The following is a 42046-nucleotide window of genomic DNA, read 5'->3' as shown; positions in this document are numbered from 1 at the left end:
CCGTTTATTTCGGCACTGACTTTTAGCACGCTGTTGAGTTCTCAAGAAACGGACTCGCTCTTTCGTCCACCCTTGCGGGCTTCCTCCGGAGCAACCCTTCTAACTTACCAGGCTGGGGAAGTTTGTCAACTTCCGTCCCGCCCTGCCCCGCTCTGGTAACTTTCGTTCCCTTTGCGGAGCAACCCTTCTAGCTTAGCGACTCTGTCCGGAGTGTCAAACTCCGTCCCGTTCGTCCTATTTCGGGCGTAGCAAACTACGCCCTCTTCAGGCTGCTTTTCGGGGTTCCCCTCCGTTCGGCCGCCCCTCGGTTTCCCTCGTTGCGGCCCGCTTCCGGCGGGGCGAAGAGAACAGTATGCCCGCGTGCGGGGAACGTCAAACTGACGGCCGGAAGGAGAATGGGGGAATGGAACTCGATGTCGTCGCCTGGGTCCACATTCGCGAGAAACGCCTGCTCACCGTGCGTGCGAGGGGACGGGACCTGCTCTACCTCCCCGGCGGGAAGGTGGAGCCGGGCGAGTCCCCGGCCGAGGCGATCGCCCGCGAGGTCGGGGAGGAACTGGGACTCGGCCTGCCGCCCGGGGACTTCACCCCTCTCGGCACGGTCGTCACCGAGCCGCACGACCAACCGCGTTACACGTCCGTGCGCATGGTCTGCTTCACCGCTCCCTACGAGGGCGGGCTCCACCCGTCCGCCGAGATAGACGAGCTCCTGCTCGTCTCCCCCTCCGAGCGCCGGCTCCTGGCCCCGGCCTCTGCCGCCGCCCTGGACCTCGCCCTCGACCGCGGGCTCCTGGAGGCCGAGGCATGACCCGGCCGTATGCCGAGGCGTGATCACCATGGGAAGAGAAGCCCGGCCCCCTCATCGCCCGTGTCCTGGAGCAGCACGGGAGGGAGCCCGGGTGAGGGGCTCACCCGGGCTCCGGTCAGAACGGCCAAGGGGCGTCGCGGCCCCGCTCCAGGAGCGGGATCATCGCGAAGCCCTGGTCGGACAGCCCCGCGAAGGTGTGGCGGTTCGCGGCGCCCGACGGGCCGTGGCCGTGCCGGTAGCCGACGAGGTTCCAGGTGTAGACCGGGACGTTCCCCCGGACCACCTCGGCGGGGTTCCCGCCGCTGTGGCCCGGCCAGGCCTGCTCGTCGGTGACGATCACCACGCGGTCGTGCTTCCGGTAGTGGGCGCGGACCGCGGCGGCGGTCTCGGTGCCGCCGAGGTTGCGGAACCGCTCCACGGTCTTGAGCACCGAGTCGCCGCGCCGGACCTCGATCCGCCGGTGCGTGCTGCCGAACTCCACCAGGTCCGCCCGCTTCGCGCGCAGCGCCAGCGCCGTGCCGAAGACGGCGGCGGTGTCGGCGTAGGTCAGCTGCGAGCGGGCCGACTGGCTGTAGAACATCGAGCCCGAACGGTCCACCAGGATCAGGGTCCGCCCGCTGAGGGAGGGCACGCGGGCCAGGGACGCGTCCAGTGCCCGCGACAGCGGGAGCGCCCACCGGTCGGAGGAGACCGCGCGGTACGCCGACAGATAGCGCATCGGCAGCACGCGCGAGCCCTCCGCGCCTGAGACGAGCCGCTCCGCGACCCGCTCGGCCACCTCGTCCGAGACGCCCGCCTGGTCGAAGTTGCGCAGGTTGCGCAGCAGCGCGAAGTACCCCATGGACGGGATCAGCGCCTCCCAGACCCGCGCGTCGAGCGGGCCCTGGAGCCAGCCGGCGACGGACTCCCATGTCATGCCCGCGTCCCTGAGCCGCTCCACCGCGTCGGGGCGGGAGAACAGCGCACGACGCTCGGCCACGGGGAGCGCCAGCAGCCCGGCACGGGCGCGCACCACCTTCAGCGAATCGGGGAGCTGCTCGTCGCGGCCGTGCCGCCGGTCGATGGCGTGCCCGAACAGGTCGCCCTGGACCGCCGAGGCGGGCTTCGGGTGGGTCAGTTCGAGCACGTCGCCGAAACGGAACGTCCCGGAGTCGTACTTGGCCAGGGAACGCTCGTCGTAGAGCCGTCGTACGGCGTCGCCGACCCCCCGCTTGACGGGCTTGGGGATGCCGCGGCCGTAACGTCCGGTCCAGTAGGCGAGCAGTTCGCCGGGCTCGTCCGCGCGCCGGAGCGCCGCGTCGATGAGCTGCCGGTTGCCGCCGTCGAGGGACGCGCACAACCGGGACATGACGGCCTCGGCCGCGGCGACCACGGAGGCCGAGCGCATGCCCGCGTCGTTCCGCAGCCAGCCGATCATGCGGGTCAGCCAGCCGGGATCGGTGATCGCGACCTCGCCGACGAGGGTCCGGAAGCGCGAGTCACGGTCGTCCGAGGTCTCGTAGAACGTCTGCTCGCCGACCATGTTGGAGACCGCGAGGACGAAGAGCTCGCTCTTGACGTCCCGGGCGGAGCCGGGGCCGCCCGCGTGGGTGACGCCGCCGCGCACCGCGGTGATCGCGCTGACCGGGGCCGCGCGGGAACGGTTGAACCTGCTCATGTGAATCCTTCCGAGATCAGGGCGGCCGAAGAGATCGCCCCTGCCTGAAGCCTTCGGGGCCGTGCGGATTCGAACCGAAGCAACTCCGGCCTGCGCACCGGAAAGAAAGGGTGTTCCTCTCGAGATCAGAATCGGCGGCGGTGTGGGGAGCTCACTGCTCTGCCGTCTGAGCTACCGGCCTCACGGCCGGGCGGGACTCGAACCCGCGACCCGTGAATTAAGAAGTAACCGCTGCCTGCGCACCGAGAGGAAGTCTGCTGGACGATCGAAGAAATGAGGGGGTGCCCGAGATCAGGGCGAAGACGGGTTAAGCGCTCTACCGTCTGAGCTACCGGCTCTCACCGGGCGGGAGTCGAACCCGCGTCTCCTTTTCCGAAAGAAGTAACCGTCTTCTCTCGCACCGGGCGTTCCTCTCGAGGTCGGAAGCGGCTGCGGTACGTATCGCCGTTCTGCCGTTGAACCACCGGCCGGAGGCCGGGCCGGGACTCGAACCCGGCATCGGCGATCGGAGAAGTAACCGCGGCCCGCGCACCGAGAGGAAGTCTGTTATCGGCGTTTCAGGCGCATCCCAGGGAAGATCTCTCTTCGCCGTCGCCATGGTGGCGAGAATTCCATCTTCCACTCCTCTCGGTATGCGCTTTCCGCTGACGGCCATGACTCTGCCCCATGTCGAATCCCGCCGCAACGGAATTAATCCGATTCAGGGAATGAGCACGATCTTTCCGGTGACCGTTCCCGAGCCGGCCAGCGCGTACGCCCTCGCCGCGTCGGTGAGCGGGAGTTCCTCGTCGACGCGCACCTTCAGTTCGCCCCGCCCGGCCATTTCGGCGAGCCGTTCCAGGTCGTGGGCGGACGGCCGGACGTTGACCGGAACCAGCCTGATGCCCAGTGCCGCCGCCTCGTCCCGGTCGAGTCCCATGTTCGCCGGCAGCGCGCTGATCAGCAGCCCGCCCTTCTTCAGGACGGACGCCGAGCGCGGTCCGTTCTCCCCCGCGACGAGGTCGAAGACGACGTCCAGGTCGGCGAGCACCTCGGTGTAGTCGGTGCTCCGGTAGTCGATCACTTCGTCGGCGCCGAGCGAGCGGACGAACTCGTGCTTGGCGGCGGAGGCGGTCGCGATGACGTGCGCGCCGAGCGCCTTGGCGATCTGCACGGCCAGGTGCCCCACGCCTCCGGCCGCCCGGTGGACGAGCACCCGCTGCCCCGGCCGGAGCCGCGCGATCCCGGCCAGCGCCTGGTAGGCGGTCAGGCCGGCCAGCGGCAGCGCCCCCGCCTCCGCGACGCTCAGCGCGTCCGGCCGGAAAGCCAGCTCGCCGGCCGAGACCGCCACGTACTCCGCGTGGGTGCGTCCCTCTCCTGGAAAGGCGGGCATTCCGAACACCTGGTCTCCGGCCGAGAGCCGGCTGACTCCGGTCCCCACCGCCTCGACGGTCCCGGCCACGTCCCAGCCCAGGGTGAAGGGCGGCTCTCCCAGCAGCGGGTAGTACCCCGCGCTCACCGCGAAGTCCGCCGGGTTGACCCCGGCCGCCTCCACCTTCACCAGCACCTGCCCGGGCTCCGGCTCGGGCTTCGGGACCTCGGCCACCTCCAGCACCTCGGAGGCTTCGCCGACCTGCTTCTGCGTGATGACGCGCATGGTTCCTCCCGGAGAAATCGGTTGATGATCCGATCATGCCGGTGGAGGTATCCCAAGGAAAGAAGGCACCTTTTAGTGATATAGGTACCTTATGGATACCGCCCCTGGAGTCCGGGCCTGCTGGGACCTCGACGCCTACTTCGCCACCTGCCCCTCGCGCACCGTCCTGACAGCCATCGCGGACAAGTGGACGTGCCTGCTGGTCGACGCCCTGCGCGACGGCCCCCTTCGCTTCGGCGAGCTCCGCCGCCGCCTCGACGGCATCACGCAGAAGAGCCTCACCAAGACCCTCCGCGACATGGAGCGCGACGGGATGCTCACCCGCACCGTCTACCCGACCATTCCCCCGAAGGTCTCCTACGAGCTCACCGACCTGGGTCACAGCGTCACCGAGTTGATGGCCGGCATCAAGTCCTGGTCCGAACAGCACGCCGACGAGATCGTCACCGCCCGCGAGCGCTACGACTCCCAGACGCGGCAGGAGGTCCAGCCCGTCACCACCACTCCTCGGTGATCCCCGGAACCGCGGGCGAGAGCAGAACTCGGGCGGCACGGGAAGCGGCGTTCCCGTCGTGGCCGCCCTCAGCGTCTGAGGTAGGCGAGGACGGCCAGGACCCGGCGGTTGTCCTCGGACGACGGGGCGATGCCCAGCTTGTCGAAGATGTTCGCGGTGTGTTTGGCTACGGCACTCTCGCTGACGTGCAGGGTCGCCGCGACCGCGGCGTTGGACCTGCCCTCGGCCATCAGGCCGAGCACGTCGCGTTCGCGCGGGGTCAGGCCGCCGATGGTGCCCCTCGCCTCGTTCCGCGCCAGCATCTTCGCGATGACCTGCGGGTCCATCACCGTCCCTCCGGCCGCCACCGTGCGCAGCCCGCCGAGGAACTGCTCGGTATTGGTCACCCGGTCCTTGAGGAGGTAGCCCACTCCGCCCTCGCCGCCTGCCAGCAGTTCGCCGGCGTACAGCGAGTCGACGTACTGGGAGAGCACGAGCACGGGGAAGCCAGGTCTCCGGCAGCGGACGTCCAGGGCCGCCTGGAGACCTTCGTCGCTGAAGGTCGGCGGCAGCCGGACGTCGACGACCGCCGCATCCGCCTCCTCGGCGCCCCCGGCCAGGAGGGCCCGCAGCAGCGCGGGCCCGTTGTCGACCTCGACGACCTCGTGCCCCTCGTCCCGGAGGGTGCGGGCCAGCCCGTCACGCAGCAGAAAGAGATCCTCGGCTAGGACGACGCGCACGGGACCTCCAGCACCACGCTCGTCGGCCCGCCCGGCGGGCTCGTCACCGCGAGCGTGCCGTCGAAACCGTCCAGCCTGCGCCGGACTCCGGAGAGTCCCGTGCCGAGGGCCGGGTCGGCACCGCCGCGGCCGTCGTCGGTCACGGTGACGCGCAGCAGTTCCGCCTCATGGCGCAGCGTGATCCGCACCTCACAGGCGCCGGAGTGCTTGGCCGCGTTCGCCAGCGCCTCACTCACCCCGAAATAGACGGCGGCCTCCACCGGGGAGGGGAGCCTCCCCCGCAGGCCGACCTCGACGTGGACGTCCAGAAAGCTGTCCATCGCCAGCGAGCGGACGGCGTCGCCGAGACCCCGGTCGGCGAGCACCGGCGGGTGGATGCCGTGGACGAGGTCGCGCAGGTCCGCCAGCGCCTGCTGGGAGCTCCTGCCGACGTCGGCCAGGAGTTCGCGGGCACGCTCGGGGTCGCTGTCCAGCAGGCGGGTGGCGCGGTCGAGCGTCATGCCCAGCGCCACGAGCCGGGCCTGCGCTCCGTCGTGCAGATCCCGTTCGATGCGCCGCAGCTCGGCGGCCTGCGTGTCCAGGGCCTGTGCCCGCGTGTCGGACAGCCGTACGACCCTGCGTTCGAGCCGGGTATTTCGCGGCGCGACGAGCAGGACGCGGCTCCACCGGTCGTGCAGGGACACGGCGACGGGCGCGGCGAGCACGCCCGCGGCCGTGACCGCGAGGCCGAACGCCATCGAGACCCACATCATCGTGGTGCTGTGCACGGGGAAGAACGCGTACGAGTCCCTGTCGATGAACCACCACAGGAGCGGCTGCAGCGGCACACCCGACGCCCCGTAGACGACGAGGGCGGGAGGAAGGCCCACCAGGAGGCCGCCCGCCCAGGGCTCCAGCCACGCCCACTCCAGATCCCGCCAGAAACCCTGGTCGGTGAGGATCAGATGAGCCCGGCGCCGCGTTCCCGCACCCTCCTCCACAGGAAGGGGATCCGGCTCGGTGAGCGGCGTCCCTGACCTGCGGGCCGTCCGCGAACGAGCGGCGTCGGACCGGGCGCGCAGGAACCGCGCGGCGCGGGACAGCAGCGGGAGGCCGACGCCCAGGGGAAGCAGCAGGAGTGCGAACGTCACGGCCACCCCGGCGAACCCCGCCGCGGCGGCGTGCAGACTCGTCACCGTGCAGTCCACGAGGGCCGCTGCCGGCCGAGCCCGACGGACGGCGGGCATCAGCCGCCGCCCTCGCCCCGGTCGTGCCCTCCGCGGCGGCGTGCGGGTCCCGGCCTCATGCGTTCGACGAGGGCGGCGGCCGCCCGAGCCGGACGGTCAGCGGGCATCGGCGGCCGCCACCGTTCCGGCCGTGCGCGCTCCGCGGCGGCCGAGGACCCACGCGGACGCCGCGAGCAGGGCCGCCGCAGCCAGCACGGCCATCGGGAGCACCTCGCCCGCCTCCTCGTTCATCGTCACCGCCATCCCGAGGTTTACCAGAGCGTGGAAACTCCCGGCAAACAGCAGCTTGGACGCCCCCATTCCGTCCAGCGCCACCGCCATCGCGACCGAGAGGGACACGGCCATCACCATGAACGCGGCGGCGTACGCGGGGTGCTCGGCGAAGATCTGGACGTGCCACATGCCCCAGACCAGGCCGACCAGGACGGCCGCGGCCAGGGTGCCGAACCACTCGCCGAGCAGCGGCTGCATCAGGCAGCGCCACCCGATCTCCTCGCCGCACGAGCCGAGGAACTGCGCCGCGACGAACAGCGCCAACGGGAGGTGTGGAAGGGCGGCGTCCGCATCACCGCCGAACGCGGCGCACGCTCCGGCGGCCGACACGACGATCAGCGGGGCGGTGGCCAGCAGGAGCGCGCCGCGGCCCGCCCCCTCGCCGCAGCCGGACGGCGCCCCCGTCAGGAGGACGCGCACCCGTGCCGGCCACAGCAGCGCGACCAGGCCCACTCCCAGCGCGGGCCCGAACTGGTTGAGCGTGAGCAGGTCTGGTGAGAGCGGGGTCAGGCCCTGGGCGGCGCCGAGCGCGCCCGCGCCGAGGAACGCCACGGTCAGGAAGGCAGCGAGGACTCTCTTGTCCAGTGTGTTCATGGGCATGGCATCGACGATTCCGTGCCGCGTGGTGCCGCGCGCTGGAGGTGAATGCCTGGCCGGGGTGTATCCAGGTACACCCCGCTCCCGTTCGGACGGCTCGCGGGTGGCCACCCCGCCATCGGCCGGAACTCGCATCCGGGCCGGGCACGCCGAAAGGGCGGCCCCCCAAGGGGCCGCCCTTTCAGTGAAGCGGTGAAACCTGTCAGGCGTGGACTAGAAGTCCATGCCGCCGCCGTCGGGCATGCCCGCCGGGGCCGGGTTCTTCTCCGGCTTCTCGGCGATGACGGCCTCGGTGGTCAGGAACAGCGCCGCGATGGAGGCGGCGTTCTGCAGAGCGGAACGCGTCACCTTCGCCGGGTCGATGATGCCCGCGGCGAACATGTCGACGTAGTCGCCGGTGGCGGCGTTCAGGCCCTGGCCCGCGGGGAGCGAGCGGACCTTCTCCACCACGACGCCGCCCTCGAGGCCGGCGTTCACGGCGATCTGCTTGATCGGCTCCTCGAGCGCCTTCTTGACGATCGCGGCACCGGTGGCCTCGTCGCCCACCAGCTCCAGCTTGTCGAAGGCGGAGACGGAGGCCTGCAGCAGCGCGACGCCACCGCCGGGGACGATGCCCTCTTCGACGGCCGCCTTCGCGTTGCGAACGGCGTCCTCGATGCGGTGCTTGCGCTCCTTGAGCTCCACCTCGGTGGCGGCGCCGGCCTTGATGACCGCGACACCGCCCGCGAGCTTGGCCAGGCGCTCCTGGAGCTTCTCGCGGTCGTAGTCGGAGTCGGTGTTGTCGATCTCGGTGCGGATCTGGTTGACCCGGCCCTGGATCTCACCGGCGTCGCCGGCGCCCTCGACGATGGTGGTCTCGTCCTTGGCGATGACGACCTTGCGGGCGCGGCCCAGCTGGTCGAGGGTCACCGAGTCGAGCTTGAGGCCGACCTCTTCGGTGATGACCTGGCCGCCGGTCAGCACGGCGATGTCGCCGAGCATGGCCTTGCGGCGGTCACCGAAGCCCGGCGCCTTGACGGCGACGGACTTGAAGATGCCGCGGATCTTGTTGACGACCAGGGTGGCCAGGGCCTCGCCCTCGACGTCCTCGGCGATGATCAGCAGCGGCTTGCCGGCCTGCATGACCTGCTCGAGCACGGGCAGCAGGTCCTTGTTGGAGGACGCCTTGCCGCCGACGATGAGGATGTAGGGGTCGTCGAGCGACGCCTCCATCCGCTCGGGGTCGGTCACGAAGTAGGGCGAGATGTAGCCCTTGTCGAAGCGCATACCCTCGGTGAGCTCGAGTTCGAGACCGAACGCGTTGCTCTCCTCGACGGTGATGACGCCTTCCTTGCCGACCTTGTCCATCGCCTCGGCGATGAGCGCCCCGATCTCGGGGTCGGCGGCGGAGATGGAGGCGGTGGAGGCGATCTGCTCCTTGGTCTCCACGTCCTTCGACAGCTGGGACAGCTGCTCGGAGACGGCGGCGACGGCGGCCTCGATGCCCTTCTTCAGGGACATCGGGTTGGCGCCGGCGGCGACGTTGCGGAGGCCCTCGCGGACCAGAGCCTGCGCCAGCACGGTGGCCGTGGTGGTGCCGTCACCCGCGACGTCGTCGGTCTTCTTGGCGACTTCCTTGACCAGCTCGGCGCCGATCTTCTCCCACGGGTCCTCGAGCTCGATCTCCTTGGCGATGGACACGCCATCGTTGGTGATCGTGGGGGCGCCCCACTTCTTCTCGAGCACGACGTTGCGGCCCTTGGGACCGAGAGTCACCTTGACGGCGTCGGCCAGCTGGTTCATGCCACGCTCGAGACCGCGCCGGGCCTCCTCGTTGAACGCGATCATCTTGGCAGCCATAGGCTCCAGATCCTCCTCGTGTGGATACGGAACATGGCGGATCGGGCAGATGCCCGCGACGGACGGCCCCACCGTTCCGGCAGCCCCATGTGTGCCGCGCGGTGGCGAGACCTCATCGTCCCGATCCAGAAAGCTTTCGGAGTTATCACTCTCACGGGGAGAGTGCCAATCACTGTTTAGCACTCTCCCCCATCGAGTGCAAGCGGGACCACCTCTGAGCAGGCAAGGTCCCACCACGGGCCCGCACCTGGGCGATATGCGGCAACTAACCGTGCGATGGGGCGATGAGCTAGGGTAATTACTTTCTGTAGTCTAGTTTGCACCATGCGTGTTCAGGTGAAGATCCTGGGGGCAAGGGTTACTTCGTCCGATGAGAAGGGGACGAGCAGTGAAGAAGATCTTGGGGCTGGCGCTCTCGGGTGCGATGGTCCTGGGCCTGACGGCCGCCACGGGCACTTCGGCACAGGCCTCCGAGACCTCCGCACGGCAAGAGCAGAAAGAACAGTCGCGCTACCGCCATCGGATCCACACGAAGGTCTGGCCCTACTCCTGGGGCGGACGCCGCGGCGGGGTGAAGGTCCGGGTGTTCCGCCACTCCTACAACGGCCGGGTACCGGTGCCCTACATCCGGGTCTGCCTGCAGAAGAGGACTCCGTACCGCTACCGCACCATCGAGTGCGAGCGCGCCGACCGCTGGGGCCGCGCGGACTTCCGCATGGTCGACCGCGTCTCCTGGTACGACGGGGACCGCGGGCGCGGCCTGCGCCAGACCCGCCAGTCGAGGGGGCGGAACTTCTCGAACCGGTACCGGATCTTCGTCCCGCCGACCTACCGCACCTACGGCCACGTCAGCCGCCCGTTCCGGCTGTGGGACCGCTGGGGCTGGAACGACGGCGACCACGGCGACCGCTACGACGATTACGACGACGGCTGGAACGACTACGACGGAGAGGACAGCTGGAGCGGCTGGCGCAGGACCTCCGTGAACCGGTGACCTCTCCCTTTCGCGCGGCGACGTACGAAACGGAATCCGAAAAGAGAAAGACCCGCAGGGCCGAGCACCTGCGGGTCCCGCGAATTGCGGATCAAAGAGAGCGGACCAGGTCGGCCTGCGGGCCCCGGTCGCTCTGGGTGATCTCGAACTCGACCCGCTGCCCCTGCTCCAGGGTGCGGTAGCCGTCCATCTGGATGGACGTGTGCCGGAAGATACCGGCGGTGCGGGTGGGCGGGGAATTGCTTCGGCCGGGTCCGGCCAGCCATTCGGGAAAACAAAAAAGAAAGGACCCGCCTTTTGACGGGCGGATCCTTTCCACTGTCATCGGCCTCAGCAGCCCCCGGCGACCGCCGGAATGATGGAGACCTGGATGCCCGCGGGAGTGGGCGTGTCCAGGCCCTCGGCGAACCGGACGTCCTCGTCGCCGACGTAGACGTTCACGAACCGGCGGAGCCTGCCCGCGTCGTCCAGGACCCGGGCGGAGATGCCGGAGTGGTTCTTCTCCAGGTCCGCGATGACGTCACGCAGGGTGCCGCCCTCGGCCTTCACCTCGGACTCGCCGCCGGTGTAGGTGCGGAGGATCGTGGGGATGCGAACGGAAACACTCATGCTCAGACCAATCCTGTAGCGCGGAAAGCCTCGATGTTGGGCGCGATGTTGGCGGACGGCTTGGCCACCGAGGCGACCGCGTCCAGGGTCTTCAGGCCTTCGCCCGAGTTGATGATGACCGTCTCCAGCGACGGGTCCAGCAGACCGCTCTCGATGAGCTTCTTCAGCACGCCGACGGTCACGCCGCCCGCGGTCTCGGCGAAGATGCCCTCGGTGCGGGCCAGCAGCCGGATGCCCTCGACGACCTCGGGGTCGGTGACGTCCTCGACGGCCCCGCCCGTCCGGCGCACCGCGTCCAGGACGTAGGGCCCGTCGGCGGGGTTGCCGATCGCCAGGGACTTGGCGATCGTGTCCGGCTTGACCGGCCGGACCACGTCGTGGCCGGCCTTGAAGGCGGCGGAGACGGGGCTGCAGCCCTCGGCCTGCGCGCCGTAGACCTTGTAGGGCTTGTCCTCGACCAGTCCGAGCTTGATGAACTCCTGGAACGCCTTGTCGATCTTGGTCAGCTGGGAGCCGGACGCGATCGGGACCACGATCTGGTCGGGCAGCCGCCAGCCGAGCTGCTCGGCGATCTCGTAGCCGAGGGTCTTGGAGCCCTCCGCGTAGAACGGGCGGACGTTCACGTTCACGAACGCCCAGTCCTCCTGCTCGCCGGCGAGTTCGGAGGCGAGCCGGTTGACGTCGTCGTAGTTGCCGTCCACGGTCACGAACGTGCCGTCGTACACGGCCGTCGTGATGATCTTCTGCTGCTCCAGGTCGGAGGGCACGAACACGGCGCTGCGGATGCCGGCGCGGGCCGCGGCGGCGGCCACGGCGTTGGCGAGGTTGCCGGTGGAGGGGCAGGCCAGGACCTTGAAGCCCAGCTCCCGCGCGGCGGCCAGCGCGACCCCGACGACGCGGTCCTTGAAGGAGTGGGTGGGGTTGCCGCTGTCGTCCTTGACCCACAGGGCCTGCATCCCCAGCGCGGAGGCGAGCTGGTCGGCCTTCACCAGCCGGGTGTAGCCGGGCTCGGTGTTGGGGATCTCGGCGACGTTCGAAGGAACCGGCAGCAGGTCCTTGTAACGCCAGATGTTGTGCGGACCCGCCTCGATGCTCTCGCGCGTCACGCCGCTGAGGTCGTAGGAGACCTCCAGCGGCCCGAAACACTCGGAGCAGGCGTAGTAGGGGCCGAGTTCTACGGTGTTGCCACACTCGCGGCAGATCAGCGCGGTGGCGTTACCCAGGTCGGGCATGAGTACGAGGCCTCTCCCTCATCTTCCCTGTGCCGATCTGGTCACAGGCCGGAGTTGGCACCTCGTCCCGGCCGAAGCCTCGCTATGGGCGCGATGGCGAACCGGGAGGGTTGCCGGGGCTTCGCAGGGCCGTTCCCTCCACCCCTCTGGATGAGCGCCCGTGAGATATCCACGGGCTTGTATGAAGTTGTGTCCCGACTTTACAACAGGTGTCCGATTGCGAGCACGTGGGGTCTCACCCCTTGGACCGTCCTCCGATGTTAGCTCGATCACTCGGTACCGGGTGGGAACGGTCCCCTTCCCCGCCTCCGCGCAGTGGCATGCGACACTCTGGCCATGCAGGTACTCGTCGCCAGCAACCGCGGCCCCGTGTCCTTCTCCCTGTCCGAAGAGGGCGCGCTGAGCATGCGCCGCGGCGGCGGGGGCCTGGTCTCCGGCCTCGCCTCGGTCGCGGCCGGCACCGACCTGGTCTGGGTGTGCGCCGCCCTGTCCGAGGGCGACCGGCTCGCCGCCCGCCAGGACCCGTACGGGCGGCTCGACCGCGCCGGGCACGAGACGGGCGCCGTCCGGATGCTGGACATCCCCGAGAAGACGTTCCACCGCGCCTACAACTCGATCGCCAACTCCACCCTCTGGTTCGTCCACCACCTGCTCTACGACACCCCGAACGAACCGCACTTCGACAGCACGTTCCGGCGCGACTGGCAGTCCTACGAGGCCTACAACTCGGCGTTCGCCGACGCCCTGGCCCAGGACGCCGAGCGTGGCGCGAAGGTCGTCGTCCAGGACTACCACCTGGCGCTGGTCCCCCGGATGCTGCGCGAACGGCGCCCCGACCTCCGCGTCGCGCACTTCTCGCACACCCCGTGGGCGCCGCCGGAGTACTTCCGCCTGCTGCCCGACGACATCGCCGTCGAGGTGCTGGAGGGCATCCTCGGCTCCGACCACGCCGGGTTCCTGTGCGACCGCTGGGCCGAGGCCTTCCTGGACTGCTGCGAGTCGGTCCTCGACGCCAAGGTCGACCGGTTCGCCCGGACCGTCCGGCACCGGGGCAGGACCACCCGGATCGGCGTGCACTCCCTGGGCGTGGACGGCGCGGACCTGCGGGAGCGCGCCGCGCGGGACGACGTCGCCGAGCGCCGGGCCGCGCTGCTGGAGCAGATCGGCGACCGGCAGCTCATCCTGCGCATCGACCGCACCGAGCTGTCCAAGAACATCGTGCGGGGCCTCGCCGCCTACTGGGAGCTGCTGCTCCACCACCGCGAATGGCACGGCCGGGTGGTGCACGTGGCCTTCGCCTACCCCTCCCGCACCGACCTGCCCCGCTACCGCGACTACACCGCCGCCGTCGAACGGCTCGCCTCGGAGATCAACGACGAGTTCGGCACGGAGGACTGGACCCCGCTGATCCTCCAGGTCAAGGACGACTACGCCCGCTCCCTCGCCGCCTTCCGGCTGGCGGACGTCCTGGTGGTCAACCCGATCCGCGACGGCATGAACCTCGTCGCCAAGGAGGGCCCGATCCTGTCGGAGAAGGGCTGCGCGCTGGTGCTCTCCCGGGAGGCGGGCGCGGCCGGCGAGCTGGCCGACGACGCCCTCATGGTCAACCCCTACGACGTCTCCCAGACCGCCGCGAAGCTGAACCAGGCGCTGCTGATGTCGTCCGAGGAGCGCCGCCGCCGCACCGCCGCCCTGGCCGACGCCGCCACGGCCCTGCCCCCCGGAGCCTGGTTCGCCGAACAGCTGGCCGCCCTGGACTGATCTGGGGGCGACCCCCAGACCCCCGCAAGGAAACAGCCGATCCTCGCTCCGCTGCGGTCACCCGACACCCACCTGGGGGACGACCCCCAGACCCCCGCAAAGAAACAGCCGATCCTCGCTCCGCTGCGGTCACCCGACACCCACCTGGGGGACGACCCCCAGACCCCCGCAAAGAAACAGCCGATCCTCGCTCCGCTGCGGTCGTCTGTTTCCGGCGATATCATCCGCCGATGAGTGCGATCCGTGAGGTCTACGACGTCGAGCACGCCGCGAGTCTCGAATACTCCCCCGAACTCGACGGACTCGCCGACCCCGGCGAGATCGTCTGGGCCTGGGTCCCCTTCGAGGAGAACCCCTCTCAGGGCAAGGACCGGCCCCTGCTGGTCGTCGGAAGGCACGGCAAGCGGCTGCTGGCGATGCAGCTGTCCAGCCGGGACCGCTCGGGTCAGCGCGGCTGGCACTCGCTGGGCCCCGGCACCTGGGACCGTGACGGCAGGGACTCCTACCTGTGCCTGGACCGGGTCTTCGAGCTCGACGAGGACGACCTGCGCCGGGAGGGCGCGATCCTGGACGCCGACCGCTTCGCCCGGGTCGCCGCCGCCCTGATCGGCCGCTACGGCTGGAAGGTCCGCCGCCAGGGTCAGCTGTAGGACTCCCCCAGGGTGGCGCGGACCTGCTTGCGCGCCTCGTGGATGCGGGACTTCACCGTGCCCAGCGGCAGGTTGAGCTGCGCGGCGATCTCGCTGTACTCCAGCTGGGAGACGTCCCGCAGCACCAGCGCCTGGATGAGGTCGGGCTTCTTGGCCTCCAGCTCCTCCATCGCCTCCAGGATGTCGACCCGGGAGCCGGCGATGACGCTGGTGCGGCGCGGGTCGGGGCGCTGGGAGGGCAGCTCGCCCGCCTGCTCCACCGAACGGCGCTTGAGGGAGCGGTAGGTGGAGCGCGCCGAGTTCGCGACGACCACGTGCAGCCAGGTGGAGAACCGGGATCGGCCCTCGAACCGGTGGATGTTCCGGGCGACCTGGAGCAGCGCGTCCTGGCAGGCCTCCTCGGCGTCCTGGCGGCAGGGCAGGAACCGTCCGGTGTGCCGCAGCACATCGTTCTGGATCGCGCCGAGCAGCTCGTTCAGAGCCGATTGATCTCCCTTGGCCGCGCGCAGCGCCAGCTCTTCGGTCCGTTCGTTGAACGCCATGCCGCCCTCTGCTCGCTTACGGGGTGCCGACCTTCACAGATACCGCTCCCCATCATGACCACTCTTTGGGCATGATATCGGGGTGTCCATGCCTTCGGCCGTCGGCCGTTACCGAATTGATCGCGTCCTGGGCCAGGGAGCCTTCGCCTCCGTCTGGCTGGGCCTCGATGACGACCTGAACGACCAGGTGGCCATCAAGGTACTGTCCGGTGCCCTGCTGGACGACCTGGACGTGCGCAACCGCTTCCTGGAGGAGGCCAGGATCCTGCGCCGCGCCGACTCCGAACGGCTGGTGCGGGTGCACGAGTTCGGCGAACTGCCGGACGGCCGCCCCTATTTCGTCATGTCCTTACGCGGACGGCGGCTCGCTGGCCGACCGGATGACGGCCGACCGGCCACTTCCGGTCAACGAGGCCCTGGCGCTGATCGAGGACATCGCGCACGGCGTCGAGGTGATCAACAAGCTGGGCGTCATCCACCGCGACCTCAAGCCGTCCAACATCCTGTTCCAGACCACCCAGGACGGGCGGGGCGAGCGGCTGCTCATCGCGGACCTGGGCCTGGCCAAGGCCCTCGCGCACGCCTCGGGCGCGTTCACCCTTCCGGTGGGCACCCCGGGCTACATGTCCCCCGAGCAGGCCAGGTTCGGCGGCGGCCTGGACGTGCGGGCCGACGTCTACGGCGTCGGCGCGCTCAGCTACCACCTGCTGGCCGGACGGTCTCCGGGCCCGGCCCCGGTGCGGGTTCCGGCGAGCAAGCACAACCCGGTGGTGCCCCCGGCCGTCGACGCGGTGGTGCTGAAGGCGCTGGAGGCCGACCGGGAGAACCGCTGGCCGACCGCCGCCGCCTACGCGGAGGCGGTCGCGGCGCTGCGCCGCGGCGAGGAGCCGGTGAAGCCGGCGCGGCCCGAGCCCGAGCCCGCGCCCACCCTCCTGGAGACCTCGCCCGATCTGCAGAGTTTCGAGCCCTACGCCCGCGCCGCTCCGCGGAACGCGGATCCGGACCCGGACAGGACCGCGGCGATCCCGTTCCCCGCCCCCGATCCGGAGGCCACCGTCCTGGACCGCGACGCCCTGCTCGGGCAGCGGCCCGCCACCCCGTTCCAGCAGCCCTCGCCGCCGCACGGGCCGCCCTCCGACCGGTACCGCACGCCGGTCGCCCCGCCGCCTCCGCCCGCCCGGCCGAGGTCGAGCAGGCTGCTGATCCCCGCGGTGGTCGGCGCGGGCGTGCTGGTGATCGGCGCGGTCGCGGTGGTGCTGGTCCGGTTGAGCGGCGGCGAGGATCCGCAGCCGCCCAAGCCCTCCGGACCGCCGCTGGTGCAGGTCGCCGACCCCAGCGGGAAGATCAAGGTGAAGGTGCCGCAGACCTGGGTCCTGGACCCCGCCGAGCCCACCTGGAACCCCGCCGGCAACGCGGGCCTGGGCGACGCGGCCGCCCGCCCGGTGCTGCGCGCCACCCCGGAGAAGGACAACTTCCGCGACCCCACGGACACCGGCCCCGGCCTGTTCGCGGGCCTCACCACCGCGCTGGACGTCCCGCCCGCCACGACCTCCGACCACTCCGACAACTGCACCAAGGGCAAGCCGCGCACCCGCAAGGTGGGCGGCCTCACCGCCACCGTCACCCTGTGGAGCCAGTGCAAGACCGGCGTCCCGATGATCACGGAGGTGGGTCTGGTGGACTCCGGCCGCACCTACGCGGCGTGGGTGCGGATCAAGCAGACCGGGACCCCGGACCTCACCGACCGGATCCTCGACGGCCTGGAGCTGCAGGCGCCGTGACCTCCTCGGAGACGGCGCCGAGGAGGTCGCGGGGGCCGGCAGTCAGCCGCGGACGATCGTGCTGCGGCCGAAGGCCAGGCCGAGGGAGGCGGCCGTCAGCCAGACCGGGCCGATGACGCCCTGGAAGCCGGGCAGGCCGGTGGCGCAGACGAACACGGTGACGACCAGCACGGGCAGCAGGCTGATCACGCCGATCCAGCGGGAGACCGTGCGCTCGCGCAGCGCCATCCAGGCGACGGCGCCCGCGGCGATCACGACGCCGAGCCAGCCGATGAAGCTGCCGAAGTCGTTGAGGACGAACATCATGTACAGGCCGGCCTCGTCGAAGCCGCCCGCCTCGAAGCCGCCGGGCAGGTAGAGGGCCAGGGACCCCTTCCAGGCGTAGCCGAGGGTCAGGGCGCCCGCCGCGGCGGTCAGCGCGTTCGGCACGAGGTGGGCGGCGGTGCTGCCGGGGACCCTGGGCTCGACGCGGCGGCGCCAGGCGGCCGCGAGGATCAGCAGGAAGGCGACCGCCGCGAAGCCCGTGACGATGCTGAGGTGCGCCATCGGCTGGGAGATCTCGCCGAGGTGGGCGCTGGTGTAACTCTGCCCCTTCTCCAGGATGGGGTGGACGTCGCCGATCAGGGTCGCGGCGATGCCGAGCACGCCTGCCGCGACGCCGGCCAGGGGCCAGCGGGCCTTGCCCTGGACGGGCTGCGGGGGGACGGGATGGCCGGGGGAGGTGTGAGCGTGAGCGTGTGTCATGGGGAGCACGATCCGGCGGGAGGCGTCCCGGGTGACAGGGACGCCCACCTCCACCTGCCGGGATACCTGTTCGGGACTGATGACACGCTTTGCCGGTTAATGCACGATTGCCGCATGAAACCGGATCTCAGCGACCGCACGCTCGTCCTGGCCGCCCGCGCCGCCGCGGCCGCGGGCGTCCTCTCCTGCGTCGCCGTCATCCCCCTGCACCGATGGACCACCGCCCGCGCCGAGATCACCGACCTGTACCTGGCCGACCTGGTGCTGGGCACCGTCTGGCCCGCCGTCGGCGCGCTGGTGGCGTCCCGCAGCCCGCGCAACCGGGCCGCGTGGCTGCTCCTGCTCACCTCGCTCATCGGCCCCTACCTGCTGCTCTCCCACTACGCCGCGATCGACGCGCTGATCCGGCCGCTGCCGGGCGCCGCCTTCGGCGCCTGGGTCGCCGCCTGGGGCTTCGCGCCCTACTGGCTGTGCGTGCCGCTGCTGCCGGTCCTCTTCCCCGACGGACGCCCCCCGTCCCGACGCTGGGGGCTGTTCGCCAAGGCCGTCACGGCGGCGGGAGGGGCAGCCGCCCTGGCCGCCATGTTCCATCCCGGCGGCACGGACGTCTCCCCCGTCGTCGTCAACCCGCTCGGCGTCGAGACCCTGGCCGTGCCGCTGGGCGCGGTGACGATGGCCGGCTCCTACTCGACCCTGCTGGTCGGCACGCTCGGCGGCGTCGCCTGCCTGGTGGGGCGGGGCCGGCGCGCCACCGGCGCGGAGCGCGACCAGCTCCAGTGGCTGATGCTCGGCGGGCTGGTCATGGGCGTGTGCCTCGCCTTCGCCGGCCTGACCCTCGCCGGGGGCCTCCTCCCCGAGCTCGCGCTGAGCGCCGGCCTGTTCGCCCTGCCCGCCTCGATCGTGGTGGCCGTGCTGCGCCACCGGCTCTTCGACATCGAGGCGGTGCTCGGCCGGTCCGTCATCTACACCCTGCTGTGCGGGTTCGTGCTGGCCGTGTACGCCCTGGCCGTCATCTGGCTCGGGCGGCTGGCCGTCGGGAGCCCCCTGGGCTACCTGCTGGTCGGAGGCGCCGCCGTGGCGGTCGCCGCCGGGCACGGCACGGTGCAGCGGTGGGTGGAGCTGCTGCTGTTCGGGCACCGCCGCGACCCGTACGCGGTGGTCTCCCGGGTCGGGCGGCAGGTCGCGCCCGCCTCGGAGCCGGTCGAGGCCCTGCGGCGGCTCACGGACGCCCTGCGGCGGGAGCTGGAGGTCCCCTACGTCGCGTTCACCGGCCCGTCCGCCGAGGCCGCCTCGGGCGAGCCCCGGCACGGCTGGCACACGGTGCCCTGCTCGGCGCTCGGCCAGGACCTCGGCGAGCTGCACGTGGGGCTGCGGCAGCCGGGCGAGCGGCTGCTCCCCCAGGAGCGGGAGGCCGTCGACGAGGTCGCCGGGCGGGCCGCGGCCCTGGCCTACGCGGCCGGGCTCGTCCAGGACGTCGCCTCCTCCCGGTCCCGGATCGTCGCCGCCCGCGAGGAGGAGCGCCGCAGGCTGCGCGCCGACCTGCACGACGGGCTCGGGCCCGTGCTGGCCGGAACAGCCCACCAGCTCGACGCGCTCGCCCGCAGGATCGACAGGGCCGGTCACGAGGAGTGGGCGGGCCAGCTGCGCGGCCTGCGCGACCGGGTGAAGACGGCCGTCGGGGACCTGCGGACCGTCGTGCAGGGGCTGCGCCCGGCCGTCCTGGACCAGCTCGGGCTTCCCGGCGCGCTGCGCGAGCTGGTGAACGGCTACGAGACCCCGGCGTGCTCGTACCTCATCGCGCCCGAGTGCGCCGAACTGCCCGCCGCCGTCGAGGTCGCCGCCTACCGGATCGCGTCCGAGGCGGTCGGCAACGGGGTGCGGCACAGCGCGGCGGGCAGCCTGCGGCTGCTGGCCGAGGTCTCCGAGGGCTTCCTCGTCCTCACCGTGGAGGACAATGGCTGCGGCCTGCCCGCCCGCCCGCGGGCCGGGGTGGGGCTGGGCAGCATGCGGGAGCGGGCCGAGGAGGTCGGCGGCCGGCTCGACCTGCTGCCCGTCCCCGGTGGCGGAACCAGGGTCCGGGCGGTTCTCCCCGTTAAGGAGTGAAGTGTCGGTAAGAGTGCTCGTCGTCGACGACCATCCCGTCTTCCGCACCGGCATGACCACGGTGCTGGCCGACCTGGACGGTCTGGAGGTCGTCGGCGAGGCCGGCGACGGCGGGTCGGCCCTGGAGGCGGTCGAGCGGCTGGCCCCTGACGTCGTGCTGATGGACCTGCGCATGCCCGGCATGAGCGGCCTGGAGGCGACCAGGCAGATCACCGCCCGGTTCCCCGAGGTCGCGGTGATCGTCCTGACCATGGACGAGGACGACGACTCGGTGTTCGCCGCGCTTCGCGCCGGAGCCCGCGGCTACCTCCTGAAGGAGGACGGCGGCGAGGACGTGCACCGCGCGCTGCTCGGCGTGGCGCGCGGCGAGGCGGTCTTCGGCCCGCGCATCGCCTCCCGGGTGCTGTCCTTCTTCGCCCGGGTCCCGGCGGGCGCCGCGCCCGTGCCGGTGCCGTTCCCGCAGCTCACCGACCGCGAGCGGGAGGTGCTCGACCTGCTGGCCCAGGGCCTGGACAACGCCTCGATCGCCCGGCGGCTCATCCTGTCGGAGAAGACCGTGCGCAACCGGGTCAGCGACATCCTGGCCAAGCTGCGCGCCCGCAGCCGCGCCGAGGCCGTCGCCCTGGCCAAGGACGCCGGACTGGGCTAACCGTCCGGCCGCTCGGACGGCCGGGCGGCCTCGGGCACCCGGACGTGCTCGGGACGCACCCCGTGGGCGAGCAGCGTGACGACCATGCGGCCGAGCGGCGGCACCCGGGACAGCCTCGACACCGCCTTCAGCGGCGCGGGCGAGAACCTCCCTTCGAGGGCCGGGGCGATGAGCCGCCGCTGGGCCAGCACCTGGAGGCGCTGGATGACGCGGGTGGCCGGGGCCCTGCGGCGCTGGACCGCGGCCAGGTCGCGGGTGGAGACCCGCCCGCGCCGCAGCGGCTCCCACAGCAGGTTCGCCGCGGCGACGGCGTCCTGGACCGCCAGGTTGATCCCGACGCCGAAGACCGGCGACATCGCGTGGGCGGCGTCCCCCACGCACAGCAGGCCGGGCCGGTACCAGCGCTCCAGCCGGTTGACCTGGACCCGCAGGGTGCTGATCGGCCCCATCTCGCCGATCCGGCCGGCCAGCCACGGCGCCAGGTCCGCCACGGCGGCCCCGACCTCTTCCGGGTCGCCGACCGGCCGGTCCTTGGGCACGACGTAGCCCATCTGCCAGTAGGTGTCGCGGTCGATGGCGACCATGAGCCGGCCTCCGCCGCCCACCCGCAGGAAGGGCCCGGTCCGGTCGGACGGCAGCCGCGGCAGCCGGAACCAGCCGACGTCCATCGGCGCGCCGAACTCGCGCAGCGGAAACCCCTTCCGCAGCACCGACCCGCGCCCGTCCGCGGCGACCGAGAGCACCGCTTCCAAGGTCCGCTCCTCCCCGTCCTCTCCGCGGTACCGCAGGCCCGAGCCGGTGAAACCGAGGACCTCGCAGTTCATCCGAAGCCGGAAGTTCGGGTATCTGCGCGCCTCTTCGGCCAGCAGATCCAGGAAGTCCCACTGCGGGACGAAAGCGATGTAGCGGTGCCGTCCCCGCAGCAGCCTCAGGTCGGCCACGAGCAGGGTCTCCTCGTCGGTGACCGCCGACAGCCGCTCGGCCCTGCGCTGGGGCAGCCCGGCGAACCGGGGGCCGAGGCCCAGCTCGTCCAGGACCTCCAGCGTCGAGGGGTGGACGGTGTCGCCGCGGAAGTCCCGCAGGAAGTCGCCGTGCTTCTCCAGCACGACCACCTCCACCCCTGCCCTGGCCAGCAGCAGGCCGAGCATCAGCCCCGCGGGCCCGCCGCCCGCGATGGCGCAGGTCGTCTTCTCCATGAACCGACCATGCCCCGTCCCGGCCTTTCTACTGCTCCGGTTCCTGCACCACCTGCCGTGAACCCCGCTTGAAGGGCAGGGGCAGGGCCTTCCGGGTGAACTTCGGGTCCAGCACGTAGAGGCCGAGGTCCCGCTGGCCCAGCTCGGCTCCGACGGTCTCCTCCGTGGAGACCCTCAGCACGTACCGGGCTTTGGGCGGCATGGTCAGGTCGCCGTCCTCGCCCACTCCCGGGGCCGGCGAGTCCTTCAGCCGGTCGACGACCACGGTGTCCGTCCGCAGCGCGCACATGCCGTGCACCGGCTGGCACCTGGCCCGGACGGCCTCCGGCAGCGACTTCGCCCGGATGAGCAGCTCGCCCGGAGTCGCCAGGGTCACCGGCCTCCGGGTGGTGTTGGCCAGCTCGTACTCGACGTAGGCGCGCTCGCCGGACGTCCCGCCGCGCAGCGCCTTGATCCGGTACGGGCCGTTCAGCTTCACCGGCCCCGCCGAGGAGGCCACCGCCACCTGCTGCGTCGTCACCGACTCCCGGCCGTCGTTCCACGTGGCCACCGCGCCGCCGACCGCCAGGGGGATCATCATCGAGGCGGCGACCAGCAGCGGGCGCAGCGGCATGGACGGCATGCCGTTCAGGCCCAGGTGCGGCTGGATCGGCTCGATCTGCGGCGCGGGCTTGCGCACCGGCACGCGCATCACCGGCAGGGACGGCCAGGAGCGCGCGGACGGCGCCGTCGTTCCGTTCAGCTCCAGCAGCAGCTGCTGGGCCGAGGGCCGGTTCCGCGGCTCCTTGGCCAGGCAGTCCTCGACGAGGTAGCGGAGCCTGCCGTCCAGCCCGTCGAGGTCGGGTTCGCCGTGGAGGACGCGGCCGACCACCTCGGAGATCGACCCCTCGCCGAACGGGGGCCTCCCCGTGGCCGCGTACGTCACCAGGCAAGCCCAGCCCCACACGTCCACGGCCGAGCCGACCTCCGCGCCGGACACCTGCTCGGGCGCGCGGAACGACGGGCCGCTCTGCACTCCCCGCACCCCGCCCGCGTCCAGCGCCGGACCGTACCCGAAGTCGGTGACCCGGGGGCCGCCGGAGTCCAGCAGCACGTTGCCGGGCCTCAGGTCCCGGTGGATCACCCCGGCGCGGTGCAGCGACCACAGCGCCCCCGCCACGCCGATCGCCAGCCGGTCCAGCGGCGGGCCCACCCGGGGCCCCGCGCCCTCGACCACGTCGCGCAGCGACACGCCCCTCACGTACTCCGAGGCCACCCAGGGCACGCCGCGCTCCAGGCCCGCGCCCAGCACCCGGGCCACGCCGGGGTCCTCCACCCGCTGGGCGGCGGCCAGCTCCTGCGCGAAACGCGCCCGCAGCCGGTGGTTGCCGCCGAACCGGGCGTGCAGCAGCTTCACCGCCGCCAGGGCGGCGTCGCGCTCGCCCAGGTAGACCACGCCCTGCGGGCCGCGTCCCAGACGGGCCAGCAGCCGGTAGGGGCCGATCGCCTCGGGATCGGCGGGCAGAAGGTCGTCCATGCCCGGAATCCTCGCCCGGCGCGGGGGTCTGTAAGCGGGAAGGTCTGGCCGGGTGCGGCCAGGGTCATCCAGGGAATGCGACATGCCTCGCCTTGCGATCGGCAACGAACCGGACCTGCCATACGTACAGTCCCAGCTCCCCGGAGGACACGTCCTCCGGGACGGGATCCTTGGTGCGCACCCGCAGGAGGTACGAGGAGCCCGCCGCCATGCTCTCCTCCCCGTCCACCAGCACGAGCGGGTCCGACTCGCCCAGGACCGCCTTGACCGTGGTGGTGTTCTCGACCGTGCAGCGTTCGGACGGGGCGCCGGGCTGCTCGGCGCACGGCACCCCCTCCGGCGCCTTGTCCCGGTCGAGGAAGAGGTCGCCCGGGTACTCCAGCGGCACGGGCTGCTGCTGGGTGTTGGCGAGCATGTAGTCGATATAGGCGTACTTCTCGCCGCCGACCTCCTCGGTGCCGCCCTCCACGGCGGCGATCGTGTAGCCGTAGCCGTCGGTGGAGCGCAGCTCCATCAGCGGGCCGAGCTCCGGCATCGCCGAGGTCGTCACGGTGCCGGTGCCCATCACCGTCCGTCCCGGCTCGGGCTTCTCCCCGCCCCCGGACGGCCAGGCCATGACGGCGCCGAGCCCGAGCACCCCGACCAGCGCGCCCGCCAGCAGGAGCATGCCCGCCTTGGCCGTGCCGTTGCGCTTCCGCGCCCGCTGCACCGCCCGGATCTCCGCGCGGGAGACCGTCGGGCCGGCGGCCGAGGACCGCTGGGAGGCGGGCACCGGCTGGTGGCCGAACGGCATCGACCTGGGCGGCGGGGTCGGCAGCTCCCGTTCCCCCGTCCCGATCAGGTCGAGCAGGAGCTGCTCGGCGGTCGGGCGGTCCGCGGGGTTCTTGGCCAGGCAGGCCGCGGCCAGCTCGCGCAGCCTGCCGGTGAGCCCGCCGAGATCGGGGTCCACGTGCAGGATGCGGTTGATGACCGTCGAGATGGAGTCGTCGCCGAACGGGGGCTCGCCGCAGGAGGCGTAGACGAGGGTGGACGCCCAGGCGAACACGTCCACGGGCGTGTCGACGGGGGCGCGGGAGAACTGCTCGGGCGCCATGTAGGCGGGCGTCCCCAGCGGCCCCCCGCTGGAGGGCCCGGTCGTCAGGTCCAGGGCGCGGGCCACGCCGAAGTCGATGACGCGGGGGCCGTCGGGGCCCAGCAGCACGTTCGACGGCTTGAAGTCGCGGTGCACCACCCCGGCCTTGTGGATGGCGACCAGCGCGGTGGCCGTCCCGATGGCCAGGCGGTGCAGGTGCGTGCCCGTCCTGGGCCCCCACTTCTGCACCATCCGCTTGAGGGACAGGCCGTCGATGTACTCGCTGACGATGTAGGGGACGTCGCCCTCGACGTCCGCGGCGATCACCCGCGCGGTGCAGAACGGGTCGACCTTCTGCGCCGCGGCCAGTTCCCGCGCGAACGCCTGGCGGGCCTGCAGGTCACCGGTGAAGCGGGTGTGCAGAAGTTTGAGCGCGACCCGCTCCCGCCCGTGCGCCAGGGCCAGGTAGACGACGCCCTGGCCGCCCTCGCCGAGCCTGCCCAGCAGCCGGTAGGGACCGAGCTGGACGGGATCGCCCGGTCGCAGCGGCTCCGCCTCTGGCATGACAACCCCCTGTCCACCGGTTCGTTCGTCGATCTCCATTGGTGTGGCGGAAACCATAGAACCCCGGAAGACCCGCTGGCTAGTTCATAGGAACCAGTTCACGGCAGGCGAAGTACTCATCACGGCTCAAGGGGCCACGGCGTCGGCGAGTTCGCGGAGCAGCGCCACCACGCCCCGAGGGCCGTCGACCACGACGTCGGCACGCGCGGCCAGCTCGGTGACCTCGTCAGAACCGCTGCAGACCTTCACCGCCGGGATGCCCAGGGAGTCGGCGGCGTCGAATGCGGCGAGGTCGCCCAGGTCGTCGCCGGCCACCAGCACGGAACCGGCCTTGACCTCGGCGGCGAAGGCGGTCAGCGCCCGGCCCTTGTCCATGCCCGGCGGGCGCAGCTCCAGCACCAGGCGGCCCGGCTCGACGACCAGGCCGGTGCGTTCGGCCAGCGCGGCGACGATCGAGCGCAGCCGCTCCAGCGCCACCTCGGGCTCGGCCGTCCTGCGGGTGTGCACGGCCAGCGCGTGCCCCTTGTCCTCCAGGTGCACGCCCTCGGGGGCGCGCTCCAGCAGGAGCGGGAGCTTGCGGCGGGCCTCGGCCACGCCCGGGTGCTCGGGCGGGCTCTCCAGCCGGCCCTCCGACCAGCGTTCCAGCCCGTACTGGCCGAGGACCGTCAGGTTGTGGACGTCGGCGAGACCGCCGTACTCGACGGCCAGCGCCGCCGGACGTCCGGTGATGATCACGATGGAGCGCAGGGCGGGGGCCAGCCGCCGCAGTACCGGCGCGGCCTCGGGCAGCGCTCTGGCCCGGGTCGGGTCGGCGACGATGGGTGCGAGGGTGCCGTCGAAGTCGAGGGCGACGAGCGCCTCGCCGGGAGCTTGGAGGAGCGGCGCGAGTACGGTCACGCCCTCAGTCTCTCAGGATCGCGAGGAGGTCAGGGGGTGAAGCCGAAACGGCGCGCCGCCCGCTGGCGCTGGCGCTGCGCGCGCACCTTGCGCAGGCGCTTGACCAGCATGGGGTCGTGGGCGAGGGCCTCGGGCCGGTCGATGAGGAGGTTCAGCAGCTGGTAGTAGCGGGTCGAGGACATGTCGAAGGTCTCGCGGATCGCCTGTTCCTTGGCGCCCGCGTGCTTCCACCACTGCCGCTCGAAGGCGAGGATCCCGCGGTCCCGGCCGGACAGGAGGTCTGCGGGGAAGGCGCGCGGGTCGTCCTGGCCCTCGGCGCCGGGCACAGGATCCTCATCGGGAGCATGAGCGGTGCTCATCTGAGTCCCTTTCCTTGGGTTGTGATCCCGTCGTCCGGGTTTGGCGCATCACTCTAGCGGGACCGTCTGACGCCTCGCTGCCATTCTGGTCGTCCATCTACACCGCTATCCGCCCAGCGGTTACTTCTTTTTCCTTCATTCCCCGCCTTCCCGGTTCTCGCCGCAACAACGGCTGTCACTTTGATCACATCCACCCCTGGTACGAACGTTCTGACCTGCGGATCTCCGCTCCGCGCCCCTGAGCCGCCCGGCCTCCCGCCCAGCAGATCGTTTGAACGGTAAAAGCCGCGGCGAAAAGGGATCATGAATGAACGAAGGACAGCGGACATCCGGAAGACGAGACGGAAGGGAACCGATTATCGAGATCCCGCGCGGAGCGTCCCCCGGTCTCCCCGGCCATGCGGGACGCCGATGACGCATGTAGCGTTCGGGTGAAGGCCGAACGCGCCCCCGTGCCGCCCGCTGTCGGCCTCGAGCAGGGAAAGGCATGATGGAGACCTCCACCGACGATCCGGTGCTCGCCCGGATCGGGAGCTCCCTGTTCCGGCTGCGCCGGGCATGGGCCCGGCCCGACCTGGTGAAGAAGCTCCGGGAGCAGGCGCCCGGCCCCCGCCCGCTCCAGCTGTCCAACCTCATGGTCGTCTCCGCCGTCGGACGGCTCGGCGCGCACGGCGAGGTGACCGTCGGGGCCGTCGCCGAACGGCTGGAGGTCGACCCCTCCACCGCCTCCCGGCTCGTCGGGCACGCCATCGACGCGGGCCTCGTCTCCCGCCGCCCGTCCACCGCCGACGCGCGGCGCGCCGACCTCCAGCTCACCGGCGCGGGCCGGCGGGTGCTGGAATCGGCGGACAGGCACCGCAACGCCTATGTCGCCAAGGTGATGGAATCCTGGCCGGAAACCGACCGCAGAGAGTTCGCCAGACTGCTGGCGGCGTTCACCGAAGGGGTCTGCAATGACCCCATGGACCCCGACGACGTCTCCGAGATCTTCTCCGACGCCGAGAGCGCTCCGTGAACACGCGTACACGCGGAGCCCCCCGGACTCCCATGGCACAATGTCCCACTCCCCCGACGAATGAGGAGGTCCGCATGCGGGCGCGCGCGGTACTGCCCATCCTCGCCCTGCTCGCGGGCGCCCCCGGCGTGCTGGTCCCGTCCGCGGCCCACGCCGACCAGATCCGCGACATGCAGTGGATCCACAAGGAGCTCAAGCTCCCGAAGTCGTGGAAGTACTCCCGGGGGTCCGGGGTGACCGTCGCCGTCCTGGACACCGGCATCGACCCCACCCACCCCGACCTCAAGGGCAAGGTCACCTCCGGCCCCGACTACACCGGGCGCAGCACCCCCGCCGACAGCAAGCACTGGGCGCTGCACGGCACCGCGATGGCCGGCATCATCGCCGGACGCGGCCACGGCGCCAACCGCCGCGACGGCGTCATGGGCGTCGCGCCCGGAGCCAAGATCCTCTCCATCAAGGTGACCTGGGAGAACAAGGACCCGGCCCGCAACAAGAAGCAGTTCCTGGAGCTCAACAAGGACGCGATGGCCAAGGGCATCCGCCACGCCGTCGACAACGGGGCCCAGGTCATCAACATGTCCCTCGGCGGCGGCAAGACCGACTACACCGGCAACACCGCCGAGCAGGAGGCCATCGACTACGCGGTCTCCAAGGGCGTCCCCGTCATCGCGTCCATGGGCAACGACGGGGCGGAGCAGAACCGCCGCAACTTCCCCGCCGCCTACGGCAACGTCATCGCCGTCGGCGCGGTCGACAAGTCCCTCAAGCACTGGAAGTCCAGCAACCACAACGAGTGGATCTCCGTGGCGGCCCCCGGCGTCGACATCGTCACCACCCAGCCGAACAACGCCTACGCCACCGACGACGGCACCAGCGCCTCCGCCGCCATCGTCACCGGCGTCACCGCCCTCATCCGCGCCCGCTACCCCGGACTGACGCCCGCCCAGATCAAGGAGGCCCTGGAGAAGGGCGCCGTCGGCCGCCCCGCCTCGGGCCGCGACGACAAGGTCGGCGCCGGCGTCGTGAACGCCTGGCAGGCGCTCCTCGCCGCCCACGGCATCGCCCAGTCCACGGACTCGGCGATCCTGTCGCCCGCCGAGCAGGCGGCCTCCGACCCGACGGCCGAGCCGCCGCCCACGGCCGAACCCGCCGTCCCGCCCGCCTCCGCCGAGGTCCCGGCCGCCACCGGGCCCGGCGCCGAGAAGGCCGAGAAGAAGGCCGACTCCTCGGGCTTCATCGTCTTCGTCCTGATCAGCGGCACCGTCCTCATCACCGTCGGCCTCATCCTGGCGTGGCGCTCGCGCCGCAGGTCCAAGGACGACCCCTTCCTCGACGACGAGCCGGTGGGCGCCCTCCTCGGCATGAGCAAGCCCTCCGAGGACGTTCCCGCCCCGCGGGACTCCCCGGCCGGGCCCGTGGAGCACGCGGAGCCCCGCCCGTCCGTCCACTCCCCCGCCGGCCCCGAGGCCGACCCGCACGACGAGTCCTACCGGCCCCCGTGGGCCTGACCCGCCGAGAACACCCGGTCCACCACCAGCGAGCAGAACGGCCCCGCGCCGGCCAGCTGCTTCTCGCACTCATGCCCGACGAGTCCTGAGAACACCCCGTTCTCCGGGGTCCACACGTTCTCCGCGGGCCGTCCCGCGCCCCTCGCCGGGGCCTCGGGCCTCCCCGGCCTTCCCGCCCTGACGGGCCGCACGGACTCTCGGTGCTTCTTCCGCTTCACGGCTTCGACGGGCTTCGCCGGACGCCAGGCCCGCTTCGCCTGCCGCTCCGGCCCCGTCCCACGCGGCTCGGCCTTACGTGGCGCGGTCTTGCGCGGCGCGGTCTCCGTCCGCTCCAGCACGGGCTCGACCCGCCGGCTTCCGGCCCCGTCCCGGACGTCATTCTCCGTCCCCGCCTTCCGCTCCCAGGCGACCGCGACGCGACGCTCCTCCGCCTGCGGAACCGTTCCTCCGCCGGTCCCGGAGACCACGGCCGCCGCCGGCTCCCCGGCCGCCGCCCCGACCGTCGACGGCGCGTTCCCCCGCGCCCGCTCCGCGAGCAGCATCCACCCCATCGCCGCCACCACGGCCCCCGCGAGCAGCACGGTCCCCCAGCCGGGCCCGTTCCACCGGGGCCGTATCGGCAAGCTGCGGTAGAACCCTCCCGGCGGTGTCCACTCCATGCGTCCGGCCTCCCCGAATCCCGCGTTCTCCGGCTCCTCGCGAGCCGCCCACATCTAACGCGGAACGGGTCTTCACACGGTTCCCATTAGGCCCTACCCATGCCGATGACCTACCCGATCCGAACCCGACACGCCGTCATTCCGACCCGCTCTTGAACCTTCCGGCGTCCGCCCGCGCAGGCCGGTCCCGATGCGGCGAACGTCCCATTCTCCACAAGCTAATCCACAGCTGTGGATAACCCTGTCAGCCTTCTCTCGCCGAAGTCCCCCTCGATCCGGGACCGGAGTCCCTGCCGCCCGCCCTCGGATTCCAGCAGAATCCCCGCGACCGGATCACCATTCCCAGAGAGCGAGAAATGGGCTATTTCTTCAGTTACGCGGATGGCAAGGGACCTGACTTCGACATTCCCGGCAGCGCGATGATCGACGTCCGCGAAGCCCTCCGCATCGCCGTCACCGAGGCCGGACCCGCCTGTCCCGTCCAGATGCACAAGTTCGAGTCGAACGACCATTGGCACGTCTCCCCGGAAGAGGCCCAGGCGATAGCCGACCTCCTCGGCGGACGGAAGGCCGAACTGCTGGACTCCGACTACCGCTGCTACGTGGACGGCGTCTCGGACGGCCTCCTCGGCGACCTCCGCGCCCTCGGTGAATTCAGCGCCCGAGCCGCGACCCGAGGCGGTTTCCACGTCTCCTGACCGCTCTCGCCGAAGCGGCGGGGCGCCGTGTAGTCCTCCGGTGCCACGTCGCGAATCAACCCACGGTGGCAGGCGGGTCACACCGGTCAGCGCCTAACGTGGGCGCCGTGCATCTCGCAGCCTCCTACGACCGCTGCCGTCGCGCGGTCACCGCGGCGCTCGCGACGGGGGCGTGCGACCCGCCCGAGCGCCGGCGCCTGCGTTTCGGCATCGACCAGGCACTGATCGTCGACACCCTGCTGGCCTTCGCGCTGTTCCTGATCACCGGCAACAACGCGACGGACGGCAGGAACCACACCGACATCGTGCCGCTGGCCGCGCTGCTGTCGACCGCGCCGCTCGTCCTGCGCCACCAGTGGCCTCTGGTGGCCTGGCGGGCGGTCCTGGCCGGGACCCTGTTCGCCGTCCTCACCGTGCCCGACCACCGCCCCGAAGCCGCCTGGGGGCCGGGGATCGCCCTGATCCTGTGCCTGTACACGGCGGCGGTGCGTTCGGACGCCGAGACCACCTTCGGGGTGTGGCTGGTGACGGTGGCCATGGCCTTTCCCCTCACCTGGGCGTGGTCCCCGACGGTCATCGCGTGGTTCGCGGCGTCCGTGTCGCTGCTGCTCGGCTACAACGTGCGGGCGCGCAGGCAGGCCCAGCACAGCCTGGCGGCGGAGGAGGCCCGCAGCGCCGAGGAGAAGGCCAAACGCGGCGTGCTGGAGGAGCGGGCCCGGATCGCCCGCGAGCTGCACGACGTGGTCGCCCACCACATGTCGGTGATCGCCATCCAGGCCGAGGCCGCCCCCTACCTGGAGCGGGACCTGCCCGAGCCGATCACCGCCGCGTTCGCCGAGATCCGGGGCACCGCCCTGGACGCGCTGCGGGAGACCCGCCGGATGCTGGGAGTGCTGCGTTCGGAGGACGAGACGGGCGAGACGGCACCGCAGCCGGACCTGTCGGTGCTGGACGAACTGGTCGCCACCGCCCGCGGGACCGGGCTGCGGGTGGACGTGGACGTCTCCGGAGAGCGCAGACAACCGTCACCGGCGGTCGGTCTGTCCGCTTATAGGATCATTCAGGAGGCACTCAGCAACGCTATGCGGCACGCCCCCGGAGCCGCGGTGCGGGTCGAACTGGCGTACCTGGACGAAGCGCTGAGGATCCGCGTGCTGAACGGCCCTCCCGAGGGCCGTCCGGCGTTCCCCGACGGGGACGGCGGCGGGCACGGGCTGGTCGGCATGCGCGAACGCACCTCGATGCTGGGCGGCGGACTGTCGGCCGCGCCGACACCGGAAGGAGGGTTCGCCGTGATGGCGACGCTGCCGTGGGGCGGGTCCGCGTGAGCATCCGCGTGCTGATCGTCGACGACCAGGGCATGGTCCGCACCGGGTTCCGGGTGTTCCTGAACGTGCAGCCCGACATCGAAGTGGTGGGCGAGGCCGCGGACGGCGCCGCCGGGGTGGAGATGGCGGCCCGGCTGCTTCCGGACGTGGTGCTGATGGACATCCGGATGCCGGTGATGGACGGCCTGGCCGCCACCCGCGCCCTGCTGGCCGAGCCGGACCCGCCGAAGGTGCTGATGCTGACCACCTTCGACCTGGACGACTACGTCTACGAGGCGCTGCGGGCCGGGGCCAGCGGATTCCTGCTCAAGGACGCCTCGGCCGCCGAACTGGCCGAGGCCGTACGGATCATCGCGGCCGGGGACGCGCTGCTGTCCCCGTCGGTCACCCGGCGGCTGATCTCCGAGTTCTCCCGACTGGGCGGCCCGCGCGCCCCGTCGGCCAAGCGGATCGACGACCTGACCGAGCGGGAGACCGAGGTGCTGGCGCTGATCGCGCAGGGCCTGTCGAACGTCGAGGTCGCCGCGCGGCTCGTGGTGGCCGAGCAGACCGTGAAGACGCACTTCGGCCGGATTCTGCAGAAGCTCGGGCTGCGCGACCGCGCCCAGGCGATCGTCTACGCCTACGAGACGGGTCTGGTGCGTCCCGGCGACCGGCCGGCCTGACGGGCGACCGGCCGGCCTGGCGGGCGCACCCGTCGTAGTACCCGGGTCGTACGGCGAGGTCGGCTCCGCAGGGTGATCCCCGTTACGGGGTCGGATTCCTAGCTTGGCGTCAGCCCCACGACGCCGACGCCCCGGGAGATCCACATGCGGAGCGCACCAGCCCTCCTGTCAGCCGCCGCACTCGTCACGACCCTGACGGGCGCCCCGCCCGCAGCCGCCTATGCCGCTCCCTCGCCGCTGCCGCCCCTCACCCGGCCGGACGCCCGGTACGCCGCCGTCCAGGCGGACATCGGCCGTGCTCTCACCGCCGCGCACAGATACGGCGAAGGCGGGCGGGTCCGCGTACTGGCGGCCTTCCGCGGCCGCACCTTCCTGTCCTTCGACCCCCGGGGCGCCGGACGGGCCGTGGAGGTGCTCGGCGATCCGGCCACGGCGCAGCGGATCGCGGTCGTCGTCCCGGGCGCCGACAACGACCTCGGCGACTACGACTCCGTCAAGTTCGTCGGCGGCGCCGCGCGCAGCCTCTACGAGCAGGCCGGACGGCTGTCCCCGGGCGCCCGGCTGGCAGTGGTGGCGTGGCTCGGTTACGACCCGCCCCGCACTGCCGGCCTGTCCGTCCTGTCCACGGGGCGGGCCGAGAAGGGCTCCCGCGCGCTGGTCTCCTTCACCCGGGAACTGCGGGCCTTGAACCCTTCCGCCGAGCTCGCCCTGGTCTGCCACAGTTACGGCAGCGTGGTGTGCGCGAAGGCCGCCCCGGACGTGCGTGCGTCCGACATCGCCCTGATCGGCAGCCCCGGGACGACCGCCGACCGGGCCGCCGACCTCTCCCCCTCCACGCGGTTCCCCGCGACCCGGGTCTGGGCCGCCCGGTCCGGCGGCGACTGGACGCGGTTCGTCCCGAACGTCAGGTTCTTCAAGCTCGGCTTCGGCCGCGATCCGGTGTCACGGGAGTTCGGCGCGCGCCCCTTCCCCGCCGGGGACGGCACGCACGCGGACTACTTCAAGCCCGGCGGCGAATCCGTCCGCAACCTGGCCCTGATCGCGCTCGGCGCGCAGGTGCCCCGTGGCTAGCGCGCTGGCCGCCCGGATCGAGGCGGCGACCCCCGCCGGACGCGACCGGGAGATCGACGGCCTGCGCGCGATCGCGATCGCCGGGGTGGTGCTCGGGCACTGGCTCGTCACCGGCCTCACGAACGCGGGCGGCACCCTGTCGGCGGCGAGCCCGCTGCGGGAGATGCCCTGGCTCGCCCCGCTGAGCTGGGTGCTGCAGACCCTCGCCCCCTTCTTCCTCGTCGGCGGCTACACGGCGGCTCTCGGCCTCGGCCGGGCCGGGACATACCGCGCCTGGCTGGGCAGGCGGCTCGCGCGGCTGGCACGGCCCGTACCGGTGCTGCTCTGCTTCTGGGCCCTGCTGGCCCCCGTCCTGTGGCTGGCGGGCCTCGACCTCCCCGACCTGCGGACGATCATCCGGCTCGTGGTGAGCCCCCTGTGGTTCCTCTGCGCCTTCGCCGCCCTGACCGCCCTCACCCCGCTGTTCCGCCGCCTGCCGCCCTGGGGCGCGGTGATCCCGCTGTGCGCCGTCGCCGCGGTCGACCTCTGGCGCCTCGCCCTGGACGGCCCCGCCTGGCTCGGCCTGCTCAACGTCCTCACGGGATGGGCCGTCCCCTTCGCCCTGGGCGCCGCGTGGGCACGCCACGGCGCCCCGTCCCGCCGCGCGTCCCTCGGGCTGCTGACCGGCGGGACCGCGGCGACCGCCGCCCTGGTGGCCTTCGCGGGTTATCCGGCCAGCATGGTCGGAGTGCCGGGCGAGACCCTGTCGAACCTGAACCCGCCGACCCTGGCCGCCGTGGCCTTCGGCGTCGCGCAGACCGGCCTGGCCCTGCTCCTGAAGGACCGCGTCGCCGCCCTCCTCCGGGCCCCCCTGGCCTGGGCCGCGGTCGTCCTGGTCAACCTCTCGGCGATGACGGTGTTCCTGTGGCACCAGAGCGCACTGCTGCTCGTCACCACGGCCACCTTCGGCCTCGGCCCGCTCCCCGGCCTGCACACCGCGCCGGACGCCCCCGCCTGGATCCCGGCCCGCCTCTGCTGGCTCCCCGCGTTCGCCCTGACGTTGTGGGCCTTGTGGGCCCTGTTCGCCCGCTTCGAATCCGCGCGGCCCGGACGGTCGGGCGCCCCGCGGGACGCCGACGGCACCGGTCCGGCGGAGACGGGAAATCCTCGCCTACCCTGACAGGGGCCCCTACACCGCCTCCGATCTGCGGGTCAGAGCCGGGGGATGCCACTATTGAGCGACGAAGCACGGCGGGGTTCAGCCGTGCTATCTATTCATTACCTACCGGAAGGACCAACATGGCCACGCTGCGTCTCGGCGACGAAGCCCCCGACTTCACCGTTCCCACCACCGAGGGCACTGTCAGCTTCCACGAGTGGAAGGGCGACAGCTGGGCGGTGCTGTTCTCCCACCCGAAGGACTTCACCCCGGTCTGCACCACCGAGCTGGGCCGCGTCGCCGGTCTGAAGCCCGAGTTCGACAAGCGCAACGTCAAGGCCATCGGCGTCTCCGTCGACCCGCTGGAAGACCACCACAAGTGGGCCGGCGACATCGAGGACGTGACCGGCAACGCCCTGAACTTCCCGCTGATCGCCGACCCGGACCGCACGGTCGCCGACCTGTACGACATGATCCACCCGAACGCCAACGACACCCTCACCGTGCGTTCGGTCTTCATCGTCAGCCCGGACAACAAGGTCAAGCTGACCCTGACCTACCCGGCCTCCACCGGCCGCAACTTCGACGAGATCCTGCGCGTCATCGACTCCCTCCAGCTGACCGCCCAGTACACCGTCGCCACCCCGGCCGACTGGAAGGACGGCGACGACGTCATCGTCGCCCCCGCCCTCTCCGACGAGCAGGCCAAGGAGCGTTTCCCCAAGGGCTTCGAGACCAAGAAGCCCTACCTCCGCGTCACCCCCCAGCCCAACAAGTAAGCCGCACCACCCCGCTCGTGAGCCGACGGCCTCGGGGCCCGGCTCACGAGCGGTTTTTCATGTCCCAGGCCCCGTCTTCCTGACCGACCCGGTGAATCCGGAAGGCGGCAACGCCCTGGCCCGCGCCATCGCGAACGGCTTCTGAACCGGACTTCCGCCCCGGAGCAGCCGACCAGATGCTCAGGGCCTGATGAGGCCCCCGAAGTCCGCGAGCGACGGCGACCGCCGCATCGATGCCGCGCGACCCCTCCGACCGCCGAGTGACCGGCCCGCCCCGCACAGCACACGCTCCGACCTGGCGGAATAACCACTTGCTCGGATTCCGAGGATGGGTAGATTTCAAGACCATGAGAGCCTTGACCGAGAGTGAGATCCGCGCGTCCTTCATCAACTGCACCAAGGGCGAGGCCCGGCGGCTGCCCGTTCCCCGCGACCTGGCCGAGCGCCCTTGGGACGACCTCGACTTCCTCGGCTGGCGTGACCTCGGCGCCCCTGAACGCGCATACCTCGTCGCCGACCACGGCGGCCGTCTCGTCGGAGTGGCCCTGCGCCTGACCGCGACGAATCGCGGCATGCGCCGCAGCATGTGCTCCCTGTGCCTGACCACCCACACCGGCGACGGCGTGGCCCTGATGACCGCACGCCGCCCCCGCTCGGACGGCGACTCGGTCGGCGGCTACTTCTGCACCGACCTCGCCTGCTCCCTGCACATCCGGGCCCACCGCAACCCGTCACCCGACGACCACTACAAAGACCCCGTGACGGTCGAGGAGAAGATCACCCGCACCACCGGCAAACTCAAAGCCTTCCTCGACCAGCTCCAGCCATGACCTCCTCCAGGCTTGCAGCAGCCCGACGACCGGCGGCATCACACCGAAGACCACCCGCTACCGCTCGTCTCCCGCACCGGCGCCCTTCTCGCCTCCGCCCACCGATGGGTCTGCTTCAAGGGCTGGCAGAGATCAGGCCACGTAGCCCTTGAGCCGGGTGAAGGCCTCGCCCGGTGTTCCCGGCGCGTAGTACCAGGGGTCCTCGGTGACCATCTCTCCGAGGAGCGCGAACGTCCGCGATCCGTAGGAGCGGTCCTCGGCCAGAGCGAACACGAACGCGAAGGAATTAGGCGCTCCCGCCGTGGCGGGCGTCAGCTGGAACGACGGGTGGAAGATCGAGCGGTCCGCTGCCGACCTCAACTCGTCCAGCACCTCGGAACCCGCGAAATAGGCGTCGGTCGCCTCGTCGTCGGACAACCACTTCTCGATATGGGCGTCGGCGACCAACTCGCCCAGAGGGCTGCCGTCCGGTGCCGCGGCGAAGGACTTCCGGGCGAAGGCGAACATCTCCTCGTCGCTGCCGCCCCATTTACCGCACAGGTACTGGAGCATCGAGTTGTGCGCACCGCGCTGGTGCGGCGCGGCGGCGACCGCCTCGGCGAACCTCCGCTCGGTCTCCTCGCGGCCGAGCTGCCTGGCGCGGGCGAGCGTCACCAGGTAGGCCCAGGCCGTCGGGTCCCCCGGGGTCCGTTCGACGACCTCGTCCAGGCAGTCCTCCGCGATCTTCGACCTGCGGGAGAACAGGTGGAACTGCTCCTGGGACGTGAGGTTCGCGGTGGCCGCGCCGCGCGCCTCCCAAGCCCAGTAGACGGCGTGGCAGCCCTGGACGAGCAGCGCGAGCGTCGACTCCGGTTCGGCGTCCACGGCCTGGCCGATCCACTCCTGGAGGCCCGGAGTGTCGGCTGCCGCACTCATCAGGAAGCCGCGCCGGTCGGGATCAGCGGCGGCCGCCTCCAGGATTCGCCGGGCGGCGGGCCAGTCGCGGCCGGTGAGAGCGGTCCGGAGCGCCAGCGCGTCCGGGTCCCCGAGCAGCGGGTCCAGGGCGAACGGCTTCGGCTTGCGGCTGAACAGCCTCATCGGCAGCGGTCTCCTCGCGTCTGAAGGTGCGATGATCTTAGTGATTAACCACTGCGCAGATATGGACTTATGGGGTACTTTCCCGCCACCCCCATCACAGGAGTCCCTTTGCGCGCTCTCTCCTCTCTCGTGCTCCTCGCCGGTTTTTACCTTGTGGCGCTGGCCGAGCTCCTCGCGGCGTTCGCCGCACTGATCTGGCTGATCGACGGCAGTCACGGGCTGGTCGCGGTCTCCCTCTCCAAGCCCGTCTTCGCACTGCTGCTCGGCGGCGTGGGCTTGGGCCTGTGGAAGGCGATCAAGGCGAAGGACGCCCCACCGGACGGCGTCCGGGTCAGCGAACAGGACGCGCCCGAGCTGTGGGCGACCGTCCGGGAACTCGCCGCCGAGGTCCGGACCCGGGCGCCGCAGGAGATCGTCCTCGTCGCCGAGGTCAACGCGGCCGTGCACGAGAAGACCCGGCTGCTCGGGCTGATCGGCGGCAAGCGGACGCTCTGCGTGGGCGTCCCGCTGCTGCTCGGGATGCGCGTCGACCAGATGCGATCCGTTCTCGCCCACGAGTTCGGCCATTACTCGGGGCGGCACGCCCGGCTCGCCGGCGCCGCCTACCGGGGCCGGCTCGCGATCGGCCACGCGCTCTCCGGCGTGCCCAACACCAACGTCACCGCGTGGCCGCTGAAGCTCTACGCCCGGCTGTACCTGCTCGTCGACAACGCCGTCGCCCGCCGCCAGGAGCTGGAAGCCGACCGTTCGGCGGTCCGGCTGGCCGGACGGGACGCCGCGGCCTCGGCGCTCCTCGAGATGCCCGTCCTCGACGCCGCCTGGGACTTCTTCTTCTCCGCCTACGTCGAAGCCGGCTGGACGGCCGGAAATGTCCCTGACGACCTGTTCGGCGGCTTCGTCGAGCTACTCGCCGCCCGCCCCGACGAACTGAAGGAGCTGCGCGCCGAGGCGCCCGACACGAACCCGTCCCGCTGGAACACCCACCCGCCGGTCGGCGTCCGCGTCCAGACGATCATGGCGGCGCCGGAGGACGGCAGGGCCGCCGACGACAGGCCCGCGACCGTCCTGCTGGCCGACCCGGCGGAGACCCGGCGCCGCGCCCAGCAGGGCCTCATCGCCTCCGCCGGACGCACCGTGCTCCCCTGGCCCGACTTCACCCATGCCGCGATCACCGCGCGGATGCAGGAGACCGCCGACCGGATGTTCCGCTCCGTCTCCCGGACCACCGGCATCGCCAGGCCCGGCCTGCCGGAGCTCCTCGACCTGATCGAGCAGGGCCGCCTCACCGACCTCGCCCAGCCGTTCTTCCCCGACGCCACCCGCAAGGAGCTGCCCGGCAGGTTCGCCCGCTCCCTCGTCCTGCTGTTCGAGCTGGCCGCGATCCGGTCCGGCGTGCTCCGCTGGCGGCACTCCTGGTCGGACCCGGCGGAACTGCTCACCCCGGACGGCCGCGAACTCGACCTCTCCCCGCTCGCCGAACTGGCGGTCACCGACCCGGCCGGGGCCCGAGCGGCCCTCGCCGAACTGGGCATCGAGACGGCGACGGCCGCCGTCCGGGCGGACAAGGTCTCCGCGTCCGGATCGGAGATCCTCGCCGGCATCGCCAACATCAAGATCGACGGCGTCGACCACGACCTGCTCGTCCTCTCCCGAGGCCTGGTCTTCCTCCCCGACCCCGGTTCGACGGGCAAGGGCGAGAAGCGCCTGCGCGACCTCGTCGACGGAGCGTCGCCCGAGCACCTCGCGGCCCTCGGGACCTTCCTCCCCTTCGAGGAGCTCTCCGACGCCGAAGTCCACCGCGACATCCCGGTGAAGGCCACTCTCATCCACCACACCGGCCGCCGCGTCGAACTCGCCGAACGGCTCACGAGCGAGACCCTCACCAAGAAGTCACAGGAAGTTCTCGCCCACGTCCTCAAGCAGATCCACCTGGAATCCTGACGACCACCCGCCCGCCGGCGACCCCGGCGGGCGGACCGGAGCGCCCGGACCCGGGGGTTCCACAGGGGTGACGGCCAGAAGGTACTCCTCACCTTGGCTCCGACGGCGCGATGTTGGCCTGCTGCGATCAGGAAGGGGCCGGCTTGCCGGATGAAGTGAGGAAGCTCAGGCTTCTGGTGATCGGCCGAAGCCGCCCACTAACACTGATCTTCGAATTCTGGGCTACAGAGTTCGTCCTTGAAGCGGGTCGAAACGTCGTCATCCCCGCTTCGAGTTCGCCCAGCCAGCCCTCGTAGGGGCGGCACCTCTTCGATACGAACGCCAGCTGATCTCTGGTTCCTTCTCTCGGTACCGGTCCTGGATCCATGGACGTCCGCACAGGTCCGGCACCATCCGCGGCGACCGTCAGGCAGTTGGCCAGTCAGCGCTCGGGCATAGGCACCGGTGGAAGTCCGGTATGTCCAGGCTTGTTGCTGCTCGCCTTGCTACTTCAAACGGGTTTCATCGCTACGTCTTCAAGCCCGGCCGCAGCGGCCAGCCGATGGACTCGGTGCCTTGTCCGGCGGATCATGCTTTGACACCCTTGCCGGGACGAGACGGGAGCTTCATGCGAACCTCACAGGCGGTACAGCGCCGCCCGCCCGGAGCGTAAGCGCTCTTCTGACGGCGGGCGTGCTCCTGTGGACAGCGGCGGTGTTCTGGGACCTCTTCGGCGCACTCCTGTGGCTGGCGCTCAGCCTGGTCACCCTGGTCTGCTGGGTCCGGGGCATCATCGCCGCCGCAGCGGCAGCCCGAGAGGAAGACGACCGTGCCGCCCGTGCGCGCGCGGCATACTCACGCTCAAAGCCGCTTTCGTCCCCCTCTTCGCATGCGCATCGCTGGCCGTCGCCGTACCCGACCTCCCCACTCGCGTCGCCTTCACCGTCTCCCGTCCCTTCCTCGACCGCGCCGCCGACTCTCCGTCCGACGACACCCGCTTCGCAGGAGTGCTCCCGGCCTCTCTGGAGTACAAGGAACAGGCAGCCGTCTACTACTTCGTAGGCACCTCATTTCCCCTCACTTTCGAAGCCTGCGGCTTCGTACGCATCGCCCTCGGCAGATGTGCGGTTAGTCAGACCAAGCCCTGTACGGACAGGTCAAAGGCCGGTTACGATCTTCAGAACCGGCCTCTGACCTGGGTGGAGATGAGGGGATTCGAACCCCTGACCCTTCGATGCGAACCAAGCGGCCCAAGATCGATACCAGCTCGGGTCCAGCCCTGACCAGCACTGCAGGTCCATGCCCGTCCTCTGCGGCCCGTCTCCGTCCCTCGTGGTTGTCACCCACTTGGTCACCCACCCGGACCGGTTTCCGAAGACCGCCAAGAGCCCGTTTCATCCTTCGTCGGCGTCCTCGATACAGGAAGGCCCTTCTTGCCGAACACGGGACATCCGAGTGAGCGCGTAAGGGCTCTTCGCTGCCGCTCGGTCAACTCGTTGGCGAAGACCACCGCACTAGCGTCGGTCTCAGCCACGGCGGCGGCTATCTCCCGCACCTTGCCCGTAGTCATCAGGGTCTGCGAGGAGCAAGGCCGATCCATGTTCGCTTTTCCGCCTGAAGATCTGCCCTTCCGGTGCTCGGAGATCCCCCGCCGCTGCACGAACCTCCCCACCACGTTCCCGCCGAGTCCCGTCACCTCAGCGGCAAGCTGATCCATGACCTCGTCGTAGTCCTTCAGCTTCGCAGAGAACAGCCCGGCGACGACCACACCGTTCGCACAGATCGCTTCCCGCGGATCGACTACCGCCGAGGGCACGGGCTCGCTCCCGCGAACCTTCCGAACCTGCGGACGCCACCGCGAATACCGCATAGCTCAAGACGCTAGCAACCGCGACTCCGCCACCGCGACCCTACGGTTACCGCCCTGCGCCATCCGAGCAACCTACGACACACGGTTAGAAACGGCCTGCCAAAACTATTCCTGATCTGCGAAATCCCCGAGATTTTAATGCCCGTGCCCGCCACATACCCGTGGACCATCAAGATTTCGGTTCAGCCGTCGCGGCCACCTACCTGGGCCCGCCTTCCCGATGGCAAGCCGACCTGGACCACAAGAGCCGTCAGGCCCCAAGGACCGGAAGCGGCACGGCAGCCAATCGCCCCAACCACATGCCGACCTCCACCCCGTCGTGGCGATCGTAGGACCTAAGACCACGTCTTACGTGGCTTTTCGGGCGCTCTGCTGGGATGATGTCGTGCTGTGTTGATGTCGACTCTGGGCCTGCGACTGGTGCCCGACGAGCTGTGGGAAATCGTGGAGCCGCTGGTCCCGCAGTACCCGGCGCGCAGACAGGGCGGCGGGACTGCTCCAGCCGATGACCGGGCGGTGTTCACCGCGATCGTCTACGTGTTGACCAGCGGCTGCGCCTGGCGGAACCTGCCGACGGAGTTCGGGGCCTCGCCGGCCACGGTGCACCGCCGGTTCGTGTTCTGGACGAAGCAGGGTCTGTGGCAGGCCTTCCACCAGGCGGTGCTGGACGAGCTCGGCTCCCGAGCCGAAGTCGACTGGAGCAGCGCGATCGTGGACGCCGCCGTCGTGCGGGCGAAAAAAGGGGCAAGCTGACCGGACCCAACCCGGTCGACCGGGGCAAGAAGGGCAGCAAACTCCACCTGGTCTGCGACACCGCCGGCCTGCCGCTGGCCATGCTCGTCACCGGCGCCAACGTCCACGACACCCACGGGTTCAAGCCGCTCATCGAGGCCATCCCCCAAGTGCGCTCCCGCCGCGGACCACGCAGGCGCCGCCCAACCAAGGTCCGCGCAGACAAGGCGTACGAGGCTGCTGAGCTGCGCAGATGGCTGCGCCGGTGGGGCATGGCCTCCCGCATCGCGCGCAAGAGCGTCGAGTCCAAAGACCGTCTGGGCCGGCACCGGTGGAAGATCGAGCGGACCATCTCCTGGCTGCTGGGCTACCGCCGCCTGGCCGTCCGCTACGAGCGCCACGGTCGTCTGTTCACCGCGTTCCTCACTCTCGCGGCTGCTCTGATCTGCTACAAGAAGCTCTCCCGAATCGCCACGTAAGACGTGGTCTTAGGAAAGCCATCCGCAGGCCGAACTTCTGACGTTCCGGACGGATGGCAGGCGGGGCGTACGAGCCGCCAGGCTCGGTAGCGCCGCCGGAAGCGCTCGCGGGTCCTGAACGGAGAACGGGCCACGGGCCTTGCAGGGCGCGAAGGAAGATTCCGGCAGGCGGGGTGCGGGAGGGGCGGAGCCACTCGCCCGGGGTCCGGGGCGGAGCCCCGGTGGGCACAGTCCCGAGCGTAGCGAGGGGCCGAGACAGGGAGAGCAGCCGAGACAAGCCCTCTAGCCGTGCTCCGCAGCCGCAGGAGCAAGCCAAAGAGCGCCCGTCACCACAAA

Annotated in this window: 38 protein-coding genes and 1 riboswitch; of the genes, 19 read left to right on the top strand and 19 right to left on the bottom strand. The window is 71.2% G+C overall.

The genetic code is table 11. The features are described 5' to 3' along the window. Positions 1-403 precede the first annotated feature (403 nt). The gene (locus tag ABD327_RS05640; protein ID WP_344449062.1) at positions 404-808 is read left to right on the top strand and encodes an NUDIX hydrolase; all 405 of its coding nucleotides are present in this window, start codon (positions 404-406) and stop codon (positions 806-808) included. A gap of 115 nt (positions 809-923) precedes the next feature. Here the strand turns inward: ABD327_RS05640 and ABD327_RS05635 are convergent, their stop codons facing one another. Continuing rightward, positions 924-2465: a TROVE domain-containing protein gene (locus ABD327_RS05635; RefSeq protein WP_344449061.1), complete on the bottom strand. Its 1542-nt coding sequence runs from the start codon at positions 2463-2465 to the stop codon at positions 924-926. 700 nt (positions 2466-3165) lie between these two features. Beyond that, the gene (locus ABD327_RS05630; RefSeq protein ID WP_344449060.1) at positions 3166-4101 is read right to left on the bottom strand and encodes an NADP-dependent oxidoreductase; all 936 of its coding nucleotides are present in this window, start codon (positions 4099-4101) and stop codon (positions 3166-3168) included. A 91-nt stretch (positions 4102-4192) separates the two neighbouring features. Here ABD327_RS05630 and ABD327_RS05625 point away from each other — a divergent pair, with 91 nt between their 5' ends. Continuing rightward, positions 4193-4615 carry a winged helix-turn-helix transcriptional regulator gene (locus ABD327_RS05625; protein WP_344449059.1) on the top strand — a complete coding sequence of 141 codons (423 nt, stop codon included), beginning with the start codon at positions 4193-4195 and terminating at the stop codon, positions 4613-4615. 68 nt (positions 4616-4683) lie between these two features. Here the strand turns inward: ABD327_RS05625 and ABD327_RS05620 are convergent, their stop codons facing one another. From ABD327_RS05620 to groL, 4 genes are all read right to left on the bottom strand, one after another. Further along, complete coding sequence (locus ABD327_RS05620) at positions 4684-5334, bottom strand: response regulator transcription factor (protein WP_344449058.1); 651 nt, start codon at positions 5332-5334, stop codon at positions 4684-4686. Beyond that, positions 5319-6509, bottom strand: a complete 1191-nt coding sequence (locus tag ABD327_RS05615; protein WP_344449057.1) for a sensor histidine kinase — start codon at positions 6507-6509, stop codon at positions 5319-5321. Before ABD327_RS05615 ends, ABD327_RS05620 begins: the two co-directional genes overlap by 16 nt. Before the next feature lie 147 nt (positions 6510-6656). Continuing rightward, complete coding sequence (locus tag ABD327_RS05610) at positions 6657-7433, bottom strand: CPBP family intramembrane glutamic endopeptidase (protein WP_344449056.1); 777 nt, start codon at positions 7431-7433, stop codon at positions 6657-6659. Between the two features lie 210 nt (positions 7434-7643). Beyond that, positions 7644-9269 carry a chaperonin GroEL gene (gene groL / locus ABD327_RS05605; RefSeq protein ID WP_344449055.1) on the bottom strand — a complete coding sequence of 542 codons (1626 nt, stop codon included), beginning with the start codon at positions 9267-9269 and terminating at the stop codon, positions 7644-7646. Positions 9270-9657: 388 nt separating this feature from the next. Here groL and ABD327_RS05600 point away from each other — a divergent pair, with 388 nt between their 5' ends. Next, positions 9658-10263 (top strand): hypothetical protein, encoded by a 606-nt coding sequence (locus ABD327_RS05600; RefSeq protein WP_344449054.1) that lies wholly within the window; start codon positions 9658-9660, stop codon positions 10261-10263. Between the two features lie 91 nt (positions 10264-10354). On the opposite strand, the gene ABD327_RS37435 is transcribed toward ABD327_RS05600, so the two are convergent. The 3 genes from ABD327_RS37435 to thrC are packed head-to-tail and all read right to left on the bottom strand — an operon-like array spanning position 10355 to position 12104. After that, on the bottom strand, positions 10355-10588 hold the full coding sequence (locus tag ABD327_RS37435) for a cold shock domain-containing protein (RefSeq protein ID WP_425547071.1): 234 nt from the start codon (positions 10586-10588) through the stop codon (positions 10355-10357). 5 nt (positions 10589-10593) lie between these two features. Next, positions 10594-10872, bottom strand: coding sequence for a MoaD/ThiS family protein (locus ABD327_RS05590; protein WP_344449053.1), 279 nt, complete (start codon positions 10870-10872; stop codon positions 10594-10596). A gap of 2 nt (positions 10873-10874) precedes the next feature. Next, on the bottom strand, positions 10875-12104 hold the full coding sequence (thrC, locus tag ABD327_RS05585; protein ID WP_344449052.1) for a threonine synthase: 1230 nt from the start codon (positions 12102-12104) through the stop codon (positions 10875-10877). 15 nt (positions 12105-12119) lie between these two features. After that, positions 12120-12261: riboswitch (SAM riboswitch) on the bottom strand. A 179-nt stretch (positions 12262-12440) separates the two neighbouring features. Here thrC and ABD327_RS05580 point away from each other — a divergent pair. Next, positions 12441-13865: an alpha,alpha-trehalose-phosphate synthase (UDP-forming) gene (locus tag ABD327_RS05580; RefSeq protein WP_344449051.1), complete on the top strand. Its 1425-nt coding sequence runs from the start codon at positions 12441-12443 to the stop codon at positions 13863-13865. Positions 13866-14095: 230 nt separating this feature from the next. After that, entirely contained in the window at positions 14096-14515 is a 420-nt protein-coding gene (locus ABD327_RS05575; protein ID WP_344449050.1) for a type II toxin-antitoxin system PemK/MazF family toxin, read from the top strand. On the opposite strand, the gene ABD327_RS05570 is transcribed toward ABD327_RS05575, so the two are convergent. Next, on the bottom strand, positions 14506-15057 hold the full coding sequence (locus ABD327_RS05570) for an RNA polymerase sigma factor (RefSeq protein ID WP_344449049.1): 552 nt from the start codon (positions 15055-15057) through the stop codon (positions 14506-14508). The genes ABD327_RS05575 and ABD327_RS05570 overlap by 10 nt on opposite strands. Before the next feature lie 380 nt (positions 15058-15437). Between ABD327_RS05570 and ABD327_RS05565 the strand changes: the two genes are divergently transcribed. Further along, positions 15438-16838 carry a serine/threonine-protein kinase gene (locus ABD327_RS05565; protein WP_344449048.1) on the top strand — a complete coding sequence of 467 codons (1401 nt, stop codon included), beginning with the start codon at positions 15438-15440 and terminating at the stop codon, positions 16836-16838. Between the two features lie 42 nt (positions 16839-16880). Here the strand turns inward: ABD327_RS05565 and ABD327_RS05560 are convergent, their stop codons facing one another. Then, positions 16881-17582, bottom strand: coding sequence for a hypothetical protein (locus tag ABD327_RS05560; protein ID WP_344449047.1), 702 nt, complete (start codon positions 17580-17582; stop codon positions 16881-16883). A 114-nt stretch (positions 17583-17696) separates the two neighbouring features. Between ABD327_RS05560 and ABD327_RS05555 the strand changes: the two genes are divergently transcribed. Both ABD327_RS05555 and ABD327_RS05550 read left to right on the top strand, forming a co-directional pair. Beyond that, entirely contained in the window at positions 17697-19685 is a 1989-nt protein-coding gene (locus ABD327_RS05555) for a sensor histidine kinase (protein WP_344449046.1), read from the top strand. Position 19686: 1 nt separating this feature from the next. Beyond that, positions 19687-20334 (top strand): response regulator, encoded by a 648-nt coding sequence (locus ABD327_RS05550; RefSeq protein ID WP_344449045.1) that lies wholly within the window; start codon positions 19687-19689, stop codon positions 20332-20334. On the opposite strand, the gene ABD327_RS05545 is transcribed toward ABD327_RS05550, so the two are convergent. The 5 genes from ABD327_RS05545 to ABD327_RS05525 all read right to left on the bottom strand — a co-directional run bounded on the left by ABD327_RS05545 (position 20331) and on the right by ABD327_RS05525 (position 25938). After that, positions 20331-21530 carry an FAD-dependent oxidoreductase gene (locus ABD327_RS05545; RefSeq protein ID WP_344449044.1) on the bottom strand — a complete coding sequence of 400 codons (1200 nt, stop codon included), beginning with the start codon at positions 21528-21530 and terminating at the stop codon, positions 20331-20333. The genes ABD327_RS05550 and ABD327_RS05545 overlap by 4 nt on opposite strands. A 28-nt stretch (positions 21531-21558) precedes the next feature. Beyond that, positions 21559-23046 (bottom strand): serine/threonine protein kinase, encoded by a 1488-nt coding sequence (locus tag ABD327_RS05540; RefSeq protein ID WP_344449043.1) that lies wholly within the window; start codon positions 23044-23046, stop codon positions 21559-21561. A gap of 64 nt (positions 23047-23110) precedes the next feature. After that, positions 23111-24682 carry a serine/threonine protein kinase gene (locus ABD327_RS05535; RefSeq protein ID WP_344449042.1) on the bottom strand — a complete coding sequence of 524 codons (1572 nt, stop codon included), beginning with the start codon at positions 24680-24682 and terminating at the stop codon, positions 23111-23113. Positions 24683-24808: 126 nt separating this feature from the next. Further along, on the bottom strand, positions 24809-25579 hold the full coding sequence (gene otsB / locus ABD327_RS05530) for a trehalose-phosphatase (protein WP_344449041.1): 771 nt from the start codon (positions 25577-25579) through the stop codon (positions 24809-24811). A 29-nt stretch (positions 25580-25608) separates the two neighbouring features. Further along, on the bottom strand, positions 25609-25938 hold the full coding sequence (locus ABD327_RS05525) for a DUF3263 domain-containing protein (RefSeq protein ID WP_344449040.1): 330 nt from the start codon (positions 25936-25938) through the stop codon (positions 25609-25611). A 487-nt stretch (positions 25939-26425) separates the two neighbouring features. Between ABD327_RS05525 and ABD327_RS05520 the strand changes: the two genes are divergently transcribed. After that, positions 26426-26953, top strand: a complete 528-nt coding sequence (locus tag ABD327_RS05520; RefSeq protein WP_344449039.1) for a MarR family winged helix-turn-helix transcriptional regulator — start codon at positions 26426-26428, stop codon at positions 26951-26953. A 74-nt stretch (positions 26954-27027) separates the two neighbouring features. After that, positions 27028-28464, top strand: coding sequence for a S8 family peptidase (locus ABD327_RS05515; RefSeq protein ID WP_344449038.1), 1437 nt, complete (start codon positions 27028-27030; stop codon positions 28462-28464). Here the strand turns inward: ABD327_RS05515 and ABD327_RS05510 are convergent. Next, a complete protein-coding gene (locus ABD327_RS05510; RefSeq protein ID WP_344449037.1) occupies positions 28443-29087 on the bottom strand; it encodes a hypothetical protein in 645 nt (214 codons plus the stop codon). The genes ABD327_RS05515 and ABD327_RS05510 overlap by 22 nt on opposite strands. A gap of 392 nt (positions 29088-29479) precedes the next feature. Here ABD327_RS05510 and ABD327_RS05505 point away from each other — a divergent pair, with 392 nt between their 5' ends. The 7 genes from ABD327_RS05505 (at position 29480) to ABD327_RS05475 (ending at position 35632) form a co-directional block, all read left to right on the top strand. Further along, positions 29480-29821 (top strand): hypothetical protein, encoded by a 342-nt coding sequence (locus tag ABD327_RS05505; RefSeq protein WP_344449036.1) that lies wholly within the window; start codon positions 29480-29482, stop codon positions 29819-29821. A gap of 107 nt (positions 29822-29928) precedes the next feature. Continuing rightward, on the top strand, positions 29929-31149 hold the full coding sequence (locus tag ABD327_RS05500; protein WP_344449035.1) for a sensor histidine kinase: 1221 nt from the start codon (positions 29929-29931) through the stop codon (positions 31147-31149). Further along, positions 31146-31814, top strand: coding sequence for a response regulator (locus tag ABD327_RS05495; RefSeq protein WP_344449034.1), 669 nt, complete (start codon positions 31146-31148; stop codon positions 31812-31814). The genes ABD327_RS05500 and ABD327_RS05495 overlap by 4 nt, the downstream gene beginning before the upstream one ends. 144 nt (positions 31815-31958) lie before the next feature. Next, positions 31959-32885 (top strand): alpha/beta hydrolase, encoded by a 927-nt coding sequence (locus ABD327_RS05490; RefSeq protein ID WP_344449033.1) that lies wholly within the window; start codon positions 31959-31961, stop codon positions 32883-32885. Next, positions 32878-34044, top strand: coding sequence for an acyltransferase family protein (locus ABD327_RS05485; protein ID WP_344449032.1), 1167 nt, complete (start codon positions 32878-32880; stop codon positions 34042-34044). The genes ABD327_RS05490 and ABD327_RS05485 overlap by 8 nt, the downstream gene beginning before the upstream one ends. A 119-nt stretch (positions 34045-34163) precedes the next feature. After that, positions 34164-34802, top strand: a complete 639-nt coding sequence (locus ABD327_RS05480) for a peroxiredoxin (RefSeq protein ID WP_344449031.1) — start codon at positions 34164-34166, stop codon at positions 34800-34802. 347 nt (positions 34803-35149) lie between these two features. Continuing rightward, positions 35150-35632, top strand: coding sequence for an FBP domain-containing protein (locus ABD327_RS05475; RefSeq protein ID WP_344449030.1), 483 nt, complete (start codon positions 35150-35152; stop codon positions 35630-35632). A 132-nt stretch (positions 35633-35764) separates the two neighbouring features. On the opposite strand, the gene ABD327_RS05470 is transcribed toward ABD327_RS05475, so the two are convergent. Continuing rightward, positions 35765-36709: a hypothetical protein gene (locus ABD327_RS05470; protein ID WP_344449029.1), complete on the bottom strand. Its 945-nt coding sequence runs from the start codon at positions 36707-36709 to the stop codon at positions 35765-35767. A gap of 108 nt (positions 36710-36817) precedes the next feature. Between ABD327_RS05470 and ABD327_RS05465 the strand changes: the two genes are divergently transcribed. Next, positions 36818-38650 (top strand): M48 family metallopeptidase, encoded by a 1833-nt coding sequence (locus tag ABD327_RS05465; RefSeq protein WP_344449027.1) that lies wholly within the window; start codon positions 36818-36820, stop codon positions 38648-38650. A gap of 1330 nt (positions 38651-39980) precedes the next feature. Here ABD327_RS05465 and ABD327_RS05460 read toward each other — a convergent pair. Then, positions 39981-40445 (bottom strand): HflX-like GTP-binding protein, encoded by a 465-nt coding sequence (locus tag ABD327_RS05460; protein WP_344449026.1) that lies wholly within the window; start codon positions 40443-40445, stop codon positions 39981-39983. Positions 40446-40895: 450 nt separating this feature from the next. Here ABD327_RS05460 and ABD327_RS05455 point away from each other — a divergent pair. Then, a protein-coding gene (locus tag ABD327_RS05455) for an IS5 family transposase (RefSeq protein ID WP_425547073.1) occupies positions 40896-41710 on the top strand; the annotation gives its coding sequence in 2 pieces (ribosomal slippage) (positions 40896-41240 and positions 41243-41710; 813 coding nt in all). Positions 41711-42046: the final 336 nt, after the last annotated feature.

The sequence above is a fragment of the Actinocorallia aurantiaca genome (assembly GCF_039533685.1).
In the GTDB taxonomy this organism is placed as follows: domain Bacteria; phylum Actinomycetota; class Actinomycetes; order Streptosporangiales; family Streptosporangiaceae; genus Actinocorallia; species Actinocorallia aurantiaca.
Note: the sequence above shows the minus strand (reverse complement) of the source record. Positions and strands in the feature narration are given on the sequence as shown.

What these genes read in the sequence shown, in the direction of transcription:
- ABD327_RS05640 (WP_344449062.1), top strand. Translation starts at nt 404, where the DNA reads ATGGAACTCGATGTCGTCGCCTGGGTCCACATTCGCGAGAAACGCCTG.
- ABD327_RS05635 (WP_344449061.1), bottom strand. Translation starts at nt 2,465, where the DNA reads ATGAGCAGGTTCAACCGTTCCCGCGCGGCCCCGGTCAGCGCGATCACC.
- ABD327_RS05630 (WP_344449060.1), bottom strand. Translation starts at nt 4,101, where the DNA reads ATGCGCGTCATCACGCAGAAGCAGGTCGGCGAAGCCTCCGAGGTGCTG.
- ABD327_RS05625 (WP_344449059.1), top strand. Translation starts at nt 4,193, where the DNA reads ATGGATACCGCCCCTGGAGTCCGGGCCTGCTGGGACCTCGACGCCTAC.
- ABD327_RS05610 (WP_344449056.1), bottom strand. Translation starts at nt 7,433, where the DNA reads ATGCCCATGAACACACTGGACAAGAGAGTCCTCGCTGCCTTCCTGACC.
- groL (WP_344449055.1), bottom strand. Translation starts at nt 9,269, where the DNA reads ATGGCTGCCAAGATGATCGCGTTCAACGAGGAGGCCCGGCGCGGTCTC.
- ABD327_RS37435 (WP_425547071.1), bottom strand. Translation starts at nt 10,588, where the DNA reads ATGACAGTGGAAAGGATCCGCCCGTCAAAAGGCGGGTCCTTTCTTTTT.
- ABD327_RS05590 (WP_344449053.1), bottom strand. Translation starts at nt 10,872, where the DNA reads ATGAGTGTTTCCGTTCGCATCCCCACGATCCTCCGCACCTACACCGGC.
- thrC (WP_344449052.1), bottom strand. Translation starts at nt 12,104, where the DNA reads ATGCCCGACCTGGGTAACGCCACCGCGCTGATCTGCCGCGAGTGTGGC.
- ABD327_RS05580 (WP_344449051.1), top strand. Translation starts at nt 12,441, where the DNA reads ATGCAGGTACTCGTCGCCAGCAACCGCGGCCCCGTGTCCTTCTCCCTG.
- ABD327_RS05575 (WP_344449050.1), top strand. Translation starts at nt 14,096, where the DNA reads ATGAGTGCGATCCGTGAGGTCTACGACGTCGAGCACGCCGCGAGTCTC.
- ABD327_RS05570 (WP_344449049.1), bottom strand. Translation starts at nt 15,057, where the DNA reads ATGGCGTTCAACGAACGGACCGAAGAGCTGGCGCTGCGCGCGGCCAAG.
- ABD327_RS05565 (WP_344449048.1), top strand. Translation starts at nt 15,438, where the DNA reads ATGACGGCCGACCGGCCACTTCCGGTCAACGAGGCCCTGGCGCTGATC.
- ABD327_RS05560 (WP_344449047.1), bottom strand. Translation starts at nt 17,582, where the DNA reads ATGACACACGCTCACGCTCACACCTCCCCCGGCCATCCCGTCCCCCCG.
- ABD327_RS05555 (WP_344449046.1), top strand. Translation starts at nt 17,697, where the DNA reads ATGAAACCGGATCTCAGCGACCGCACGCTCGTCCTGGCCGCCCGCGCC.
- ABD327_RS05545 (WP_344449044.1), bottom strand. Translation starts at nt 21,530, where the DNA reads ATGGAGAAGACGACCTGCGCCATCGCGGGCGGCGGGCCCGCGGGGCTG.
- ABD327_RS05540 (WP_344449043.1), bottom strand. Translation starts at nt 23,046, where the DNA reads ATGGACGACCTTCTGCCCGCCGATCCCGAGGCGATCGGCCCCTACCGG.
- ABD327_RS05535 (WP_344449042.1), bottom strand. Translation starts at nt 24,682, where the DNA reads ATGCCAGAGGCGGAGCCGCTGCGACCGGGCGATCCCGTCCAGCTCGGT.
- ABD327_RS05525 (WP_344449040.1), bottom strand. Translation starts at nt 25,938, where the DNA reads ATGAGCACCGCTCATGCTCCCGATGAGGATCCTGTGCCCGGCGCCGAG.
- ABD327_RS05520 (WP_344449039.1), top strand. Translation starts at nt 26,426, where the DNA reads ATGATGGAGACCTCCACCGACGATCCGGTGCTCGCCCGGATCGGGAGC.
- ABD327_RS05515 (WP_344449038.1), top strand. Translation starts at nt 27,028, where the DNA reads ATGCGGGCGCGCGCGGTACTGCCCATCCTCGCCCTGCTCGCGGGCGCC.
- ABD327_RS05505 (WP_344449036.1), top strand. Translation starts at nt 29,480, where the DNA reads ATGGGCTATTTCTTCAGTTACGCGGATGGCAAGGGACCTGACTTCGAC.
- ABD327_RS05490 (WP_344449033.1), top strand. Translation starts at nt 31,959, where the DNA reads ATGCGGAGCGCACCAGCCCTCCTGTCAGCCGCCGCACTCGTCACGACC.
- ABD327_RS05480 (WP_344449031.1), top strand. Translation starts at nt 34,164, where the DNA reads ATGGCCACGCTGCGTCTCGGCGACGAAGCCCCCGACTTCACCGTTCCC.
- ABD327_RS05475 (WP_344449030.1), top strand. Translation starts at nt 35,150, where the DNA reads ATGAGAGCCTTGACCGAGAGTGAGATCCGCGCGTCCTTCATCAACTGC.
- ABD327_RS05470 (WP_344449029.1), bottom strand. Translation starts at nt 36,709, where the DNA reads ATGAGGCTGTTCAGCCGCAAGCCGAAGCCGTTCGCCCTGGACCCGCTG.